The organism is Micromonospora sp. NPDC047707 (assembly GCF_040704235.1).
Taxonomy (GTDB): Bacteria; Actinomycetota; Actinomycetes; order Mycobacteriales; family Micromonosporaceae; genus Micromonospora.
Genome location: NZ_JBEYSU010000003.1, coordinates 168,863 through 226,533, shown reverse-complemented (window position 1 = coordinate 226,533; position 57,671 = coordinate 168,863). Strand labels below are relative to the sequence as shown.

At 72.1% G+C, this 57,671-nt stretch carries 49 protein-coding genes (2 of these 49 running past the window's edge); 28 read left to right on the top strand and 21 right to left on the bottom strand.

Translation table 11 applies throughout. The annotated features are described in order from the left end of the window. On the top strand, positions 1–110 hold the 3' end of the coding sequence (locus tag AB0873_RS04980) for a hypothetical protein (RefSeq protein WP_366598463.1). It extends 499 nt beyond the left edge of the window; only the last 110 of its 609 coding nucleotides appear in the window; the start codon falls outside the window, past its left edge; the stop codon is at positions 108–110. 258 nt (positions 111–368) lie between these two features. Then, on the top strand, positions 369–1,979 hold the full coding sequence (locus tag AB0873_RS04975; RefSeq protein WP_366598462.1) for a DHA2 family efflux MFS transporter permease subunit: 1,611 nt from the start codon (positions 369–371) through the stop codon (positions 1,977–1,979). A gap of 87 nt (positions 1,980–2,066) precedes the next feature. Here AB0873_RS04975 and AB0873_RS04970 read toward each other — a convergent pair whose 3' ends face one another. The 4 genes from AB0873_RS04970 to AB0873_RS04955 all read right to left on the bottom strand — a co-directional run bounded on the left by AB0873_RS04970 (position 2,067) and on the right by AB0873_RS04955 (position 3,556). Beyond that, positions 2,067–2,387, bottom strand: coding sequence for a GYD domain-containing protein (locus AB0873_RS04970; RefSeq protein WP_155333843.1), 321 nt, complete (start codon positions 2,385–2,387; stop codon positions 2,067–2,069). 35 nt (positions 2,388–2,422) lie between these two features. Continuing rightward, complete coding sequence (locus AB0873_RS04965; RefSeq protein ID WP_366598461.1) at positions 2,423–2,644, bottom strand: hypothetical protein; 222 nt, start codon at positions 2,642–2,644, stop codon at positions 2,423–2,425. Between the two features lie 113 nt (positions 2,645–2,757). Further along, positions 2,758–3,126 (bottom strand): DUF4180 domain-containing protein, encoded by a 369-nt coding sequence (locus AB0873_RS04960; RefSeq protein ID WP_366598460.1) that lies wholly within the window; start codon positions 3,124–3,126, stop codon positions 2,758–2,760. Further along, positions 3,119–3,556 carry a helix-turn-helix domain-containing protein gene (locus AB0873_RS04955; RefSeq protein ID WP_366598459.1) on the bottom strand — a complete coding sequence of 146 codons (438 nt, stop codon included), beginning with the start codon at positions 3,554–3,556 and terminating at the stop codon, positions 3,119–3,121. The genes AB0873_RS04960 and AB0873_RS04955 overlap by 8 nt, the downstream gene beginning before the upstream one ends. A 153-nt stretch (positions 3,557–3,709) precedes the next feature. Here AB0873_RS04955 and AB0873_RS04950 point away from each other — a divergent pair, with 153 nt between their 5' ends. Together AB0873_RS04950 and AB0873_RS04945 are read left to right on the top strand one after the other, a co-directional pair. Further along, a complete protein-coding gene (locus tag AB0873_RS04950) occupies positions 3,710–4,399 on the top strand; it encodes a hypothetical protein (protein WP_366598458.1) in 690 nt (229 codons plus the stop codon). 346 nt (positions 4,400–4,745) lie between these two features. Further along, positions 4,746–8,138 carry an AAA family ATPase gene (locus tag AB0873_RS04945; protein ID WP_366598457.1) on the top strand — a complete coding sequence of 1,131 codons (3,393 nt, stop codon included), beginning with the start codon at positions 4,746–4,748 and terminating at the stop codon, positions 8,136–8,138. A 127-nt stretch (positions 8,139–8,265) separates the two neighbouring features. On the opposite strand, the gene AB0873_RS04940 is transcribed toward AB0873_RS04945, so the two are convergent. Genes AB0873_RS04940 through AB0873_RS04930 form a run of 3 tightly spaced genes read right to left on the bottom strand, consistent with a single transcriptional unit; the run spans position 8,266 to position 10,713 of the window. Further along, positions 8,266–9,123 (bottom strand): ABC transporter permease, encoded by an 858-nt coding sequence (locus AB0873_RS04940; RefSeq protein ID WP_155333839.1) that lies wholly within the window; start codon positions 9,121–9,123, stop codon positions 8,266–8,268. Then, complete coding sequence (locus tag AB0873_RS04935; RefSeq protein ID WP_155333838.1) at positions 9,120–10,133, bottom strand: ATP-binding cassette domain-containing protein; 1,014 nt, start codon at positions 10,131–10,133, stop codon at positions 9,120–9,122. Before AB0873_RS04935 ends, AB0873_RS04940 begins: the two co-directional genes overlap by 4 nt. Before the next feature lie 25 nt (positions 10,134–10,158). Further along, the gene (locus AB0873_RS04930; RefSeq protein ID WP_366598456.1) at positions 10,159–10,713 is read right to left on the bottom strand and encodes an NAD(P)H-dependent oxidoreductase; all 555 of its coding nucleotides are present in this window, start codon (positions 10,711–10,713) and stop codon (positions 10,159–10,161) included. Positions 10,714–10,815: 102 nt separating this feature from the next. Here AB0873_RS04930 and AB0873_RS04925 point away from each other — a divergent pair, with 102 nt between their 5' ends. Beyond that, a complete protein-coding gene (locus tag AB0873_RS04925; RefSeq protein WP_366598570.1) occupies positions 10,816–11,373 on the top strand; it encodes a GNAT family N-acetyltransferase in 558 nt (185 codons plus the stop codon). On the opposite strand, the gene AB0873_RS04920 is transcribed toward AB0873_RS04925, so the two are convergent. Both AB0873_RS04920 and AB0873_RS04915 read right to left on the bottom strand, forming a co-directional pair. Continuing rightward, entirely contained in the window at positions 11,358–12,209 is an 852-nt protein-coding gene (locus tag AB0873_RS04920; protein ID WP_366598455.1) for an aldo/keto reductase, read from the bottom strand. The genes AB0873_RS04925 and AB0873_RS04920 overlap by 16 nt on opposite strands. 168 nt (positions 12,210–12,377) lie before the next feature. Next, positions 12,378–12,914, bottom strand: coding sequence for a DUF1697 domain-containing protein (locus AB0873_RS04915; protein ID WP_366598569.1), 537 nt, complete (start codon positions 12,912–12,914; stop codon positions 12,378–12,380). A gap of 212 nt (positions 12,915–13,126) precedes the next feature. On the opposite strand from AB0873_RS04915, the gene AB0873_RS04910 reads away from it, so the two are divergent. From AB0873_RS04910 to AB0873_RS04890, 5 genes are read left to right on the top strand one after another with little or no spacing between them, the layout of a single operon-like run. Next, complete coding sequence (locus tag AB0873_RS04910) at positions 13,127–14,773, top strand: AAA family ATPase (protein ID WP_366598454.1); 1,647 nt, start codon at positions 13,127–13,129, stop codon at positions 14,771–14,773. 31 nt (positions 14,774–14,804) lie between these two features. Then, the gene (locus AB0873_RS04905) at positions 14,805–15,260 is read left to right on the top strand and encodes a hypothetical protein (RefSeq protein ID WP_155333834.1); all 456 of its coding nucleotides are present in this window, start codon (positions 14,805–14,807) and stop codon (positions 15,258–15,260) included. Next, on the top strand, positions 15,257–15,469 hold the full coding sequence (locus tag AB0873_RS04900) for a DUF2997 domain-containing protein (RefSeq protein WP_155333833.1): 213 nt from the start codon (positions 15,257–15,259) through the stop codon (positions 15,467–15,469). Before AB0873_RS04905 ends, AB0873_RS04900 begins: the two co-directional genes overlap by 4 nt. Beyond that, a complete protein-coding gene (locus tag AB0873_RS04895) occupies positions 15,453–16,358 on the top strand; it encodes a helix-hairpin-helix domain-containing protein (RefSeq protein ID WP_196255766.1) in 906 nt (301 codons plus the stop codon). The genes AB0873_RS04900 and AB0873_RS04895 overlap by 17 nt, the downstream gene beginning before the upstream one ends. Further along, positions 16,351–17,043 carry a 4Fe-4S single cluster domain-containing protein gene (locus AB0873_RS04890; RefSeq protein ID WP_366598452.1) on the top strand — a complete coding sequence of 231 codons (693 nt, stop codon included), beginning with the start codon at positions 16,351–16,353 and terminating at the stop codon, positions 17,041–17,043. The genes AB0873_RS04895 and AB0873_RS04890 overlap by 8 nt, the downstream gene beginning before the upstream one ends. Before the next feature lie 78 nt (positions 17,044–17,121). Here the strand turns inward: AB0873_RS04890 and AB0873_RS04885 are convergent, their stop codons facing one another. From AB0873_RS04885 to AB0873_RS04870, 4 genes are all read right to left on the bottom strand, one after another. Next, complete coding sequence (locus AB0873_RS04885; RefSeq protein WP_155333830.1) at positions 17,122–18,564, bottom strand: amino acid permease; 1,443 nt, start codon at positions 18,562–18,564, stop codon at positions 17,122–17,124. An 86-nt stretch (positions 18,565–18,650) separates the two neighbouring features. Further along, positions 18,651–19,373 carry a hypothetical protein gene (locus tag AB0873_RS04880; protein ID WP_366598451.1) on the bottom strand — a complete coding sequence of 241 codons (723 nt, stop codon included), beginning with the start codon at positions 19,371–19,373 and terminating at the stop codon, positions 18,651–18,653. After that, entirely contained in the window at positions 19,370–20,167 is a 798-nt protein-coding gene (locus AB0873_RS04875; RefSeq protein WP_366598450.1) for an ABC transporter permease, read from the bottom strand. The genes AB0873_RS04880 and AB0873_RS04875 overlap by 4 nt, the downstream gene beginning before the upstream one ends. Beyond that, positions 20,164–21,063 carry an ATP-binding cassette domain-containing protein gene (locus AB0873_RS04870; protein WP_366598449.1) on the bottom strand — a complete coding sequence of 300 codons (900 nt, stop codon included), beginning with the start codon at positions 21,061–21,063 and terminating at the stop codon, positions 20,164–20,166. Before AB0873_RS04870 ends, AB0873_RS04875 begins: the two co-directional genes overlap by 4 nt. A gap of 131 nt (positions 21,064–21,194) precedes the next feature. Here AB0873_RS04870 and AB0873_RS04865 point away from each other — a divergent pair, with 131 nt between their 5' ends. From AB0873_RS04865 to AB0873_RS04850, 4 genes are all read left to right on the top strand, one after another. Further along, positions 21,195–22,442 carry a histidine kinase gene (locus tag AB0873_RS04865; RefSeq protein WP_366598448.1) on the top strand — a complete coding sequence of 416 codons (1,248 nt, stop codon included), beginning with the start codon at positions 21,195–21,197 and terminating at the stop codon, positions 22,440–22,442. After that, positions 22,439–23,137, top strand: coding sequence for a response regulator transcription factor (locus AB0873_RS04860; protein ID WP_366598446.1), 699 nt, complete (start codon positions 22,439–22,441; stop codon positions 23,135–23,137). Before AB0873_RS04865 ends, AB0873_RS04860 begins: the two co-directional genes overlap by 4 nt. 174 nt (positions 23,138–23,311) lie before the next feature. Then, entirely contained in the window at positions 23,312–24,613 is a 1,302-nt protein-coding gene (locus AB0873_RS04855) for a DUF234 domain-containing protein (RefSeq protein ID WP_366598444.1), read from the top strand. Positions 24,614–24,700: 87 nt separating this feature from the next. Then, positions 24,701–25,210 carry a hypothetical protein gene (locus tag AB0873_RS04850; protein WP_366598443.1) on the top strand — a complete coding sequence of 170 codons (510 nt, stop codon included), beginning with the start codon at positions 24,701–24,703 and terminating at the stop codon, positions 25,208–25,210. Positions 25,211–25,307: 97 nt separating this feature from the next. Here the strand turns inward: AB0873_RS04850 and AB0873_RS04845 are convergent, their stop codons facing one another. Continuing rightward, the gene (locus AB0873_RS04845) at positions 25,308–26,084 is read right to left on the bottom strand and encodes a D-Ala-D-Ala carboxypeptidase family metallohydrolase (RefSeq protein ID WP_366598442.1); all 777 of its coding nucleotides are present in this window, start codon (positions 26,082–26,084) and stop codon (positions 25,308–25,310) included. Between the two features lie 296 nt (positions 26,085–26,380). On the opposite strand from AB0873_RS04845, the gene AB0873_RS04840 reads away from it, so the two are divergent. Together AB0873_RS04840 and AB0873_RS04835 are read left to right on the top strand one after the other, a co-directional pair. Next, positions 26,381–27,028 carry a hypothetical protein gene (locus AB0873_RS04840; protein ID WP_155333822.1) on the top strand — a complete coding sequence of 216 codons (648 nt, stop codon included), beginning with the start codon at positions 26,381–26,383 and terminating at the stop codon, positions 27,026–27,028. 94 nt (positions 27,029–27,122) lie between these two features. Next, positions 27,123–27,587, top strand: a complete 465-nt coding sequence (locus AB0873_RS04835) for a PPOX class F420-dependent oxidoreductase (RefSeq protein WP_366598441.1) — start codon at positions 27,123–27,125, stop codon at positions 27,585–27,587. On the opposite strand, the gene AB0873_RS04830 is transcribed toward AB0873_RS04835, so the two are convergent. Continuing rightward, positions 27,588–28,229, bottom strand: a complete 642-nt coding sequence (locus AB0873_RS04830; protein ID WP_155333820.1) for an NAD(P)H-binding protein — start codon at positions 28,227–28,229, stop codon at positions 27,588–27,590. It lies immediately after the preceding gene. Positions 28,230–28,273: 44 nt separating this feature from the next. Further along, the gene (locus tag AB0873_RS04825; protein ID WP_366598440.1) at positions 28,274–29,506 is read right to left on the bottom strand and encodes a serine hydrolase domain-containing protein; all 1,233 of its coding nucleotides are present in this window, start codon (positions 29,504–29,506) and stop codon (positions 28,274–28,276) included. An 82-nt stretch (positions 29,507–29,588) separates the two neighbouring features. On the opposite strand from AB0873_RS04825, the gene AB0873_RS04820 reads away from it, so the two are divergent. The 3 genes from AB0873_RS04820 (at position 29,589) to AB0873_RS04810 (ending at position 31,753) form a co-directional block, all read left to right on the top strand. Next, positions 29,589–30,182, top strand: a complete 594-nt coding sequence (locus AB0873_RS04820; RefSeq protein ID WP_366598439.1) for a pentapeptide repeat-containing protein — start codon at positions 29,589–29,591, stop codon at positions 30,180–30,182. A gap of 208 nt (positions 30,183–30,390) precedes the next feature. After that, complete coding sequence (locus AB0873_RS04815; protein ID WP_366598438.1) at positions 30,391–31,332, top strand: hypothetical protein; 942 nt, start codon at positions 30,391–30,393, stop codon at positions 31,330–31,332. 73 nt (positions 31,333–31,405) lie between these two features. Further along, on the top strand, positions 31,406–31,753 hold the full coding sequence (locus AB0873_RS04810) for a DUF1330 domain-containing protein (RefSeq protein ID WP_366598437.1): 348 nt from the start codon (positions 31,406–31,408) through the stop codon (positions 31,751–31,753). Between the two features lie 91 nt (positions 31,754–31,844). On the opposite strand, the gene dacB is transcribed toward AB0873_RS04810, so the two are convergent. Next, positions 31,845–33,428 (bottom strand): D-alanyl-D-alanine carboxypeptidase/D-alanyl-D-alanine-endopeptidase, encoded by a 1,584-nt coding sequence (gene dacB / locus AB0873_RS04805; protein WP_366598436.1) that lies wholly within the window; start codon positions 33,426–33,428, stop codon positions 31,845–31,847. 278 nt (positions 33,429–33,706) lie between these two features. On the opposite strand from dacB, the gene AB0873_RS04800 reads away from it, so the two are divergent. After that, entirely contained in the window at positions 33,707–33,988 is a 282-nt protein-coding gene (locus tag AB0873_RS04800; RefSeq protein ID WP_155333814.1) for an adhesin, read from the top strand. 7 nt (positions 33,989–33,995) lie between these two features. Here the strand turns inward: AB0873_RS04800 and AB0873_RS04795 are convergent, their stop codons facing one another. Further along, entirely contained in the window at positions 33,996–35,093 is a 1,098-nt protein-coding gene (locus AB0873_RS04795) for a beta family protein (RefSeq protein ID WP_366598435.1), read from the bottom strand. Between the two features lie 375 nt (positions 35,094–35,468). On the opposite strand from AB0873_RS04795, the gene AB0873_RS04790 reads away from it, so the two are divergent. Together AB0873_RS04790 and AB0873_RS04785 are read left to right on the top strand one after the other, a co-directional pair. Next, on the top strand, positions 35,469–35,861 hold the full coding sequence (locus AB0873_RS04790; protein ID WP_155333813.1) for a cupin domain-containing protein: 393 nt from the start codon (positions 35,469–35,471) through the stop codon (positions 35,859–35,861). A gap of 49 nt (positions 35,862–35,910) precedes the next feature. After that, positions 35,911–37,698: a glycoside hydrolase family 15 protein gene (locus AB0873_RS04785; RefSeq protein ID WP_366598434.1), complete on the top strand. Its 1,788-nt coding sequence runs from the start codon at positions 35,911–35,913 to the stop codon at positions 37,696–37,698. A gap of 60 nt (positions 37,699–37,758) precedes the next feature. On the opposite strand, the gene AB0873_RS04780 is transcribed toward AB0873_RS04785, so the two are convergent. Next, positions 37,759–38,952 carry a threonine synthase gene (locus AB0873_RS04780; RefSeq protein WP_366598433.1) on the bottom strand — a complete coding sequence of 398 codons (1,194 nt, stop codon included), beginning with the start codon at positions 38,950–38,952 and terminating at the stop codon, positions 37,759–37,761. Between the two features lie 27 nt (positions 38,953–38,979). Continuing rightward, complete coding sequence (locus tag AB0873_RS04775) at positions 38,980–40,023, bottom strand: DNA polymerase ligase N-terminal domain-containing protein (protein WP_366598432.1); 1,044 nt, start codon at positions 40,021–40,023, stop codon at positions 38,980–38,982. Positions 40,024–40,132: 109 nt separating this feature from the next. On the opposite strand from AB0873_RS04775, the gene AB0873_RS04770 reads away from it, so the two are divergent. From AB0873_RS04770 to AB0873_RS04745, 6 genes are all read left to right on the top strand, one after another. Next, complete coding sequence (locus AB0873_RS04770) at positions 40,133–40,918, top strand: aldo/keto reductase (protein WP_366598431.1); 786 nt, start codon at positions 40,133–40,135, stop codon at positions 40,916–40,918. A gap of 154 nt (positions 40,919–41,072) precedes the next feature. Further along, positions 41,073–41,234, top strand: coding sequence for a hypothetical protein (locus AB0873_RS04765; protein ID WP_196255764.1), 162 nt, complete (start codon positions 41,073–41,075; stop codon positions 41,232–41,234). Beyond that, on the top strand, positions 41,234–42,199 hold the full coding sequence (locus AB0873_RS04760) for an N-acetylmuramoyl-L-alanine amidase (RefSeq protein ID WP_366598429.1): 966 nt from the start codon (positions 41,234–41,236) through the stop codon (positions 42,197–42,199). Before AB0873_RS04765 ends, AB0873_RS04760 begins: the two co-directional genes overlap by 1 nt. A 685-nt stretch (positions 42,200–42,884) precedes the next feature. Further along, complete coding sequence (locus AB0873_RS04755) at positions 42,885–46,073, top strand: DNRLRE domain-containing protein (RefSeq protein ID WP_366598568.1); 3,189 nt, start codon at positions 42,885–42,887, stop codon at positions 46,071–46,073. Positions 46,074–46,117: 44 nt separating this feature from the next. Next, entirely contained in the window at positions 46,118–49,696 is a 3,579-nt protein-coding gene (locus tag AB0873_RS04750; protein ID WP_366598428.1) for a LamG domain-containing protein, read from the top strand. Positions 49,697–50,101: 405 nt separating this feature from the next. Continuing rightward, a complete protein-coding gene (locus AB0873_RS04745) occupies positions 50,102–56,650 on the top strand; it encodes a toxin C-terminal domain-containing protein (RefSeq protein WP_366598427.1) in 6,549 nt (2,182 codons plus the stop codon). 963 nt (positions 56,651–57,613) lie between these two features. Here the strand turns inward: AB0873_RS04745 and AB0873_RS04740 are convergent. Beyond that, positions 57,614–57,671: the 3' portion of a cellulose binding domain-containing protein gene (locus AB0873_RS04740; protein ID WP_366598425.1), read on the bottom strand. It continues 1,109 nt past the right edge of the window; only the last 58 of its 1,167 coding nucleotides appear in the window; the start codon falls outside the window, past its right edge; it ends in the stop codon at positions 57,614–57,616.

The following is a 57,671-nucleotide window of genomic DNA, read 5'->3' as shown; positions in this document are numbered from 1 at the left end:
CCTGGACGAACCGGCTGTCGGAGATGGCCCGTGCCCGGCGCGTGCGGCTCCTGCGACGGCGGATGCCACCGGCGGCCGACACGAGGGAGGCGGAGCCGGCGGCCGGTTGACGCGCGGCCCGCGACGCCGCCGGATCAGGAGCGTTCGACCGGCGGGTGACGACGAAGCGCGCCGCCGCCAGCGCCGCAGCAGTGCGGGCGTGGCCGTCCTCACAGCTCTGCTGCCCGCAAATCCGAAGGCGGAGTGTCGGTGGCGAGGGCTAATCTTCCTGCGAGCGTTCACCCCTCGCAGGTCGCGCCGGCCCGCCGGCAGGCGCCGCGCCGCCACCACCGCTCACCCGTTCGGTTGATCCGACTTCAGGAGATTTCGTGACACAGCAATCCGTCGCGGCACCGCAGCCTGTCCCGACATCGGACAAGCTCGACGCCGCGGTCCTCAAGGTGGCCGGTGTCGTCGTGCTCGGTGCGATCATGTCGATCCTCGACGTGACGGTGGTCAGCGTCGCGCTGCCGACGTTCCAGAACGAGTTCGACGCGTCGTACGCCCGCGTGGCGTGGACGATGACCGGCTACACCCTCGCGCTGGCCACGGTGATCCCGCTCAGCGGGTGGGCCGCCGACCGGTTCGGCACGAAACGCCTCTACATGATCGCGTTGGCGTTGTTCACGATCGGGTCGGGTCTGTGCGCCACCGCCGACACGATCGGCGAGTTGATCGGCTACCGGGTGCTGCAGGGCCTGGGCGGGGGCATGCTCATGCCGATCGGCATGACGATCATGACCCGGGCGGCCGGGCCGAACCGGATCGGCCGGCTGATGGCCGTCCTCGGCATCCCGATGCTGCTCGGCCCGATCGGCGGCCCGATCCTCGGCGGCTGGCTGATCGACGTGGCGAGCTGGCACTGGATCTTCCTGATCAACCTGCCGATCGGCGTCATCGCGCTCGTCTACGCGCAGCTGGCCCTCCCGAAGGACAACCCCGAGCCGTCCGAGTCCTTCGACTTCCTCGGCATGCTGATGCTCTCGCCGGGTCTCGCCCTGTTCCTCTACGGCGTCTCCACGCTGCCCGAGACCGGCACGTTCGCCGATTCCGAGGTGTGGGGGCCCATGCTGGTCGGGGCCGCGCTGGTGGTGGCGTTCGTCCTCTACTCGTTCAAGCCCCAGCACCCGCTGCTCGACCTGCGGCTGTTCCGCAACCGCCGGCTGACCGTCGCGGCGGTGACCCTGTTCGTCTTCATCATCGCGTTCATGGGCGCCGGCCTGCTGTTCCCGAGCTACTTCCTGCAGATCCGCGGCGAGTCGACGCTGCACGCCGGCCTGCTGATGGCGCCGCAGGGCCTCGGTGCGATGGTCACCATGCCGATCGCCGGCATGCTGGCCGACAAGGTGCCGGTCGGGCGTACGGTGCCGTTCGCGCTGCTGCTGATCGTCGCCGGGTTCTTCACCTTCACCCAGGTCGACCCGAACACGTCGTACGTGCTGCTCTGCGGCTCGCTGTTCGTCATGGGCCTGGGCATGGGCGGCACGATGATGCCGATCATGACCTCCGCGCTGAAGACGCTCACCGGCCACGAGGTGGCGCGCGGCTCCACCCTGGTGAACATCCTCCAGCAGATCGGCGGCTCCGTCGGCGCCGCGGTGATGTCGGTGATCCTCACCAACGAGCTGAACGGCTCCCGGCCGATCCCCGGTGCGACCGACCCGCAGGGCAACCCGGTCACCGAGGCCGGGCTGGCCATCGCCGTCCAGCAGCAGCCGGAACTGGCCCAGCAGATGCCGGTCGACCCGTCGCTCCTGGAGCGCGGCCTCGACTACGCCGCCAACTCCTTCGGCACGACGTTCTGGGTGGCGTTCGCGCTGGTGCTGCTGACGTTCGTGCCGGCCGCGTTCCTGCCCCGCCGGCGTGAGCCGTCGCACCTGCTCGACGACCAGCCCGGCGAGCCGGGGGAGCAGCCGAAGACGCCCGTCGTCGTCCACTGAGCCGACCGTCGAGGGCCGCCGGGCACGTCCCGGCGGCCCTCGCGCGGCCCGCTGCACGTGGTCGCGGCCGGGGCAGGACCGGCGTGATCAGATGCCCGGGGGTGTGTACTCGACCTTCTCCCGGGTCGCCTCGTCGACCTCCTGCGGCGTCAGCACCGGCGTGACCCGGGTGTCCAGGCCGCCCGCCGCCCGGATGTCGATCGCCAGCCCGGCGGCGGTCTTGTGGTCCGGCAGGTCACACACCACGTACGTGTCGTCCGCGCCGAACCCGAAGTACATCGACTCCATCGTCCCGCCGACGTTCTCGACCATCGTGCGTACGACGTCGGCACGCTTGGTGCCGCCGTCCTTGCTCAGGCCCTTCATCCCGTCGACCGTGTAGGTCGACCTCAGCAGGAACTTCGCCATCTCGGCACCTCCCCAAGACGCTGCGGCAGCCGGGCTCAGCCCGTACCCTGCCGTTGGACGCGCTCGCGGCCCTCGACCTTCGCGCGGCCCTGGTCCCGCTCGCTGCCGGAGCTTCCGGTCGCCGTGCGCAGGTGCCGGGCCTTCGGCGAATGCTCGACCGGAGAACCCTGGTGACCGCGTGCCCCGCTGCCGGGATGACGGCGCCCGCGCGCCGACTCGCCGCCGGGATCATGCTTGTTCGGCTTGTGGCTACCCATGGGCCGCGCGTACCCGGTACGGCGGCCAGTACGCATCCCGTCGATGAGCCGAACGCGACGGGGACACCCGATGACCCGTTCCAGGGCGACGGAGTGGCGCGGCGCGCGGGGTGTCAGGCCGCCTCGCGCAGCCGCTCATCCAGCGCGTCGAGGTCGGGCACGAACCAGACGTGCCCACCCTGGTTCGACTCGTGGACGAGGGCCCGCAACGCCGACGATTCCGCCAGGTACGCCGAGATGTCGCCGACGATCGCGAGCCGCAGCCGGTAGTTCACGAACTTCTGCATGATCTCGCCGGCGAACCGGGTGCCCAGCGAGAAGAAGCTTGCGTCGAGCCGGCTCGCCGGCACGGCCACCACCTGCGCGCCGAGGAACGCCGACCCGATGAGGTCGAGCGCGTCCTGCTCGGTGGCGATCACCGGCCCGGCCGGGTCGACCACCAGCACCGGTACGCCGGCCCGCTCCTGGATGTCGTCAGTCACCGCCGAGCACCCCGTCCAGCACGGAGTCGACCAGGCGCAGCAGGTCCGCGGTGGCGGTCGGGTCGCCGAGGATCACGAGGGTCATCCGGTTCCGTTCGTCGTCGTACATGGTCTGGAGCCGCAGCGGGGGGCCCGGGTCGTGGCGGGTGGCCGCCCCCGCCTGGACGAGGGTGCCGAGCCGGTCGGCGGCGGCCCGGTCGACGCCGTCGATGCGGACGATGCTGGACACCTCCACCGGCCCAGCGGGCGGCACCGGGGCGGCCGGTGCGGCGGAACCGGTCAGCGCGGCCAGGTCGCGGGCGGCGATCCGATACTGCTTGCCGATCCGCACCGCCCGTAGTTGTCCGGACCGGATGTAGCCGCGCACCGTCCGCACGTGCAGGCCGAGCCGCTCCGCCACCTGCTCGACCGAGTACATTTCTTCCGTCATCGTTCCCTAAGCGTAGCCGATAGGGAAGGTTGGAGGATGATGAGGGGTGGAGCTGTGGGTGGACGGTCAGGCTGACCGCCGGTGTGCCGAGCCCGGGGTGACCGGCCCGAGCGGGGCGGCGCGGCGAAGCGCGGACGGTTACTGTGGCGGTCCGTGACTCCGATGACACTGCGTCGCGCCGGCCGCGCCGGACTGGTGCTCTTCGCCCTCACGGCCTTCGTGCAGTTCCTCCTGCCGTGGTTCGCCGGCGACGACGGCGAGGTGGTCATCGGCCTCGACCTGACGTACGTGGAGGCCGAGTTGCCGGAGCCGGCCAACCCGTTGACGCAGTACTTCCTCGAGGTGGCGCCGCTGCCGGCGTACGTGGCACTGCTGCTCGCCGGCACCGTGGCGGCGCGGCGGCGCTGGGCCCGGCTCGTGGCGGTGGTCGTGGTCGTGCTGGCGGCGGCGCTGGCCGTGGTGGCGGCAGTCGGCCTGCTGTCCGCCGTGGAGGACTACTGGGAGCCGTACGAGGCGGTTCGGTACCAGATGTACGCGGTCGTGACCGGCGGGCTGGCCGTGCTGCTACTGGCGGGTGCCGGCGTGCTCGCGGCCGGGCTGCGGCGCGCGTACGACGGTCTCGTCGCCGGGTTGCTCGTCGCCTTCGCCGCGTTCCAGATGGTCGGGGTCGGGCTGCTCGCCGGGGAGGGAGTGGGTGCCTCGATGACGGCCGTGCCGTGGCTGGCCGGCGCCGCGTACCTCGCCGCCGCCGTCTGCGCGGTCCTGGCGGCGGTCGGCTCCGCGTCCGGGGACCGGACCGACGACGCCGCACCCGCGCCGCCACCGCCGCTGGTCCGGGCCTGACGCCGCGGCGGCGACCCGATCATCGCCCCTTCGGGGCCTCCGCGCCCTCCAGCAGCCGGCCCAGGCCGGTGACGCCGGGGCCGATCCGCTTGACCTGGCTGTCGAAGAGCAGGTGGATCGTGCCCTCGGCATCCATCGCGAGGCTGAAGTGGCCGTCGTACTCCTCGCCCAGCGGGTAGCACTCGCCGGCCGCGGCCAGGCTGTCGAACCATGTCTTCCGGCCGCGTCACAGCGCCTCCCTGAGGTGGAAATCGTTCCGCCACTGTTGCAGCAGAGGTCGTGCGCGCCGTGGTCGGGGGAAAGTCCGGCGCGCCGTGTCGGTGGCTTCGACTACCGTGCGGAGGTCATGGAGCCGCGGCGCGTCGAGGCCATCATCGGGCGGGAGCACCCCGCGGGCCTGCTGCGCGCGGAGCTCGACCGGGCCCTCGCCAGCCACGGCGGTCTCGTCCTGGTGACCGGGGAGCCGGGCATCGGCAAGACCACGCTGGTCACCGCGCTGGCCGAGGAGGCCCGCCAGCGCGGCGCACTGGTGCTCGGCGCCGCCTGCTGGGATTCCGACAGCGCCCCCGGCCACTGGCCGTGGGTCCAGGTCGTCCGGGGCCTGCGCCGCTCGGCGGACGACTGGGCGGTCGCCCGGGCCGCCGCCGAGCCCGGCCTCGCCGCCCTGCTCGGCGAGACGCCGGCGGTGCGGGGCGACGGGGCGGATTCGTCGGCAGCGGGCGGGACCGGGACGGCCGCCTCCGGCGCGGACGGCGGGGACGAGGAGGCGTTCGCCCTCTACGACGCGGTGACGACCGCGCTGGTCGCCGTCTCGCAGCGCCGGCCGGTCGTGGTCGTCCTCGACGACCTGCACTGGGCCGACCCGGCCTCGATGCGGCTGCTGGCGTTCGCCGCCCAGCACACGTGGTTCGAGCGGCTGCTGCTCATCGGCACGTACCGCGACGCCGAGGTCGAGGCGGCCGACCACCCGCTGCGCCCGCTGCTGATGCCGCTGGTGACGAAGGCGACCACGGTCACGCTCGACGGCCTCAGCCGGGACGAGGTCGGGGCGCTCATGACGCGGACGGCCGGCCGGGAGCCGGACGCCGCCCTCCTCGACGAGGTGCACCGGCGCACCGGCGGCAACCCGTTCTTCGTCGAGCAGACCGCGCGGCTCTGGCGGGTCGATGGCGCGGTCGACCTGATCGCCCCGGGTGTCCGCGAGGCCGTGCGTCGCCGGCTCGCCCAGCTTCCCGACGTGGTGGTCGACGCGCTCACCGTCGCCGCCGTACTGGGGCGGCAGTTCCACCGGTCCGTCCTCGCCGCCTGCGCGGGCACCCCGGCGGCCCAGGTCGACCGCCTCCTCGACCGTGCCGTGACGGCCCGGCTCGTGGTCGCCCGCGGCGGCGGGCGGTTCGCGTTCGCCCACGACCTGGTGCGGGAGACGCTCTACGACGGGCTGGACGAGGCCGAGCGCCGGGACCGGCACGCGGCGGTCGTCCGGGCCGTCGACCGCGAGCCGGCGCTGACCGAGCGGCTCATCCCCGCCGACCTGGCCCGCCACGCCTGGCTCGGCGCCGGGATGCTCGACCCGTCCCGGGTCGCCGACCTGCTCGTCGCCGCCGCGCGGGACGCCAGCGGGCGGATGGCCCTGGAGGAGTCGGCCGTCCACTACCGCCGGGCCCTGGAGATCGTCGAGGACCCGCCCCGCCGGGTCCGGATCCTGACCGAGCTGGGGGAGCAGCTGTCGCACTCCGGCGGCCGGGACGAGGCGCGACGGCTCCTCGCCGAGGCGGCGGAACTGGCCCTCGAGATCGACGATCCCGCGCTGCTCGCCCGCGCCGCGCTCACCGTCCACCGGCACGGCTGGACGCCCGTCGGGCAGGTGGTCGAGACGGACGCGCTGCTGCGCGAGGCGTACCGGCGGCTCATCGGCGAGCCCGACGACACGCTGCCGGCGGCCACGGTGGTGACCGACCTGATCACCGCCACCGAGACGCTCGCCCGCCGCGGCCGGGACGACGAGGCGCTCACCTTCAGCCTCTGGGCCCGCCACCACACCACCTGGGGCCTCGGCAGCGCCGCCGACCGCGCCACGATCACCGCCGAGATCCGCGAGGTCGCCCGCCGCAGCGGCGACCGCGAGACCGAGATGTGGGCGACCAGCCTTCGCTGGGTGGCGCTGCTGGAGCTCGGGGATCCCCGCTACACACAGGAGCACGCCGCGTTCGTCTCGGCGGGCCGCGGGTCCGACGTCGACCGGCACCGGATGGCCGGTGCCATCGACGGCGGCATCATCGCCGCCTGCCGGGGCGACTTCGCCCGGGCCGACGCGCTCTTCGGCGAGCTGGTCGGGTTCGGCGAGTGGGACCAGTCCGAGCACGGCTATCTCGGGCACCACCTACGCTGGTCGCTGCTGCTGCTGCAGGGCCGGTACGACGAGATCGACACGCTGCTGCACGGGCTCGACCCGACCGACCACACCTACCTGGAACTGGTCCGCGGCATCACCGCCGCCGAACGCGGCGACGTGGCGACCGCCGTCCGCCTGGTCACCGAGATCGAGGCCGCCGGTGCCCCGTACCCCCGGCCGGTGTCGCCGCTGTGGCTACGCCTGCGTGCCCAGGTCGCCGCCCGCACCGGGGACGCCCGCCGCTGCGCCGAGGCACGGGAGGCGCTGGAACCGTACCGGGGGCAGTGGCTCGCGGCCCTGTTCGGATGCGACGTCAGTGGGCCCGTCGACCACTGGCTCGCGCTCATCGACCTGGCGCGGCAGCGGTGGGACGACGCGGTCGCCGGCTTCGGCGCCGCCCGCGAATCAGCCGACCGGATGGGCGCCCGGCCCTGGTCGCTGCTCGCCCGCGCCGGTCTGGTCGTCGCGCTGACCGGCCGTGACAAGCCCGGCGACGCGACCGCCGCCGCCGAGCTGCGCGCCGCGACGGTACGCGAAGCCGCCGCGCTCGGCATGGCCCAGGTGCTCCAACGCCTCGGCGAGACACCGGCGCCCACACCCGGGTCCGGCCCGCCGACCACCGAGCCGGCCGTCCCGGAGCCCGGCTCGTCGACGACACCGGCAGAACCGGGCTCGCCGAGGGCGGGCGCGCGGGGATGTTCCGCCATGGCGACGATGATCGGGCCGGACTGGATGGCGCCGCTGCCGTGGTCGCCCCCCGGCGCAACGCCGCCCGTGCCGCAGGACCGCCCGCCGACGGAGGTCCACGAGTTCCGGCGCGACGGTGACGTGTGGCGGCTGGTCTACGGCGGCGTGGTGGCGCATCTTCCGGACGCCAAGGGGCTTCAGGATCTGCACCTGCTGCTCAGCCGTCCCGGTGTGGACGTCGCCGCGGTCGAGTTGCTCGACCCGGCTGCCGGGCCCGACCTGGTAGCCGCGCACCGGCTCGGTGCAGACCCGGTCCTGGACGACGAGGCCAAGGCCCGCTACCGGCGCCACCTGGAGCGGCTCGACGACGAGATCGACCGGGCCGCCGCCCGTGGCGACGAGCGCAAGGTCGCCGCCCTCGACGCCGAGCGTGCCGCCCTGCTCGACGAGTTGCGGGCGGCGGCGGGCCTGGCGGGACGCACCCGGCGCCTGGGTGACCAGGCCGAACGCGCCCGCAAGGCGGTCACCGCCCGGATCCGCGACACGCTCCGTCGCCTCGATGACCGGCATCCGGCCCTCGCGGCGCACCTGCGCGAGACGGTCTCCACCGGCGGCTCCTGCCGCTACCTCCCGCCCGACCCCCCGCGCTGGCACCTGTAACACCCGTGAACCACGAGATCTTGGAAGGAAACGGCCCTCCCGAGGGCCACCTTCTTCCAAGATCTCGGGAAGCACGCCGCCGGGCGGGCGCCGCCACGAAGGTGGCGGCGCCCGCGCCGGTCCGCGGTCAGCGGCGGTTGTAGCGGTACATGGTCAGGGTGCCGAAGACGGCCACGAAGCCGGCGCTCCACAGCAGCAGCCACATCGTGTTCGTCGCGTCCGGCGAGCCGGCCATCACCCCGCGGACCGCGGCCACCAGGTGCGTGATCGGGTTGACCTTGACGAACGCCTGGAGCCAGCCGGGCATCGTGGCCGGCTCGACGAAGACGTTGCTGAGGAAGGTCAGCGGGAACAGCACCATCATGCTGACCCCCATCACCGACTTCTCGCTGCGCAGGACCAGGCCGAAGAACGTCCAGACCCAGGAGAACGCGAACGAGAAGACCACCAGCAGGCCGATCCCGGCGACCACACCGAGCACGCCGCCGTCGGGGCGGAAGCCCAGGACGAGGCCGACGCCGAGGATCACCACGGCGGCGAGGACGTAGCGCAGCACGTCGCCGAAGATCATCCCGACCAGGGCGGCCGGCCGCCACACCGGGAGCGTACGGATGCGGTCGAAGACGCCCTTCTCGATGTCGTTGTTGAGACCGAGACCCGTGTACATGGTGATCATGACGACGCTGGTCACCATGATGCCGGGCAGGAAGAACTGCAGGTAGGCACGGGGGCTGTCGGCGAGGGCGCCGCCGAACAGGTACGTGAACATCAGCACCATGATGATCGGGAACGCGGTCACGTCGAACAGCTGCTCGGGGACGTGCTTGATCTTCAGCAGCGCCCGCCAGCCGAACGTCAGCGACGCCGACAGCGCGCCCGGCCTCGGCGGTCGCTCGCCGGGCGCGAGGACCGTGGCCAGCGCCTCGGTCGACGGGACGTAGACGGACGGGGCCCGCCCGGTCGTGGTGGTGGCGGTGTCGCTCATCGGGCTGCCTCCAGCTGCTCGTCCCGCTCGTCCGTCGGGGTCGCGGGGTGGTCGGTCAGGGCCAGGAAGACCTCGTCCAGGCTCGGCTGGCCGAGGGAGAAGTCGTCGACGACGATGCCGGCGCGGGCCAGGTCGGCCAGAGCGCGGGCGGCCTGCTCGCTCGCCGCCAGGTCGGAGCCCTCGCCGCCGACGCGGGCGGTGAGCGCGACCGGGTCCGGCTCCAGCTGCACCGGGACGCCGAGCGCCGCGTGCAGCACCTTCTCGGCCTCCGGCCGCTGCCCGGCGTCGCGCAGGCGCAGGTGGACGGTGCCGGAGCCGACGGACGACTTCAGCTCGCCCGGGGTGCCCTCCGCGATCACCCGGCCGTGGTCGACCACCGCGATGCGGCCGGCGAGCTGGTCGGCCTCGTCCAGGTACTGCGTGGTCAGCAGCACCGTGGTGCCGTGCGCCACGACCGCCCGGACGATCTCCCACACCTGGTTGCGGCTGCGCGGGTCCAACCCGGTCGTCGGCTCGTCGAGGAAGAGCAGATCCGGCGTGTTGAGGATGCTGGCGGCGATGTCGAGGCGCCGGCGCATGCCACCGGAGTACTTCTTCACCTGCCGACCCGCGGCCTCGGTCAACCCGAACGCGGCCAGCAGGCTCTCCGCTCGATCGCGGGCGGCCGGCTTGCGCAGCCCGAGCAGGCGGCCCAGGAGCACCAGATTCTCCATGCCGGTCAGGTCCTCGTCGACCGAGGCGTACTGGCCGGTCAGGCTGACCCGGGAGCGGACCGCGTCGGCCTGGTCGACCACGTCGTGGCCGAAGACCCGGGCCCGACCACCGTCGGGACGCAGCAGGGTGGCCAGCACCCGGACGGCGGTGGTCTTGCCCGCACCGTTCGGGCCGAGTAGGCCGTAGACGGTGCCCGCCGGGACCTGCAGGTCGAGGCCGTCGAGCGCCCGGGTCGACCCGAACGCCTTGCGGAGGCCCTCGGCCTCCACGGCCGGGCCGGTGGTGCGCGTACTCATGATCTCTACCTCTCTTCGGGGAACTTCAGGAGACGTACGGGCGGGCTGCCCGGGCGTCCCGCAGTGCCAGGCCCCACCAGGCGAGCTGGTCGAGCAGGACCGCGGCGTCCCGGCTCAGCCGGTCCTCGGCGAGCGGGGTGGGCCCGCCGCAGAGCAGGTCGACGCCGACGACGTCCCGGACGGTCATGGCGTGCAGCGCGGTGAAGACCGTGCGGAGCTGGTCGACCGCGTGCAGACCCAGGGAACCGCACCCGTACGACACGAAACCGACGGGCTTCGCCTGCCACTCGTCGTACGCGTAGTCGATCGCCTGTTTCAACGACGCCGGGAAGCTGTGGTTGTACTCGGGGGTGACCACGACGAACGCCTCCGCGCGGCCCACCTCACCGGCGAAGGAGCGCATCGCCGGCGTCGCCTCGGCGGGCCAGGTGGCCGGGAAGTCGTAGTCGGCGAGGTCGAGGACGGAGACGGTGAGCTGGGCGCGCCGCCGGGCCTGCGCGACGAACCAGCGCGCGACCTCCTCGCCGGCCCGCCCCTCCCGCGTGCTGCCGATGATCACGGTGAGCCGCAGCGGTGTCATGACTCCACCTCCTCTCACCGGGAGGGCGCCAGACGGTCCGCCAGATCCGATCTGGCGGACCGGACCGTCGGTGGCGGGTGGTCCACTGGACGCGTGAGCGACATGCGCATCATCCCCTGGCAGGCGGACGACCTCGACCTGCTGCGGCAGCTGAACGCCCCGGAGATCCGGCGGCACACCGGGGGGCCGGAGACCGACGAGCAGGTGGTGGCCCGCAACGCACGGTACGCCGGGTTCGGCGCCACCGGCGGCGGCTGCATGTACACGATCGCGCTGCCCGACGGGACGAAGGTCGGCAGCGTCGGGTACTGGGAACGCGAGTGGCGCGGCGAGCAGGTCTACGAGATGGGGTGGGCGGTGCTGTCCGCGTACCAGGGGCGGGGGCTGGCCTCGGCCGCGGTGCGCGCGGTGCTCGACGTGGCCCGCGCCCGGCGGACCCGGCGGCACGCGCACGCCTACCCGTCGGTGGACAACCCGGCCTCCAACGCCGTGTGCCGGCGGGCCGGGTTCGTGCTGATCGGGGCGACGGACTTCGAGTACCCGCCGGGCCACACCATGCGCGTCAACGACTGGCGGGCCGACCTGGGCGACCAGCGCCGGGTCCGCCCGGCCGGCGCGGGTCGCGCCGGTCGCCGGACGGCAGGTCAGGCCGGCACGTAGTCGAACGTGTCCGGGTTGGGGCCCTGCCGGCCCGCCTCCCCCCGGTCGAGCCCGGTGAGCCGCTCCATCGTCGCGTCGTCCAGCTCGAAGTCGAAGATCCGGAAGTTCTCCTCGATCCGGGCGGGCGTGGTCGACTTCGGGAAGACGACGTCGCCGCGCTGCACGTGCCAGCGCAGCACGACCTGGGCCGGCGTACGCCCCACCTGCTCAGCGATGTCGCTCACGGTCGGATCGTCGAGCACCTTCCCCTGCGCGATCGGCGACCACGCCTCGGTCACGATGTCGTGCCCGTGGTCGTACCCGCGCACCTCCTCGTTACCGAAGTACGGGTGCACCTCGACCTGGTTCACCGCCGGCACCGTGCCGGTCTCGGCGGCGAGCCGCTCCAGGTGCGCGACCTGGAAGTTCGACACTCCGATCGAGCGGGCCCGGCCGTCGCGCCGGAACTCCTCCAGCGTCTTCCACGTCGACACGTAGTCGCCGTCGTAAAGGGTGGGCAGCGGCCAGTGGATGAGGAAGAGATCGATGTAGTCCATCTTCAGGGCGGCGAGCGTGGAGTCGAAGGCCCGCCGCGCGACGTCCGGCCGGTGGAAGCCGTTGTTGAGCTTGCTCGTGACGAAGACCTCGCGGCGGTCCAGCCCCGACTCGCGGACCGCCTGGCCCACCTCGGCCTCGTTGCCGTACATCTCGGCGGTGTCGATGTGTCGGTAGCCGACGTCCAGGGCGGTGCGCACCGCCCGCACGGTGTCCGTCGGGGCGATCTGGAACACCCCGAAGCCGAGCTGCGGAATGGTGTTGCCGTCGTTCAAGCTGATGTTCGGGATCGGGTAGGCCATTCGTGCCGCATACCCGCCGAACGTGCCCGGCTCACCGGCACCGGCCGGAGAACCGGGCGACATCTCAGGTCAGGTCGGCCGGCACCAGGTGCCGGACGAGGTCCTCGTCGGGCCGGTAGCCGCTCGCGCTGTGGATCCATCCACCGCTCGTCACCCGTGGCCGAACCGTTACGCCGCCAGCTCGGCGAGCGTGCGCACCGACCGCCAGTTGCGGGTGGTCGCGACGACGCCGAGCTTCTTCTCCAGGTACGTGTTGGTGAACTTCGACCGGCCGTAGCCGCCGTCCGGGTAGTGCAGGAACACCTCCCGCCCGGTGACCGTGAACGCCACGGTCTCGCCGCCCGGCACGGTGAGCCCGGCCACCGCCGACGTCGCCGGCGTGGCGGCGAGGAAGGCCACCAGCAGCCGCGTCGGGTCGTCCTCCCGGTCGGCGTACGGGTTGCCGCCGGCCACCGCCGCCATCTCCCGGCCGCTGCGGACCAGCACCGGCACCGTGAGCCCCAACTCGTCGGCGAGCGCCCGCTCGATGCCACGGGCCAGGGCGTCGGCGTCGCGGACGGTGCTGCCGAAGACCACGTTGCCGCTCTGGAGGTAGGTCTGCACGTCCTGGTGACCGAGGTCGGCGACGAGGCGGCGCAGATCCGCCATCGCGAGGCGGACGCCGCCGACGTTGACCCCGCGCAGCAGGCCCACCCAACGGGTCATCGACACCGCCCCCTCCGCTCGCCACGCAGCCTAACGCCGGCATCCGACAGCCACCCGTGGCACGCTCCTACCGCGGTTGGAGCGACCGAACAGTGGCCCCGCCACCGGACGTTCGGTGGCGACCATCGGCCATTCGGCAGCCTGCGTTCTGATCTTGTCGACTGCTAGAGTCCGCGCTGGTCGGATGCGCTCTGCGGGGGGAGGAACCGACGGTGGCGACGGCGTTCCGAGACGCACTGGCACAGATGCTCAAGGCCCGCTTCCCGATGCTCTACGTCGAGTCGTCCGAGGAGCAGCGGGTCATTGCCGAGGTCAGCGCCGTGGCGCGGGACGCCGCCCTCGTCCGTACGCCTCGCGCCGTCTGGACCTGGTCGCTGACCACCGGGCTCGTGCAGCCTGACGGCGCCGCCCGCAAGGGCACCACCGAAGCCGAGGACGCCCTCGACGCCGCGCTCCGGGTCGACCAGCCGAGCGTCCTGATCTTCAAGGACCTGCACCCGGCCCATGGTGGTGGCGACCGGCCGGGCAGTCCCGCGGTGGTCCGCCGGCTGCGGGACCTGGTGGCGGCGTTCAAGTCCGGCGCGGTGCCGCGCACCCTCGTCCTGGTCTCGCCCGTGCTGCACATCCCGGCCGACCTGGAGAAGGACGTGACGATCGTCGACTTTCCGCTGCCCACCGAGGCGGAGATCCGGCAGGTACTGGACGGGATCATCGCCGCCAACTCCGCCAGCGGCCGGATCCGGATGGCGCTGGACGACCGCGGCCGGGAACGGTTCGCGAAGGCGGCGCTCGGGCTCACCCTGCACGAAGCGGAGAACGCCTTCGCCCGCGCCATGGTGAACGACGGGGTGCTCGACGCCCGCGACCTCGACGTGGTGCACGAGGAGAAGCGGCAGACCGTCCGCAAGTCGGGGCTGCTGGAGTTCGTCGACGCCGCGGTCGACCTCGGCGACGTCGGCGGGCTGGAGAACCTGAAGCGGTGGCTGGCCAAGCGGGACGGGTCCTGGCTGGCCGAGGCGGCGGCGTACGGGCTGCCCGCGCCCCGGGGCGTCCTGATCACCGGCGTGCCGGGCTGCGGCAAGTCGCTGACCGCGAAGGCGATCGCCGCGGCGTGGGGCCTGCCGCTGCTACGGCTGGACGTCGGCCGCGTCTTCGCCGGGCTCGTCGGATCCAGCGAGCAGAACATGCGCACCGCCATCCGGACGGCCGAGGCGACCGCACCCTGCGTGCTCTGGGTGGATGAGATCGAGAAGGGCTTCTCCGGTAGCGCCTCCGGCGACTCTGGCACCTCCGCCCGGGTCTTCGGTTCCTTCCTGACCTGGATGCAGGAGAAGACCCGCCCCGTCTTCGTCATCGCGACCGCCAACGACATCGAGGCGCTTCCTCCGGAACTGCTCCGCAAGGGACGCTTCGACGAGATCTTCTTCGTGGACCTGCCGACCCGCGTGGAGCGGGCGTCGATCTGGCGGGTCCACCTCGCCCGGCGGCTGCGCAACCCGGCCGTGGCCGGCGAACTCGCCCTCGACGACGCGCTGCTCGCCGAACTCGCCGGGTTCAGCGAGGGCTACTCCGGGGCCGAGATCGAACAGGCCGTCGTCGCCGGGCTCTTCGACGCGTTCTCCGAACGCCGCCCGCTGCGCCGCGACGACCTGGTCCGGGCCCTGGCCAGCATGGTCCCGCTCAGCGTCACCCAGGCCGAGCGGATCGACGCCGTACGCTCCTGGGCCGACACCCGCGCCGTCGCCGCCACCGCCGCGGAGGACTGGGACCTCGGCGGCCGTCCCGGCGCCACGGGTGCGGCAGCCCGTCCCGGCGCGCCGCCGCAGCGGCGGCAGGGCGGGCGGGCGGTCGAGTTCTAGGGTGTGCGTCAACGACGGGAAGAGGGACCGGATGAGCGTCTCACTGATACTGCTGCCACTGGCCATCGCCGCCGTGGCCGCGACACACGGTGCGACCGCCGGGCGGGACGCCGACGGTCGCGTCGTCTGTCAGGTGCGGACACGGATGCGGGACGAGACCCTGCTCGCGGCCGCGCTGCACGACACCGCGGCCGTGGTCACGACCGAGCCGGACGTGATCATCGCGGACTGGGCGGGCGTACGGGCGAGTTTCCAGCGCGGCGCGGATGGCATCTGGTCGGCGCACTTCACCGGCGAGGCCGACGAGCAGCGGGCCGTCGAGATCGTGCGGGCCGTCGACGCGGCCTACGGGCGGCAGGTGCAGCGCGCGGTGCTGGCGCGGCTGCGCGACCAGGCCCCGGCAGCCGGCCTCCGCCTCGAGTCCGAGCAGGTCACGGAGGACGCGAGCGTCCGCCTCGTGTTCGCGGTCGAGGGCAGGACGTCGTGAGCGGACAGCCGCGGATCGTCGTGACCGTCACCAGCGAGGGCGTGGTCAGCGCGGAGACCCGGGACGTGCTCGGCGACGGCTGCCTGGACTACGTCACCGTGCTGGAGGACCTGCTGGCGGCCCGGACGGTGCAGAGCGCCTACACCGCCGACCACACCCGCGCGACCGTGCTGGAGCACCAGGAGGAACATGATGTCGAGCGCGCCTGACCCGGGATGGCCGCATCCGCCCGCCGGGCCTCCGGCCGCGAGCCTGAGTTGGCGGGTCCTGCACAGTTGGTGGCTGCTGCTGCCCATCCTCGGCCTCAGCTGCCTCGGCGGCTTCGGATTCCTCTACGTGGGGCTCCGCGCCCGGCGCCCGGCGTGGTGGATCTCCGGCATCGTCTACACCCTGGTGGGGTGGGCGGCCTTCCTCGTCAGCGGCGAATTCGAGCAGGGCAGCACCGGCAACAACTGGGCCATCGGTACGGCGATCGCGGTCTGGGCGGCCACCATCCTGCACGGCGCGCTGATCAACTCCGCGTGGCTGCGCTGGCGTGCCGGCTACCGCCCCTGGTACGCGCAGTCGGCCGCCGCGGCGCCGTGGTCCGGTGGCGCCTACCCGCCGGGTCCGCTCGCCCCGCCGCCCGGCGGTCCCGGCCACCCGGTTGCCGCACCGGCCGGCCCGTACCCGCCGACGTATCCGCCCGCGGCACCGGCGTACGCCCCGGGCTCGCCGGCCTTTCCACCCACGGCGCCGGCGTTCCCGCCGCCGTCGCCCGAGCCGACGATGGCGACGCAGCCGCCCGGCGGCTACGTCAACCCCGGCCCGGTCGCCGCGCCGGTGCCGAGCCAGGCGGCGCGGCCCGGCGGGCCGGTCGACGTCAACACCGCTCGGATGGAGGAGTTCGCGGCGCTGCCGGGCTTCGACCCGCAGCGGGCCCGGCACGTGCTGGACGAACGGCACCGGCGGGGCGGATTCGGCAGCCTGGCTGAGTTCGCCGCCACCGCCAACCTGGCTCCCCACGAGTACGCGCGGCTGCGGGATGTCCTGGTCTGCGCCCCGCCCACCCCGCCCGGCCCCGGCCCGTCGCCGCACGGGCGCGTCCTGGATGTCTGACGGCGGGCCGGCACCCCGGCCGGCCACCGGTGTGGAGACGGTGGCGGTGGCCCGCTTCCTCGCCGCAACCCGGGCCGAGGGCCCCGGTGAGCGGACCGCCGTCTGGGTGCAGGGCTGCACCGTCCGTTGCCCCGGGTGCTTCAACCCGCACATGTGGAGCTTCCGGGGCGGGCAGCGGATCGGCCCCGCCGACCTCGCCCGCCGGGTGCTGGACGCGGGGACCGAGGGACTGACGCTGCTGGGCGGCGAGCCGTTCGACCAGGCGGGCCCGCTGGCGACGGTCGCCGCCGCGGTACGGGCCGCCGGCCGCTCGGTGATGACATTCACCGGCTACCCGTACGCCGGCCTGCGGCGCGCGGTCGACGCCGGGCGGGACGACGTGGCCGCCCTGCTCGACCAGACCGACCTGCTCGTGGCCGGGCCGTTCGAGCAGGACCGGCTCGACACCACCCGACCCTGGGTGGGCTCGACGAACCAGGAGTTCCTGCTGCTCAACGATCGCTTCCCGAGGTTGCTCGACGAGCTGGCGCAGACCCCCGACCGGGTCGAGGTCACCGTGGACGTCGCCGGGCGGATCGCGGTCAACGGCTGGGCCGACGTGGACGCCCTCGACGAGCTGCTGGCGTCGGTGGGCCGTCCGCAGCCACGCCCGCTGGTGGCGGACGGGACCGGCGCGCACGGCTAGCGTGCCGGGAAGAGTGCCGCACACCTCGCCGGACTGTCCGCGGCCTTCGCCCGCGCCGGCGGCCCGTACACACCGCCCCTACCGGGCCGAGCCGGTGGGGCCGGAGGATTCGTCGCGGCCGGCCAGCTTCGAGCGGCGGTAGCCGTAGAAGGCGTAGATCAGGACGCCGATCAGGAACCACACCGCGAACCGCAGCCACGTCTCCGGGGCGAGGAAGGTGATCAGCCAGACCGAGAAGATCGCACCCAGCGCCGGCACCACCGGCATGCCCGGGAGGCGGAAGGTGCGCGGGGCGTCGGGCCGGCGGTAGCGCAGCACGATCACCGCGATGCAGACCACCACGAAGGCGAGCAGGATGCCGATGTTGGTCAGCTCGGCCGCCTCCCGGATCGGCAGGAAACCGGCGATCAGCGCCGACCCGACGCCGACGATCCAGGTGACCCGGCTCGGCACGCGGCGCACCGGGTGCAGCTTGGCGAACCAGGCCGGCAGCAGGCCGTCCCGGCTCATCGAGAACCACACCCGGGTGACCCCGAGCATGAAGGTGAACATCACGGTCAGGATGCCGATGATCGCGCCGGCCGCGATGACGGACGCCAGGCCGGAGAGACCGACCGAGGCGAACGCCGAGGAGAAGCCGCTCTCCGAGTCGATCTGGGTGTAGTTCTGCATGCCGGTCAGCACCAGGGTCGCCAGCACGTAGAGCACCATCGACAGGGCCAGGGAGTAGATGATCGCCCTCGGCAGGTGGCGACGCGCGTCCCTCGACTCCTCGGCGGCGGTGCTCATCGCGTCGTACCCGAAGACGGCGAAGAAGACGGTGGCCGCACCCGTGATCGCCCCGCCGACACCGAACGGGAAGAACGGCGAGTAGTTCTCGGTCTTGACGTAGAAGAAGCCGACCACGATGACCAGCAGCACCACCGCGACCTTCAGCCCGACGACGAGCGTCTCGAACCGGGCGGCCGTCTTGATGCCCTGGTTGAGCAGGTACGCGATGAACAGGCAGAGGAGCACCGCGAACAGGTCGACCACGTGACCGTCGCCGGTGCCTGGCGCGCCGAGCATCCAGGCGGGCAGTTCCAGCCCCAGTTCGCCGACGAGGAAGGCGAAGTAACCGGAGATGCCGATCGCCACCACCGCCACGATGGCCGTGTACTCCAGCAGCAGGTCCCAGCCGATGAACCAGCCCACGGCCTCGCCGAGCACCGCGTACCCGTAGGTGTAGGCCGAGCCGGCCTTCGGGATCATGCCGGCGAACTCGGCGTACGACAGGGCCGCCGCGGCGCTCGCCAGGCCGGCGATCAGGAACGAGACCAGCACCGCCGGCCCGGCGGTCTCCCTCGCCACCGCACCGGCCAGGGCGAAGATGCCCGCGCCGATGATGCCCCCCACGCCGATGGAGGTGAGCTGCCAGAGCCCGAGTGACCGCGACAGCTGCTCCTCGCTGGTGTCGGCGATCTCCTCGACCGGCTTGCGGCGGAAGATGCCGCTGCCCGTGACGCGTCCCGCGGAGGTCATCGTCGTCCCCCTTCTCCGATCCCGGGTACGGACAGCGTGGTCCGGCCGCAGGGTCACCGCAACGCTACCGTCCGGAACGGTTCGGCTCAGGAGAAGTCGCGTCCCTGCTCCGGCGCCGGCCGGGTGAGCCGCCAGTACTGCCGTCGCCCGTCGTCGCGGACGACGACTCCGGAGCGGGCCAGCTCGCCCCGCAACTCCCGGGCCTCCCCGTCCCGGCTGGCGTCGAGCGCCCGCTGCCGGGCCCGCAGCAACGCGTCCGCCTCCGCCGGCAGGCCGGGCAGCCCCGGCACCCACCGCCGGTACGCGTCCCGGTGCGGGTCCGCGTCCCGCCACGGCCAGCCGTGGGACCGGAACGCCTCGGCGAGCCGCCCGGCCGGCAGGTCGGACCGTTCCCGCGCCAGCTCGCCCCCGTCCGGGCCGAGCAGCACCAGCGCCTTCCCGTCGACGAACACGGCGCGGGTGTCCCGCCGGGCCACCTCCCGGGCGGGGCCACCGGGCCGGCGCAGCCGGACCCGCTCCCGGCCGACGGCGACGGCGAGCCGCTCGGCGGTGGCGATGCCCGCCATCACCAACCCGGCGAGCGTCCCGAGCGCCACGCCGCCGGCCGTCGCGTACGCGTCGGGCAGCCGGGCGGCCAGCTCGAACAGCCCGTGGACCGGCACCCAGGCCTGCCCGGCGAGCCAGTCGGAGGCGGCGGCGAGCGCCGCGCCCGCCGCCGCCCCGACCAGCGGGAAGCCGCCCCAGAACAGCACCAGCTCCGCCCGGCCGCCGTCGACGACGGTGGGGCCGTCGAGACCGTGCACCGTCACGCCGCCTCGCGCCGCAGGGTCCGAACCAGGCCGGCCGCCAGGGGCACGACCATCCACACCAGCAGCGACACCGCCAGCCGGGCCCACTGCCCGGCGGTGACGTCGGGAGTGAACAGCGGCTCCATCGTGCGGGCGGTGTCCAGCCAGCCCGCCGGTTCCCGCAGCGGCCGGATCAGCCCGCCGAGCACCGACCAGAGCGTCGGCAGCAGCAGGAAGGTCACGATCGCCAGCGGCGTGTTGAGCAGCAGCAGGCCGAAGCCGGCACCCATCAGCACGTTCGCGACCTGGAGGACGGCGGCGTGCAGGATCAGGGAACCCTCGATCCGCCAGGTGCCGGCGCCGCCGGTCGCCCCCGCGACGGCGGTGCCGACGGCGGCGGTGGCCAGGCTCGTCAGCAGCGAGGCGAGCGCCGCCAGCACCACGGCCGACAGCTTCGCGGCGATGACGCGTTCGCGGCGGGGCACCAGGGCGAACGTGGTCAGCGCGGTGCGCTGCGACCACTCGGCGGTGATGGACAGGATGCCGAGCACCGGCAGCAGCAGGCCCACCGGCAGCAGCGACGAGGTGAAGAACCCGACGAAGGTCTGCTCGGCGTCCGGTGCCCAGATCAGCTGCACGGCGACCAGCACGGCGGTGAGCAGCCCGATCGTGACGAGCAGCCAGAGCCCGGCCCGGGTGTCGGCGAGTTTGCGCAGCTCCACACCGGTGAGCCGGAGCAGCGACGGCCCGGGTACGTCCCGGTGGGCGCGCGGGGTGGTGGTCTCTTCGCCGGGTGCGGTGGCGGTGCTGGTCATCGGACGGCCTCCCGGGTCGTCTGGTCGGCGGTGAGGGTGAGGAAGAGCTGCTCCAGGCCGCCCCCGTCGGCGGGGCGCAGCTCGGTGAGCGGTACGCCGCCGTCGGCGGCGGCCTGGCCGACCGCCTCGGCGGAAGCGGGCACCAGCAGCGACCCGTCGGTGCCGCTGGTCGCCGCCAGGCCGGCCGCGTCCAGGGCGCGGCGCAGGGCGGCCGCGTCCCGGGCCCGGACCACCGTCCGGTCACCGGCCAGCAACTCGTCCTTGCCGCCCTGGGCCACGATCCGGCCGCCCCCGATCACGACCAGCCGGTCCGCGACGGCCTCCACCTCGCGCAGCAGGTGGGAGGAGAGCAGCACGGTGCCGCCCCGGTCGGCGAAGTCGCGCAGCAGGCCGCGCATCCAGAAGATCCCCTCCGGGTCCAGGCCGTTGGCCGGCTCGTCGAGGATCAGCACCCGGGGGTCGCCCAGCAGCGCGTGCGCGAGGCCGAGCCGCTGCCGCATCCCCAACGAGTACGCCCGCACCCGGCGCTTCGCGGCCGTGCCGTCCAGCCCGACCAGGTCGAGCTTCGCCACCACCTCGCGCCGGTCCACCCCCATCGTGGCGGCGGCGACGGCCAGGGCCTCCCGCCCGGTGCGGCCGGCGTGCTGCGCCGACGCGTCGAGCAGCACCCCGACCTCCCGGCCCGGGTTGGGCAGCTGCCGGTACGGCCGCCCGCTCACCGTGGCCGCGCCGGCGCTGGGCGGGGTGAGGCCGCAGATCATGCGCATGGTGGTGGACTTGCCGGCCCCGTTCGGCCCCAGGAACCCGGTCACGGTGCCGGGCTCGCAGCGGAACGACACGTCGTCGACGGCGGTGTGCCGCCCGTACCGTTTGGTGAGGTGTTCCACGGTGATCATGCGGTCCAGGCTGCCCGCGCCGACCGGTGGTGCGCAGCGGCCGGCGGTCGCCGCCGGGTCGACCAAGGTCGCCTCCGGACGTCGACTTCGGTAGCTGGTCGAGTGCTCCGACGGCTGCCTAGGCTGGTGGGGTGACCAGCGCCGCCGTACCGGATCATCCCTGGCTGCTGCCGGGGTCGCTGGCCACCGGGGAGCGGGCCGGCCCCGCCCCCCGCCGCACCACCCGCGACTGGGTGGTCGACGTCCTCGCGTTCCTGCTCTCCCTCGTCTGGGTGCTCTGGGCCACCGCGGACGCCACCCTGCCCGACCCGGAGTTCGCCGCGCCCCTGGAGCAGCGCTGGCTGATCCCGGTCGACGCGGTCATCGGTCTCGTCTGCTGCGGCCTGCTCTGGGTCCGCCGTCGCTGGCCGCTCGGGCTCGCCGTCGCCACGCTGCCGTTGACGGCGTTCTCGATGGCGGCGGCGATCCCGCTGCTGATCATCTACTTCACGGTGATCGTGCACCGCCGTACGGCCGTCGCGCTGGCGGTCACCGCCGGCGGACTGGTTACCAACTTCGTCTTCACCTACCTGCGTCCGGATTCCGACCTGTCCTACTGGGCGACCACCGCGTGGGGGGTCGCCATCACGGCCATCGTGCTGGCGTGGGGGATGTTCGTCCGGGCGCGGCGGCAGTTGGTCGTCTCGCTGCGGGAGCGCGTCGAGCGGGCCGAAGCGGAACAGCAGCTACGGGTGGCGCAGGCCCGGCAACTGGAGCGCACCCGCATCGCCCGGGAGATGCACGACGTGCTCGCGCACCGGATCTCCCTGCTCAGCCTGCACGCCGGGGCGTTGGAGTTCCGGCCGGACGCCCCGCCGGACGAGGTGGCGCGGGCCGCCGGTGTGATCCGCGCCAGCGCCCACGCGGCGCTCCAGGACCTGCGGGAGGTGATCGGTGTGCTGCGGGCCGAGGGGCCGGCCGCCGAGGGCCCGGAGCGGCCCCAGCCGACCCTGGCCGACCTGCCCGCGCTGATCGAGGAGTCCCGGACGGCGGGGGTACGGGTCGACACCGTCGACCGGGTGACCGGGTCGGACCGGGTGCCGGCGGCGGTCGGCCGCAGCGCGTACCGGATCGTGCAGGAGGGGCTGACCAACGCACGCAAGCACGCCGCCGGCGCCGCGGTCGCCGTCGAGCTGGCCGGCGCGCCGGGGGAGGGGCTGGCCGTGGAGGTCCGCAACCGCTGGCCGGTCGGCGGGGTCGACGCCCCGGATCTGCCCGGCACCGGCACCGGCCTGGTCGGCATCGCGGAGCGGGTCAGCCTGGCCGGCGGCCGGCTGGAGTACGGGCGGGACGACGCCGGGGACTTCCGGCTCGCCGCGTGGCTGCCGTGGCCGGCGTGACGCCTCCGCCGGAAGCGACGCCGACGGCGTCCCCGGAACGTCCGGTACGCGTCCTGATCGTCGACGACGACCCGCTGGTCCGGGCCGCCCTGACGATGATCATCGGTGGTGCGCCGGGGTTGACCGTGGTGGGCGAGGCCGCCGACGGCACCGAGGTTTCGGCGGCCGTCGCCGCGTACGCGCCGGACGTCGTGCTGATGGACATCCGGATGCCCCGGCTCGACGGGCTGGCCGCGACCGAGGCGCTGCGGGCCGCGCCCGCCCCGCCCGAGGTGCTGGTGCTGACCACGTTCGACGCCGACGAGCAGGTGCTGCGGGCGCTGCGGGCCGGGGCGGGTGGCTTCCTGCTCAAGGACACCCCGCCGGCCGAGATCGTGCGGGCCGTCCACCGGGTGGCGGCGGGTGAGGCGACGCTCTCCCCGACGGTGACCCGCCAGCTCATCGCGCACGTGACCGGCCCCGGCGGCGCGGACCCGCGCCGGGAGCGGGCGCGCCGGCAGCTCGCCACGCTCAGCGAACGGGAACGGGAGGTCGCCGTCGCCCTCGGCCGGGGCCGCAGCAACGCCGAGATCGCGGCGGAGCTGTTCATGAGCGTGGCGACGGTCAAGGCGTACGTGTCACGGCTGCTGGTGAGGCTGGACCTCAACAACCGGGTGCAGGTGGCCCTCCTGGTCCACGACGCCGGCCTTGTCTAAGAGACCCTCACCACTGATACTCTCGTCGTTGAGAGTATCGGAGGTGAGAGTGTGGGTGGGTTTGTTGGTCGGACGCGGGAACTCACGGTTCTCCACGGCATGCTGGGTCGCGTCGCCAGGGGCGGCAGGGCCGGACGGCCCGGGCGGGCCCTCCTGATGCGGGGCCGCCGGCGAGTGGGGAAGTCCCGACTCGTCGAGGAGTTCGTCGAGCGTGCCGACGTTCCCCATCTCTTCTTCACCGCGTCCGCCCAACCGACGGCAGCGGCGGACATCGCGCTCTTCGTCGAGACCGCGGCGGCGTCCTCACTGCCCGGGGCGGAGCTCTTCCGCGCGCAGCGGCCGGGCACCTGGGACGCCGCACTCACTCTGCTCGCCGCAGCCCTCCCCGCCGACCGGCCGAGCGTGGTGGTGCTAGACGAGATGCCGTACCTCATCGCCACCGACCCGGGCTTTGAGGGCACCCTGCAGAAGGTCGTCGACCGGGAGCTGTCCCGGCGTCCCGTCCTGTTGATCTGCGTCGGCTCCGACCTGGCGATGATGGAGGCGCTGAACGACTACGGCCGCCCCTTCCACCAGCGGGCGACCGAGATGGTCGTACCGCCGCTCAGTCCCGCTGACGTCGGCGAGATGCTCGGGCTGTCGGCCGCCGAGGCGATCGACGCCTACCTGGTGACCGGCGGCCTGCCGCTGATCCTGGACGAGTGGCCTTCCGACGCGTCGTTGTCGGCGTATCTTGCCGACGCGGTGACCGATCCGACATCCGCACTTCTCGTGAGCGGGGAGCGTGCTCTGGCGGCGGAGTTTCCGCCACAGTCCCAACCCGGCCTGGTTCTTCGGGCCATCGGCTCCGGTGAGCGTGCGTTCTCGCTGATCGCCCGCGCCGCCGGTGGTGTCCCGCAGGCGTCCCTTGCCCGGGCGATCCGCCTGCTCACCGACAAGCGCATCGTGGAGGCGGGCGTGCCCCTGTCCACGCGACCCTCCCGTGAGGCGCGGTACAGCGTGGCGGACCCTTACCTGCGGTTCTGGCTGTCGTTCCTCGGGCCGTACCTGCCGGAGATCGAACGAGGGCGTGGCGACCTGACCCTCGCCCGGATATCCGCCTCGTGGACATCGTGGCGCGGGCGGGCGGTGGAGCCGGTGGTGCGGGAGGCGCTGCGCCGGCTGCCGGCCGGACACCTGCCGGACGGCACCGACGTCGTCGGTGGCTACTGGACCCGGACCAACGACCCCGAGATCGACCTGGTGGGAGCCGACCGCGAGCCGGTCGCCCGGCGGATCACCTTCGTCGGCTCGATCAAGTGGCAGGAGAATCGTGCGTTCGACGCGCACGACCTCGGTCGCCTCCTCGTGCACCGGTCCCGGTTGCCCGGGGCCGACGACGAGGTGCCGCTGGTGGCGGTCTCCAGGAGCGGGGTGACCGTCGACGGGCTGCGCCCGGTGTCGCCGGAGGACCTGCTGGCCGCGTACCGGGATTGAACCTTCCGGCTGTGCGCGACGTACTCCCGGCCGAGGATGTGGTGCGGCGCTCAGCCGCCCCGCTACCCAAGCTGCGGGAGGCCTACCGTGCGAGTTGGTGAGCAGTCGACGGATCCCATCGATCAGGTACTGGGCGAGGTGCCGGTCCCGGTGCCGCTGACCCCCGAGGACGTCCGGCTCGCGGTCCGGGCGGTGGTCGTGCACGCGGCGGAGGAGTGGCCGTCGGGGCCGCTGTGCCGCAACGACGGTGCGACCTATCCGTGCCGGTTGCACCGCTGGGGCCGGCGGGTGCTGTTGACACACGGTCTCAACGAGCGGCAGGTCGACGCGCTGGTGCGGCACGGCAACCCGTTCGTGCACGTGCCGTTCCCGTTCACCGTGAACGGGAACGCGCCGGCGCGCACGTCGGTGCCGGCCCGTCCCGGGGCCGCCGTGCCGCCCCGGACACCGGCCGCTGTGCCGGCGCGTCCCGCGTACCCGGTGCGTGGCCAGGCGGCCGCCCGGGTGGTCGCGCCCGGCGCGCGGCCCGCGGTCCGACCTGCCGGCCACGGCCGCACCAGCCCGGCGGCCACGCCGCGCTGGCCCCGGGCGAGCTGAGCGGAGGTACGCCCGCGAGGCTCGGGGCGCACGACGCCGGCCCGGTCGGGGGGATTTCCCCACCCCTGACCGGGCCGGCGTCGTCGTGGTGCGGTCGTCAGCGGACCCCGCAGTCGGGGGCCGACCAGCTGGTGGTGTTGGCGGTGTCGTCCCGGTTGTTCTCGCGCCGGGAGTCCACGTGCACGTGGTCGCCGTGGTCCGGCGCGCCGGGGCCGAGGATGCCGCTGAAGCCGCGGTTGCGGGCGTCGCGGGCCACGTCGCACAGCGACCGGCTGCGGGACACCACGTCGGCGGCGTTGCCGTAGAGGTGCTGGCTGTCCCGTGCCCCGCCGACCTGGTCGTTGCACGCCCGGCTGCGGAAGCCGCTGGTGACGTAGAGCGGCTGGTCGCCGAGGCTGTGGCGCATCGCCTCCAGCTTCCACATCGTCCGCAGGGCGTTCCCCCGCGTCTCCGCCGGGGAGAGCGGGCCGCCGGTCCAGCCACCCCGGCCGCAGCCGTCGTCCATCTCGCTCCAGCTGAAGTGGCGGGGTGTGCAGTCGTCGTCCTGCAGCTCGTAGATCTTGCCGTAGGTCTGCGGCCCGGCCACACCGTCGACCCGCAGCCCGTACGCGGCCTGGAAGCGCCGGACCGCCGCGGCGGTCTTCGGGCCGTACCGGCCGTCGAGTTCCACGATGTCGCGGTTGCCGGCCCAGCCGGCGACGCGGAGCTGCAACTGGCGGACGTCGTCGCCGGATCTCCCCTGGTAGAGGTTGCGTGTCCAGGTGTAGCAGCCGTCCGCGTGGGCGGCCGGGGCGGCGACCACGGTGGCGATCGCGGCTCCGGGCAGCGCCAGAGCGAGGGCGACCATGGCCCGTTTCAGGGTCTTCGTGCGCACAGAAGTCCTCCCGGTAGGAAGAGCGAATGGAGTGGGACATCGACCGGGACGTCCCGTGATTTCCACCCTGACACTGATCGGTCGGTTAGGAGGGGATAAACGAGAATTGTCCTCAGATCTCGCGCTTCCTGGGTCCTGGCTGGGAATGCGGCGATTTGTGAATTACCCACTCCGTCCTGAGTCGCCCAACAGCAACGGGAACGGCACGGAAGGTCGCGTCCCGCCACACCCTGGGTGATGTCTCCGCCGTCAGGAGAGCCGGTAACGTCAGCGTCCGGGTGAGGGGAGGTGGGCCCGTGGCGCGCGGTGGGGTCTTCTGTGTCGAAGGTCAGTGGCACCGCGACCTCAACGAGCGCGGCTCGGTCCTGCCCACCCTGGAGCTGCTGGAGCGCCTCGGGAAGATCCGGTTCATCCACAAGGACGCGGCGACGAGGGACGAGCTGTTCTACTTCGTCGACCGCTGGCTGCTCAAGCAGTACGCCGACTACCGCGTGGGGTTCTTCGCGATGCACGGCGAGCCGAGCCGGCTCTGCCTCACCGACTGGGAATCGGTGGCCCTCGCCGACGTGGCCGACCTGATGGCCGGCCGTTGCGAAGGCCGGCGGCTCTACTTCGGCAGCTGTTCGGTGCTGCGCGCCTCCGACGCCGTGCTCCGCGATTTCCTGCACACCACCGGAGCGGCGCTGATCTGCGGTTTCACCCGGGAAGTCGACTGGGTCGAATCGGCCGCGTTCGAAACCGTGCTGCTCGACGTGCTCGCCAACGGGCAGCGGCACAACGCCGCCGAACTGCGAATGGGCTCGGCGCACTGGGCGCCGCTCGCGTCGTACCTCGGCTTCCGGGTGATCTACGCCAACGGCCGAGCGTGGCGACCGCCGGTCCGGCCCCGCGTCCCCGCCCAGCCCGCCGGCGCGTCCCGCGTCGCCGTCCCGCCCGAGGCGTGATCAACGCGAGGTGCGGACGGTCGCGGCGCCTCCTGCCGGCACACCCGACATCCTGGAACCGGAGTCGGTCCCGCAACCCTGGTAGAAACGAGCGGTGGCACGAAGCATCGCGACGAACACCCGGGTCGACCGCGCCGAGCTGATCGAGTTCCTCCGGCCCCGGCACAGGGTCCTCCTCATGACCACCCGCGCCGACGGGCGGCCCCAGTCGTCCCCGGTCTCCGCCGGTGTCGACGCCGAGGGACGCCTGGTCGTCTCGACCTACCCCGAGCGGGCCAAGGTCACCAACATCCGCCGTGACCCCCGGGTCTCCGCCTGCGTGCTCTCCGACGACTGGAACGGCCCGTGGGCGCAGGTCGACGGCATCGCCGAGGTGCTGGACCTGCCGGACGCGCTGGAGCCGCTGGTCGAGTACTACCGCAGCATCTCCGGCGAGCACCCGGACTGGGCCGAGTACCGGACGGCGATGGCGCGCCAGGGCAAGTCGCTGATCCGGGTGACGATCGACTCGTGGGGTCCGATCGCCACCGGCGGCTTCCCCGCCCGCCTCGCCGACTGATCAGTACGCGGCGGTGAAGCGGGAGTTCTCGTGGCGCGGGTTCTCGATCTCGTCCACGATCACCACCGCCATGTCCTGGTAGCTGAGCACCGAGCGGCCCTCGTGGTCGGTCACCGGGTGGTCGTCGCCGGTGCGGTACCGCCCGGTCCGCTCGCCCGGGTGGAACTCCAGCGGCGGCGGGGAGACATAGGTCCAGCTCACGCCGTCGGCGGAGGAGCGGTAGAAGTCCAGGGCCTCGGCCTGGCCGATCGCCGCGTCGCGGTACTCCTCGGGGAAGTCCGGCTCGTCGAGGATCCGGGTGCCCTTCCGGGTGAGCAGGGTGGCACCGCCGCCCAGGTGGATGATCCGAGGCGTGGCCGGCATCTCGCGCAGCGTGCCGACCAGCGTCCGGGCCGCGTTCAGCCAGAGACCGCGCTGGTCACCGCCGATCGCGACCACCAACGCGTCCGCCTCCGGCGCCAGTTCCCGTACGCTGCGCTCGCTGGTCGCGTCCCCGGTGACGACCTGGACGCCCGCCGGCAGGTACGACGTGGCCTCCGGCCGGCGTACCGCGGCGGTGACCCGGTGCCCCCGGTTGAACGCCTCGGTGGTGATCCGGGAACCCGCGGTCCCGCCCGCCCCGAACACGACGATGTTGCTCACGCCCCCAGGCTAGGGACGGCACGGCCCCGCCGCCGGGGAACGCGTCAGTCGACCAGCGCCGAGTAGACCAGTTGGCGCAGCTGCGGCCGGATCGGCCAGGTGCTCGACGGGAGCAGCTGGGTGAAGAACAGCGCGGTGATCTCCTCGGCCGGGTCGACCCAGAAGGCCGTGCTCGCCACCCCGCCCCAGTAGTACTCGCCGACGCTGCTCGGCACCCGGGCCGGGATCGGGTCGTCCACGACGGCGAACCCGAGCCCGAAGCCGACTCCCTCCAGCGTGGTCTCGGCGAAGCCGCCGGTGGACAGCGTCTCCAGGTCGCTGCCGCCAGGGAGGTGGTTGCGGGTCATGAACCGCACCGTGCGCGGTCCGAGCAGGCGTACGCCGTCCACCTCGCCGCCGCGCAGCAGCATCTGGGTGAAGCGGTGGTAGTCGGCGGCGCTGGAGAGCAGCCCGCCGCCGCCGGAGAGCAGGGTCGGCTTCTCGTACGCCAGGGCGCCGAGCTTGTCGTAGCGGAACGCGCGGCCGGTACGCGGATCCGGCGCGTACAGCGCGGCCAGCCGCGTCGCCGTGTCGCCCTCCACCCACCAGTGCGTGTCGGTCATGCCCAGCGGGCGGAAGATCCGGTCGGCGAGGAACGCGTCCAGGCTCTGCCCGGAGATCACCTCGACCAGCCGGCCGAGCACGTCGGTTGCGACCGAGTAGCCCCACGCGGTGCCGGGCTGGAAGAGCAGCGGTAGCTCGCCGAAGGCCGCGCAGGCGGTGGCCAGGTCGACGTCGGCCGGCGGGTGCAGGTCGTACCCGGCGGCCCGGTAGAGACCGTCGACGACCGAGGTCTGCATGAACCCGTACGTCAGGCCGGCGGTGTGGGTGAGCAGGTGCCAGACCCGGATCGGCTCGACCGCGGGCACCGTGTACGGCTTGAGCGTCGACCCCTTCGAGTAGACCCGGACGTCGGCGAACTCCGGCAGCCAGCGGCTGATCGGGTCGGTCAGCTCGAACCGGCCCTCCTCCCAGAGCAGCATCGCGGCGACGGAGGTGACCGGCTTGGTCATCGAGTAGATGCGCCAGAGCGTGTCCGCCTCCACCGGGAGCCGGGCCTCGGCGTCGCGCAGCCCGTACGTCGAGGAGTGCGCCACCTCGCCGCGGCGGGTGACCACCACCTGGAAGCCGGCGAGCCGCCCGTCGTCGACGTACCTGCCGAAGTGCTCGTCGATCCGCGCGAGGCGGGTGGGGTCGAAGCCGATCTGGTCCGGGTCGATGCTGCGTGCCACGCTCACACCGGCGAACCTACCCGGCGGTACGCCGCAGCCGGAAGGGCGGCCGGCCACACCTGTCGGTGCCGGTCAGTAGCCTGGGCCGATGCCGGAGCTGACCGAGGGCACCACCTTCCGCGACGACGACTGGTACGGGGAGGAGATCACCGACCGGCACTTCGTCGGCTGCGAGTTCCACCGGGTGGACCTGACCGAGGCGGTCACCCGGGGCGCGGTCTTCACCGGCTGCACGTTCGGCAACGTCCACTTCAACGCCTCCCGGCACGTCGACTCGGCCTTCACCCGGTGTGTGTTCCGCCGCTGCAACTTCTTCGAGGCCGAGTTCACCGGCTGCAAGCTGGTCGGCAGCACCTTCGCCGAGTGCGACCTGCGACCGCTGACCGTCGACGGCGGGGACTGGTCGTTCGTCGCGCTCCCCGGCGCCGACCTGCACGGCGTGCGGATCACCGGGGTACGCATGCGGGAGGCCGACCTGACCGGAGCCGACCTGACCGGCGCGACCGTGACCGGGGTGGACCTGTCCGGCGCGACGCTGCACCGCACCCGCCTGGCCCGCGCCGACCTGCGCGGCAGCGACCTGACCGCGCTCGACCCGACGCAGGTCGAGCGGGCGGGAGCGGTCATCGACGCCGAGCAGGCGCTGGTGATCGCGCAGACGCTCGGCTTCCACCTCGGCTGAGCCATGATCCAGTGACGCTCGTGACTGCCCCCTGACCACGGGAGGTGGGCGGAGCTGGGAACGCTACCAGCGGGTAACGAAGTGGGCACACGGAACGGGCGCGGACTGGCGGGAAGTCCGATCTGATGCAAACGTGAAACCCCTCGGGCGGCGTAACGTTTACGCCGCTTCGGGCGCTGCGTGCGCAACTGTGGGGAGTGGAGGGTCGGTGCCGGAGGAGAACGTGACGCCGCCGGGCACCCAGGGGCCTCGGCGCGGCCGGTATCCGGGTGCCCGGCACCGGTCGTCGACCGGCGCGGATCGGGTCCGCAGCGCCGTTCGCCGACTGTCCCGGCCCGGGCGGCGCCGGCGCTGGGCGGTCGCGGTCGTCACCGCACCCGCGTGCCTGGCCGCCCTGCTCGCGTACCTGAACTGGGGTTGCGGGCCGGCACCGGAGGAACCACCGGTGGCGGGCAGCGTGCCGGCCGGGGTCGGCCGGCCGAGCGGTCCCCCCGGCACGCAGCCGGCCGCCGGTCCGGCGTCGCCCGGCCTGCGCCCCCGGCAGCGGCCGCCGAGCCCGTCGCCGACGGCGACGCCGGCACCCCCGACGCCGACGCCCGCGCCGCCACCGGTGCTCACCCTGACCCGGAACGACGTGCCCGCGGAGGTGGACCTGACCGCCGTGGGCACCCGGGACTGGATCCACTGGGGACTGCGCGGCGACGACTCGACCGTGCGCAAGCGCGGCGGCTCCGGCGAGATCCGCGACGACGGCGGCAGCGGCCGCCGGGGTTCCTGGGACGGCAACCAGGAGACCTTCCGATGGCGGGGCGGCACTCCGGTGGAGTCGACCGACGGCACTCCGCACGGGGTCTACACCTGCGGCGTCGGCCGCGGCTTCACGCTCGCAGTGGCCGGGAGCGGCCAGCCGCGGACCGTCCACGTCTACGCCGGAACCTGGATGGCCCGGGGCCGGTTCGACGCCCGGCTCTCCACCGGCGGCCCGACCCGCACCCTGCGCATGGAGGACCCGCACACCAGCCGGTCCGCCGAGTTCGTCGTGCGCTTCCAGGCCCCGGAGGGTGCCCGGCTCGTGCTGACCTGGACCGCCGAGCACGCCTTCACCGACGACTGCGCCGGCGTCAACCTCCAGGCGGCGGCGTTGCGGTGATCGCGGGCCGGAGTAGCGTGGTGCCGCCGACCGTGCTGGAACGGATCGACCGTCGCGCACCCAGGGGAGGGCCATGACCGCGTTCGCCGTCGCACACCTGCGTACCCCGAACTTCGACCACGAGGACATCCACCGTTACCTGGAGCTGATCCAGGCCACTCTGGACCCGTTCGGCGGGCGGTTCCGGGTGCACGGGCCGCAGATCGAGGTGATCGAGGGGGAGTGGCCGGGCACGATCGTCATCATCGAGTTCCCGGACCGGGAATCGGTCCGCGCCTGGTACGACTCCCCGGCGTACCGGGAGATCCTGCCGCTGCGGACCCGGCACGTCGAGGGCTCCGCGATCATCGTCGACGGGGTGCCGCCCGACTACGACGCGGCGCGCACCGCCGCGTACCTCCGCGCCCAGGCGGCGCGCTGAGTGGACAGTGGGCCCCCGGCGCGACGCCGACGTCGTACCGGGGGCCCTGACGAACGGGCCTCCGCCGGAGCCCCCGCCCGCTCGTCCGTCCTCAGCAGGCGATGGGCTTCACCCACGAGCACTCGCGGTCCTCGGGGGCGGCCGGAGGTTCGGCCACGGCCGGTGGCGCGGTCCGCGCGGCGCCCGCGCCCTGCTCGGTGTACGACGCCAGCGCGACCGCGATCTGGTCCTCCAGCCCCTTCACCGACGAGGCGAGGTAGTTGTTGAGCAGGATGGAGAAGGCCAGCAGCCGGCCGTCGGCGTCGGTGACGTAGCCGGACAGGCCGGAGACGCCGGTCAGGCTGCCGGTCTTGGCGTGCACGTTGCCCGCGGCCGGTGTGCCCCGCATCCGGCTGCGCAGCGTCCCGCCCACGAAGCGCTCCGCCTCACCGGCCACCGGCAGGGCCGCGTACCAGGCGGGGAACCAGGGCTCGGCGCGGACGGCGGCGAGCAGGTCGACGAACTCGGTCGCCGGGACCAGGTTGCGCCGGGAGAGTCCGGAGCCGTCCCGCTGGCGGAAGGTCGTCGGGTCCATGCCGGCGCCGGCCACGTACCCGTTGATCGCGGCGATCCCGGCCGGCCAGGTGCCGGACCCGGCGAGCACCCGGCCGATCTCCTTGGTGAGGACCTCGGCGTGCCCGTTGTTGGAGAGCTTGAGGAACGGGACCATCAGCTCCACCAGGGTCATCGAGTCGTGCCGGGCCACCTCGACCGCCGCGGCGGGCGTGGGCCGGCCGAGGACGGTACGGCCCAGCACCCGTACGCCGTGCCGGCGCAGCGCCGAACGGAAGACGTCGGCCGCGTACCCGGTGGGTTCCCAGACCGTGACCCAGTCGCTGGCCGGCGCGTCCCCGACGGCGATCTGCCCGGTGACCACGACGGTGTTGCCACCGTGGACCCGCTCGAAGGAGATCGACGTGTCGCCGTCCGCGACGGTCGTCGCGCGGTTGTCGATCCGGAGGTATCCGGTGGCCGGCGTGGTGGTGACCACCGGCCGGCCGCCGGGCCTGGCCGCCGGGGCGGCGTGCACGATGACGGTGCCCGCGTCGTAGTCGGTGTCCGGCGCGACGGTCAGCGCGGACACCTGCGCCGCGTAGTAGTACGGCTCGTCGTCCCACGTCCAGTCCGGACCGAGCCGGGTGTCGTCGTAGCGGGTGTCGTCGGCGACCAGGTTCCCGGTCACCACCCGGATGCCGGAGCCGGCCACCTTCGCGGCCAGCGCGTCGTAGTCCGCGGCGAGCATCGTCGGGTCACCCCCGCCACGCAGGTGGAGGTCGCCGGCGACGACGGTGCCGCGGCGCGGCCCGCCGGCGAGCACGCCGGTGTGGAAGCGGTGGTCCGGGCCGAGCAGTTCCAGCGCGGCGGCCGAGGTCAGCAGCTTGGTGTTGGACGCGGGGACGAGGCGGCGGTCGCCGTTGCGGTGGTAGACCGTCTCACCGCTGGCGGCGTCCTTGACCACGACGGAGGCCTGGGCGCCGGCGAGGCGGGAGTCGGCGAGGATCGCGTCGATCGTGGCGTCGAGCCGGGTCGCGGCGGGGGTCGGCGACTCGGCCGTCGCGGTGGGCGCGCCGGTGGTGGCCGCGGCGGCGACGACGGCCACCAGCGCGAGCGTCCGGGGGAAGAGACGACGATGCATGCGGTGATGCTGTCACGGAGATATCTGCCAGGAAAGAGCAGAGAGCGAAGAAAATCTTCGTCGGCTAGCACGGATCGGACCGACGGCCGGCCCGTTCGCCGGTTTTCACCCGATCGGGTACGCGCCGGCGGGCCGGTTGACGGACGGGCGGGTAGCGGGCACCGTAGGCCCTGAGGGGCCCGGTCGTGGGCCCCGAGCCGCGACGGGCGACGTCCCTGTCGCCCCGGCCCGCCGTCGGTGGCCGGCCGCGTATCCCAGGAATCACGAGGAGTTCCGCCATGCTCACCATGACCGACAACGCCGTGCTGGTGATCCGAGACCTCGCCAACCAGCAGGACGTCGCGGAGGACGGCGGCGTCCGGATCGCCGCCGACCCGGAGGCGGGCTCGCTCACCGTCGAGCTGGTCGAGCGGCCGGTCGACGGCGACCACGTGGTCGACAACCAGGGCGCACGCATCTTCCTCGACTCGGACGCGGCCGAACTGCTCGGGGACGCCTCCGTGGACGCCACCGTCGACGACGAGGGCATCGTGCAGTTCGGGTTCACCGAGAAGCAGTGAGCCAGATTCAACCGGCCCGTCGGGCGGTTCCGCCGCGGTTCGGCCGGGCGGGCCGACCGGGGATCGGCTGACCGGGCGGCATCCGTCCCGGCCGGGCGTCCCGCGCGGAGGCCCGCAGGGCCGTCAGCACGTGGGCGAGGTGATGGGACGTGCACCACGCCGCCCAGGTGCTGGTCGAGCCCGCTCCACCGGACCGCCGGGCACGGCGGACGATCTCGTGGTCGCCCCACGAGTACGCCCCACCCGCCGCCGGCCAGTACGGGGCCGCGACCAGGGTGCGGCACAGGTCCGCGAACCGGTCGTCGCCCCGGCCGCCCCGCCGCGACCAGCGGTAGATCCACCACGCTCCGTCGGCCGTGTAGCGCATCGTGGGCAGCCGGTCGCCCGCCTGGTCGGTGTCACGCGCCGCCGGGTGGACGCCGTAGTCGCCATAGCCGACACCCAGATTCGCCAGCTCCTGCCACAGCAGCCAGTCCCACCGGTCGAGCCGGACCGGCTCGTCGGTGGGCAGGCGGGACAGGGCGGGCGGCATCCCGCCGGCCGCCACGCTGATCGAGCGCCAGGCGTGCCGGCGGGCCCAGTCCAGCAGGCGGCGGACCCGGGGCTCCGCCACCCGCACGTCGGCCCGGCAGCACACGTCCGCCGCGTCGACCAGCAGGTCACACTGCTCCGGGTCCAGCCCGGTCCACCGCCAGATCCGTTCCACCGCCGCGGTGGCCGCGTCCGGCCCGGCCCGGTCCGTGCCGATGCGCAACCGGACCAGCGCCCGCCGGGCGTGGGCCCGGGCCGCGGCGCCGTGCGCGACGAGCCGCCGCTCGCTCTCCGCCAGCCCGATCACCGGCACCAGCGGTACGCCCCAGCGCGCCAGTTCCGTCTCCGGCGCGTCGGGCAGGGCGGAGACGTCGACCGCGGGGAGCAGCGCCGCCGGCAGTCGACCGAGGACGTCCACGGTGAAGGAGTCCAGGAGGGACACGTCGATGACCGGAGCGAGCAGCGGCGCCAGGCTCGGGTCGAGGTGGCTGAGTGCCTCCAGCTCACCGCGCCGGTTGGCAAGGATGGGTCGGTAGACCGGTTCCGCCTCCCGGCCCCCGTGGGCGGGCACCATACTTCAGCCTAGCCACGGCATTCGTGGCGGTCACCGCAAACCCCGATCCCCGGTCCGCTCCGCCGCAGGTCAGGGCCGCTCGCTGGCGGCTGCACTGTCCACGATCGGACACTTCCGGCCCCCGTTGGCGCGCCGAGACGCACACGAGCGCGCGGCGCCGCCCGACTCCTGGTCGGAACGTCGCCGCGCTCTGGCCGTCTCCCACCACCGCAGCCGTACGGCGGTACGCCAGCGGGGACCTGGCTCGACCGGACCCGTGGGCCGGTCGTGGTGTCGATCCCCGTCCAGCCGGGATCCAAACCCTCACAACGTGGGGAATTCCACCATCTGCGAGTCCCGGCGTGGCGCACGGCCCGAGCGGGTAAGGGGTGCGACATGGAGCATTTCACGATCGCGACGGTCGCCGAGAAGAGCCCGGACTTCCGGCGGGTGCTGTGGACCGGGCAGCACAGCCAGCTGGTCATCATGACGATCCCGCCGGGCGGTGAGATCGGCGAGGAGGTCCACGAGGACGTCGACCAGATCCTCACCTTCGTCAGCGGGACGGGCGAGGCACGGGTGGCGGGGGAGAAGCGCGGGATCGCCCAGGGCGACCTGGTGGTGGTGCCGGCCGGCACGAAGCACAACTTCGTCAACACCGGCCCGAACCCGCTGGTGCTCTACACCGTGTACGGCCCGCCGGAGCACGCCGACCAGGTGGTGCACCGCACCAAGGAGGAGGCGGACGCGGCCGAGGCGGCCGGCGAGGACCAGCCCCCCACGTCCTGACGCGGCGGATCGCCGGTCTGACACCGGTGGATCCGGGTACCCGCAGCGGGTGGACCAGCCGGCGATCTCCGACTACGGGTTCCTCTCCGACTGCCGCTCCGGTGCGCTGGTCGGCCGGGACGGCTCGGTCGACTGGTGGTGCCCGGACCGGTTCGACGGTCCCGCGGTGTTCGGGCGGCTGCTCGACCCCGACGCCGGGCACTGGTGCCTGGCCCCGGTCGGTGCGGGCCGTCCCGGACACCGCGTGGAGCGCGCGTACCGGCCGGACACGCTGGTGCTGCGGACCGTGCACCACACCCCGGAGGGAAGCGTCGCGGTCACCGACGCGCTCGCCGCCGAGCTGGGCGCCCGGGGGCACCGGCTGGGCATGAACTCGCCGGCGGTGCTGCTGCGCACCGTCGAGGGCCTGTCCGGGCGCGTACGGATGGCGTCGGACTTCGCGCCGCGGCCCGACCACGGCCTGCTCACCCCGTTCCTGCACGACCAGCCGGACGGCGCGGTGCTCGCGGTGGCCGGGGCGACGGTGCTGGAGCTGCGCTCGGACGGCCCGCCGCTGCACGCCGGCCCGGACCGGGTCCGCACCGAGTTCGAGGTCGCCGCCGGTGACACGGTCGGCCTCACCGCCGGGTACGGGCGCACGTACGGCGATCGGCCGGCCCGGCTCGACCCGGCGACCACGCTGGCCGAGACGGTGCAGGCGTGGGAGGCGTACCGGGAGACCCACCGGTACGAAGGGCGCTACCAGGACCTGGTACGGCACAGCGCGGTCGTCCTCACCGGCCTCACCTACACCCGCAGCGGGGCGGTCGCCGCCGCGCTCACCACGTCGCTGCCGGAACGGATCGGCGGCGACCGGAACTACGACTACCGGTTCGCCTGGCTGCGCGACTTCTCGATGACACTGCACGCCCTCTGGGTGGCCGCCTGCCCCAACGAGGCGTCCCGGCTCTTCCAGTGGGCGGCCCGCTCGATCGGCCGCCCCGGCCCGGAGCCGGTGCCGGTGCTCTTCGGTCTGGAGGGCGAGCGGGACATCTCCGAGCACGCCTCGACACACATGCGCGGGTACGCCGGCAGCCAGCCGGTGCGCTTCGGCAACGACGCCTGGCGGCAGCGGCAGCTCGACGTGCCCGGCGAGATGATCTCGGCGGTGTGGCGGCTGCACCACCTGCTCGCCGACCCGTTCGACGAGGAGCTGCGCGAGATGGTGATCGGCCTGACCGAGCAGGTGGCCGACACCTGGCACCTGCCGGACCGGGGCATGTGGGAGACCCGGGACACCGACCGGCACTACGTGTCGTCGAAGGTGCTCTGCTGGGTGGCGATGGACAAGGCGGTCGCGCTGGCACCCCGGCTCGGTGAGCGCGCGGACCCCGGCCGGTGGGCGGCGATCCGGGACGAGATCCGGAGCAGCGTGCTGCGTGCGGGGTGGAACGAGAGCGTCGGGGCGTACACCGGCTCCTTCGGGGCCAGCGAGATGGACGCCTCCGTGCTGTTCCTGCCGGTGGCGGGGTTCCTCCCGGCCACCGACCCGCGGATGCGTGCCACCATCGAGGTCGTCGAGCGCGATCTCACCACCCACGGCGGGCTGGTACGGCGCTGGGACGGCGATCCCGCCGGGTTCCTGCTCTGTTCGTTCTGGCTGGTGGAGTGCCTGGTGCTGGCGGGGGAGCGGGAGCGCGCCGCAGCGCTGTTCGAGCGGGTGGTGGGGCACGCCAACGACGTCGGCCTGCTCAGCGAGCAGATCGACCTGCACACCGGCGCTCAGCTCGGCAACACCCCGCAGGCCCTCTCGCACATCGGCCTGATCAACGCCGCGTGGCGCCTCACCTCGGAGTAAGGAAGGGCCCCCTGTTAACGCCTCCGGTAGTAAAAGGGTCCCTTCCTAACACATGTGCGGTCAGGCCGGCAGCACCGGCAACCCGCCGACGTCCACCGTCTCCGGGTACTTCAGGCCGGCGCCGGTGTTCAGCACCACGACCCGCTCGCCGGCCCGGATCCAGCCGCCCGCCCGCAGCTGCCGCGCCGCCGTCAGGCAGGCCGCTCCCTCCGGGCAGAGCAGCAACCCCTCCCGCGCGGCGAAGCCCCGCAGGTCGGCCAGGAGGTCCCCGTCCGCCACGGCGACGGCGGTGCCCGCGCTCTCCCGCAACGCGGCCAGGATCAGCTCGTCGCCGAGCGGCGCCGGCACGGTGATGCCGAACGCGACGGTACGCGCGTCGGCCCACGGTTCGGCCCGCTCGGCGCCGGCGGCGAAGGCCCGGACGATCGGCGCGCAGCCGGTCGACTGCACGGCCACCAGGCGGGGCAGCCGGTCGGTGATCCAGCCCAGCTCGCGCAGCTCGTGCAGCGCCTTGTGGATGCCGATCAGGCCGACGCCGCCCCCGGTCGGGTAGATGATCACGTCGGGCACCTGCCACCCGAGCTGCTCGACGATCTCGTACCCCATGGTCTTCTTGCCCTCGAGCCGGTACGGCTCACGCAGCGTGCCCGCGTCGAAGACCGCGCCGTCCGCGGCGGCGACCAGTCGTGCGACGTGCCGGCCGGCGTCGCTGATCAGCCCGTCGACCAGCCGCAGGTCGGCTCCGGCGGCGACGCACTCGCGGCGGCAGATCGCGGGTGCGTCCCGGGGCATGACGATGGTCGCGCCCAGCCCCGCCCGGGTCGCGTACGTGGCCCAGGCCGCGCCCGCGTTGCCGTTGGTCGGCATGGCGATCCGCTCGACGCCCAGCTCGCGGGCGCGGCTCACCCCCACGGCCGCGCCGCGCGCCTTGAACGACCCGGTCGGGGTCAGACCCTCGTCCTTGACCAGCAGGTCCGGGACGCCGATCTCGGCGCCGTACGTCGGGGCGCGCCACAGCGGCGTCCAGCCCTCGCCCAGCGTGGTGACGTACCCGGGATCGGCCACCGGCAGCAGCTCCCGGTACCGCCACAGGTCGGCCGGCCGGAGCCCGAACCGCTCCGGCGTGACCACCTCGGCCACCGCCGCCAGGTCGTAGCGGGCCAGCAGCGGGGACCCGCACCCGCACAGGTTCTGCGGCTTGCCGGCGTCGTGCTCCCGGCCGCAGCGCGGACACTCCAGGTGGGTCAGGTACACGGCGCTCCTCGCATCGTCCGCGGTCGGTCAGCTCGTGTCGATGCTCAGCCAGTGGCGGCTGCGCCGGCCCGGCTCGTACGCCGAGTCGAGGCGCTTGGCCACCACACCCGGCAACCCCTGCTCACCGGCTGTCCGCAGGGCCTCGGCGCCGGTGCCGGGGAACCAGGGCGGAGTCTGCCAGTGGGGTCCGCCCAGCGCCAGCCCGTCGAGCAGTTCCCGGCGCTGCGCGTACGGCAGCCCGACGCTGGTCACGCCCTCCAGCCAGAGCAGGTCGAAGAGCAGGAACTGGGCGTCGGCGGTGGCGCGCCCGCCACGGGCCGGGCGTACCCGACCCGCCTTGTCGATGCGGACCAGGACGCCGTCGAGCACGGCCTCCGTCGGCGCCAGCGCCTCGGCCATGTCCCGCAACCAGGGGTACGTCCCGGTGATCTCCTCGTCGGTCTCCGACAGCAGCCGCAGCCGGCCGCCGGAGACGTACGCGACCGCCCGCACGCCGTCCCAGCGCAGCTCGTACCCCCAGTTTTCGGCGTCGCGGGGCAGCTTCCGCGCGGGCGTCGGGTGCATCGGGCGGACCAGTTCCGGCATGGCCTCCCAGCCGTCCGGCGGCGGGTCGGTGCGCCGGACCATCCAGTCCCGTCCGTCGCGGCCCCCGGCGGCGAAGAGCACGTACCGGCCGCTGGTCCGCTCCCCGTGGAGCGTCACGACGACCTCGTCGTCGCGCCACTTCTCGCAGCGGTAGGTGCCCTGGTCGTGGATCGTCATCCGGCCGCCGCCGTACTCGCCGGCGGGGATCTCGCCGGCGAAGTCGAGGTACTCCATCGGGTGGTCCTCGGTGTGCACGGCGAGGTGGTTGCGGCCGGTGTCCCGGGGCAGCCCGCGCGGCACCGCCCAGGAGGCGAGGACGCCGTCGTGCTCCAGCCGCAGGTCCCAGTGCAGGCTGCGGGCGTGGTGCTGCTGGATGACGAAGCGGGCGCCGTCCGGGCCACCCGCCTCCGGGGCCCGCTCCGGCACCGGTTCGGGGGTACGCGCAGCATCCCGTTTGCGCCGGTACGCCTCCAGCCGGTCAGCCACATCCGCATTCTCCGGCACCGGGGCGGATTCCGCCCGGGGTCGGCCCGGTCGGGGGGTGTGGGTCCGGTTGGCCGGTGTGTCGGGGGCGATCACGGGTAGAACCGTCGGTATGGATCTCGACCAGCCCACCGTTCTGCTCTCCGGCGACGTGCGGATACCGCTGCTCGGCTTCGGCACCTGGCAGATCACCGGAACGGCGGCGTACGAGACGGTGCTGGCCGCCCTCGACGCGGGTTACCGGCACGTCGACACCGCCACCATGTACGGCAACGAGGCGGAGATCGGTCGGGCGGTCGCCGAGAGCGGCCTGCGCCGGGAGGACGTCTTCATCACCACGAAGCTGCCGCCGGACCGGGTGGGCCGGGAACAGGAGACGATCGAGGCGAGCCTGCGCGCGCTCGGCACGGACCACGTCGACCTGTGGCTGGTGCACGCGCCGCCGTCGAACCCGGCGGACAGCATCCCGGTGTGGCGGGAGATGCTCGCCGCCCGGGACGAGGGCCTGGCCCGTACGGTCGGGGTCAGCAACTTCAGCACCGCGCAGATCGACGAGCTGATCCAGGCCACCGAGGAGACCCCGGCGGTCAACCAGATCCGGTGGAGCCCGGCGCTGTACGACCGGCAGCGTCACCGGGACCACCGGGACCGGGGCGTCGTGCTGGAGGGTTACAGCCCGTTCAAGACCAGCGACCTGTCGGATCCGGTGCTGGTCCGGATCGCGGCCGCGCACGACGTCTCACCGGCCCAGGTGGTGCTCCGCTGGCACGTCGACCACGAGATCGTGGCGATCCCGAAGAGCGTGACGCCGGAGCGGATCCGTACCAACGCCGACATCTTCACCTTCTCCCTCACCGCCGAGGAGATGCGCGACATCGACGCGCTCGGCGGCGCCTGATCTCCCTCAGCGCCTCGGCTGGTCGGCCGGGGCGCGCCTGGCATGGCGAAAACTTTCATCCCAAACAAGGGTGCCGAAGGGTATCGACATTGACGAACGTGACAGGGTAGCGTCACGGCCATTAATCGATCCTCGTAGTTGTCTGGAGGACGCCATGGCCCCTGCCCGTCCCGTCCGTCTGCGCCGCCGAGGTCTGCTCGGCGTGCCGGCGCTGGTGGCCGCCGCCGCGGTCGCCGTCGCCGCCCGGCCGGCACCCGCGGTCGCCGCGACCGCCGCGCCGAAGGAGTGCCTCGCCGACCTGCTCCAGGAGTCGTGATGGCCACCATCCCCTGGTTGGTGGACGTGCTGCGGGGCGCCGGCGTCCAGGTCGTGACCCACGGCGACTGGCTCAACCGCATGCGGCCGGGCAGCTTCAACCCGATCGGCGTGCTCTGGCACCACACGGCCGCGACCTCGAGCGCCACCAACCCGCACCCGGCGCTCAACATCTGCATCAACGGCCGGTCCGACCTGCCCGGCCCGCTCTGCCAGGCGCTGGTGGACTACCACGGCGTCTTCCACGTCATCTCCGCCGGCCGCTGCAACCACGCCGGCACCGCCCGCGCGAGCGGACCGATCCCCGCCGGGGACGGCAACACGATGCTGATCGGCTGGGAGATCGACTACAACGGGGTCAACCAGCAGATGACGGCGGCACAGTACAACGCGTCGGTCGCCGCCACGGCCGCCGTGCTCAAGCAACTGGGCAAGGACGCCAGCTACGCCCGCGGGCACCGGGAGACCAGCACCACGGGCAAGATCGACCCGTCCTTCATCGACCTGAACGTGATGCGCTCCGACGTCGCCGCGAAGATGGCCGGTGGCGGCACGGCCTGGAGCGCCATCGTCGACAACGCCACCGCCGGTCGGTTCAGCGCGAGCGCCAACTGGGGCGTCTCCACGTACTCCGCCCAGCGGTACGGGGCCGACTACCGGTACGCCGACCCCGTCGCCGCCAGCGACGCGGCCTGGTACAAGTTCAACATCCCGGCGACCGCGAGCTACCGGGTGGAGGCGTGGTGGCCGGCGGTCTCCGGCTACAACGCCAGCACGCCGTACATCATCGCGACGACGACCGGCAACCAGACCGTCTACGTCGACCAGCGGGTGAACGGCGGGCAGTGGCGCAACCTCGGTACCTTCGCCCTCCCGGCCGGCGACGCCAACCGGGTGGCGGTGAGCCGGTGGAGCGGTTCCGCCGGGTACGTCATCGCCGACGCGGTCCGGCTGACCCGCGTCTGACGGAGCCGGTGCGGCACATTCGGCGGGCGGATCCACGACTCGGATCCGCCCGCCGGACCGTCCCGGCCGCCGTCGGCTGTCCGCACCGACGAATTCACCACTCATCAACAATTACCCGTCATCAATGACAGGCCGATTGTCGAGGCGAATCGGGCCGGCCCCCGAACCGGCGACAGCGTCGCCGGCGACGGGCATCCTGCGCTTGGACGTCCGACCGGCTGGGTGACACGTCCGGTTGCCGCTCACCCCGATTCGGCGCGCCCGACCGACCGTCGGATCGCCCGGTGCCGCTGCACGGGCGGGCGCGGTCGACCAATAAGCTGATCAGCGTTAACTACGTGGCGTCATATCGACGCCTGCCCTTTCAGGAATTGCCCAGCCTCGGGGCCGCTGTCGATCCTGAGTCCTCACTTAGTCCAGAGAACCCCTGTGGCCTGGCGAAATGAGGCTAAATCTGCGTGCTTGAATGCGTCTGCCGTCAATCGACTGGCGGCGAGCGTCCGCAATTGCGTCCATGATGGATCATGGAGGCCATCACCCACCGTGATCCCGCCTCATCCGGATGTCCGGTTCGCCGCGATCCGTCCTGACAGTTTGTGACCGCCCTTGTGCCGTGAGGCAGCGCGTCCCTAGAGTCCGCTCGCACAACTCCAGATCACACGGGGGAGGGTTTGTGGCACGTCGGGTGACGGCCACTGTCCGTTCGTGCCTTGCTGCGAGTGTCGCCGTCCTGACGGCGGCCGCGTTGGCGGGCCTACCGGGAGAACCCGCGGAGTACCTGGCCGCGGGACCGGACGGCGTGACAGGTGGCTCTGAGGTCGGGACCGATGAGGCGGTGTCGTTGCGGGCCGCCCGCGAGACCGGCAAGCCGGTGCAGGTCAAGAGTCTGACCTCGGAGACGACCGAGGTCTACGCACTACCGAACGGTCAGTTCCGGGCGGACATCGCCGCCGGTATGCAGCGGTTCCGGCGGGGCGGTGACTGGGTCCGGGTCGACCTCACGCTGAAGGTGCAGCCGGACGGCTCGGTTGCGCCGACGGCGCACCCCAACGACCTGCGGATCTCCGGTGCGAAGGATGCCGGGGAGCACGAACTCGCCGCGGTGGGCGCCGGCGACGACCGGGTGGCGATGGGTTGGTCCGGTGCGCTGCCCAAGCCGGTGCTGGCCGCCAACCGGGCGACCTACGTGGACGCCCGGCCCGGTGTCGACCTGGTGGTGGAGGCGACCCGCCTCGGTTTCGAGCAGTTCCTGGTGGTCAAGAACCGCACCGCCCTGGCCCACGTCGGGAAGGTCAGCTTCCCGTTCTCCGGCCCCGGCGTCGCGACATCGAAGCGCGGCGCCGACGGTTCGATCACCCTGACCAACGGCGCCGGCGAGCAGACGGCGCACATCCCCGCCCCGCTGATGTGGGACGCGAAGAGGAACGCGATCACGGGCGCGCCCGCCGTCGAGAAGCCGGTCCGCACCGAGCTCGCCACGCGCGGCGACACCGTCGAGCTGACCCTCGCCCCGGACAGCGCCTGGCTGCGCGACCCGGCCACGGCGTACCCGGTGACCATCGACCCCACGGTCAACCCGCTGGGCACGACGTTCGACACGTACGTCAAGGAGGGGGTGGGCACGGACAAGAACCAGGAGAAGGACCTGCAGGTGGGCCTGCTCGATCCGGCGAACCCCCGCCTCACCCGGTCCTTCCTGACCTGGGACACCACGGTCCTCGCCGGCAAGCAGATCAACTCCGCGACCGTCTCCTTCTGGAACTTCTGGTCGCATACCTGCACCGCGACCTCGTGGGAGATCTGGACCACCGCCCCGTCGACCTACACCACTACGTTCACCAACCAGCCCACCTGGGACACCGCCGGTCCCGACGCCCGGTCCACCGCCACCGCCGGTGGCGGCGCGGGCTGCACCAGCGCCGACGGCTGGGTCTCGATCGACGGAAAGACCTTCTTCCAGAAGGCCGCCACCGCCGACAAGACCCGGGCCGGCATGGGCGTGCGGGCCACCGACGAAGCCAACGTCGCCGGGTTCAAGCAGTTCCGGTCCCGGGAGGGTGACGTCGCCACCGAGGACCCGAAGGCGACGGTCACCTACAACTCCTGGCCGACCGTCACCGCCCGGTCCACCGTCCCGACCACCAGCTGCGTGACCGGCTCCGGTCGTCCCCTCGTCAACACGCTCACTCCGCAGCTCAAGGCCACCGTTGCCGACGGTGACGGCACCGCCATGACGGTCACCTTCGAGTGGTGGACGCTGAACGGGACCACCGCCCTCGGCTCGACCGCCTTCACCGCCGTCGCTTCCGGTGCCACCGCCACCGCGACGGTTCCGGCGGGCGCCTTCACCGAGGGGGGCAGCTACAAGTGGCGGGTGAAGGCCGCCGACGGAACGGTCGGCAGTGACATCTGGTCGTCGTTCTGCGAGATGACGGTCTACGAGACCGCCCCTCCGGTGGCGGGATGTACGGGTGGCACCGACAGCGACTTCAACGGTGACGGCATCGCGGACATCGCCATCGCCGACCCGGAGGCGAGCGTCAACGGGCTGCCGAAGGCGGGTCAGATCCAGGTGGCCTACGGCGGCACCGGCACGGTGCAGACGCTTCACGAGAACAACTCCCAGGTAGCCGGCGCCGTGGAGGCGGGCGACCAGTTCGGCTACTCCGTCTCCGCCTACGACGCCAACAACGACGGCTGCACCGACCTGGCCGTAGGCGTGCCCTACGAGGATCTCGGGACCACGGTCGATGTCGGCGTCACGTACGTGCTCCTGGGCACCCCGACAGGGCTGGCGAAGGGCCCGGCGTCGCTCAGCTACCACCAGGACGTGGGTGTCACGCCGGACCAGATCGAACCATACGACTACTTCGGATTCTCGGTGGCCGGCTCCCGGACGCCGTCCGGTCAGTCGTACCTGGTGGTCGGAGTGCCCGGCGAGGACGTCGGGACCGCCGTGGACGCCGGCGTCGCCCACTACTTCCGGGGCAGCCTCAACATCCTGTTCCAGGCCGGCGCCCTCATTCCCGGCGCTGCGGAGCACGACGACCAGACCGGTTACGCGGTGGCGGCGTCGACCAACCACTTCGCGATCGGGTCGCCCGGTGAGGCGATCGGGACGCTGGAGTACGCGGGTGCGGTGAACGTCTTCAGCAGCCACGAACTCGTCAACGGCAGCCCGAAGCTGGCTGCCGGCCTGACCCAGGACGCCGCGAACGTGTCCAACGTGTCTGAGGCCAACGACACCTTCGGCAAGTCGATCTCCATCGCCCCGTACCGTCCGGTCGGGGCCCCGGTCGGGCAGGCGGACTCGCTGGTGGTCGTCGGCGTTCCCGGTGAGGACATCACTGTCGCGGCGACGAACACGCCCGCCCCCGACGCCGGTATGGTGCATCGATTCCACGTCACTGCCGGGGCCACCTACACCGAGCTGCCCGGCATCACCTACTCCTCCGAGGACGGGGACTACCTGGGCGAGAAGGTCGTCGTGGTGAACACCGCGCCGGGCAGCGAAGGCACGAACTCGACGATGTTCATCGCCATCGGCGTTCCGGGCGAGGACGAGGGCACTGTCTCCGACTCCGGTCGGGTACGGGTTTTCCCGGCTCTGGCCGATCCGATCGGCACGCCGAAGACGATCCACCGTCAGTCGGGCAGCCTGCCCGGCACCGCGACGGCCCAGGAGTTGATCGGCACCTCGTTGGGTGCGACATCGCAGCACCTCTACGTCGGCAGCCCGTACGGCGACGCCGCGGTCTACGGGGTCACCTGGTCAGGCATCGCGAGCGGCTCGACGGCGCCGACGGCGACCTGGAAGCCCGGACAGGGCAACATCCCCGCCGGCGAGACCGCCTTCGGCGCGGCGATCGGGTGAGGCGGCAGATGACAACGCACAGTTCAACGGGGGAGGACCGCAGGATGGACCGCGGCACACCTGGTTTCAGGCTGCTCCGCAGAGCGGGGTTGGCCGCCGGGCTCGCCGGCCTGGTGGCGGCGTACGCGACGACGGCGTCGGCCGAGTTGACCGCGCCGACGCCGCCTGCCGAGACCGAGTCGGCGGCCATGGTGCCGACCTCGGGCGACGGCCCGATCCGGCAGACCGAGGTCGACGCACTCGCCGCCGCGAAGGCGACCGGCCAGCGGGTCGAGATCGGTGCGTTCCGAGGCGAGAACACCGAGACGTACGCGAATCCGAACGGGACCCTGACCTCGGTCACGCACGTGCAGCCGGTCCGGGTCTCCCGGGGCGGGCGCTGGGTGCCGGTCGACTCGACCCTCGTTCGGGCGAAGGACGGGTCGCTCGTCCCGGCTGCCACGACCATCGGCATGCGCCTGTCCGGCGGCGGCGACGGCCCCCTGATCGAGGTCGACCGGGCGGGTCGACGGATGAGCCTTGACTGGCCCGGTAACCTGCCCAACCCGACGGTCCAGGGCGACCGTGCGACCTATCCCGAGGTGCTGCCGGGAGTCGACCTGGTGGTCAACGTCGGCGTCAGTGGGTTCTCGCACGTCCTGGTCATCAAGAACGCCGAGGCGGCGAAGAGTCCCGAGTTGGCCGAGCTCGACTTCGGGCTCGCCACCGACGGTCTCGAGGTCCGCCAGCAGGCCGACGGCAGCCTCAGGGCCGTCGATGCGGTGACCGGTGGCGCCGTCCTGGAGTCCGCCACGCCGATCATGTGGGACTCCGGTACCGACGCGGCCGGGGCAACCGGTCCGGCGGCCCGGTCCGCGACCCCGGTCGACCCGGACCCGGCGTCCGCGGCCGAAAAGGCACCCGATTCCGCCCGACGGGCCGAGTTGGGGGTGCGTGTCCACCACGACAAGATCACGTTGATCCCGGACCGGGCGATGCTCACCGATCCCGCCGTACGGTGGCCGGTCTACGTCGACCCGGTCTGGCAGGACACCAAGAACACCGGTTGGGCCATGGTCGCCAGCGGCTACCCGAACGAGGAGTACTGGAAGTTCGGCGACGACGAGGGCGTCGGGGAGTGCCCGGTGTCCTCGGGTTGGTGCAACGGTGTCGGGATCAAACGCCTCTTCTACGCGCTTCCCACTCCGTACTCGGGCAAGACGATCCTCAGCGCCGAGTTCGCCGTCACCATGACCCACACCTACGACGGATCGGCGAAGGGAATTGCGCTCTACCGCGCCGGCGCGGCCATCGGATCGGGCACCAACTGGGGCAACCAGCCGGCGATGAGCGTCCACCAGGAGACCAAGTCGCCGACGGCGACCAGGAGTTCCTGCACCACCACCAACCAGAACGTCACCTTCAACGCGACCGCCGCGGTCAAGGAGGCGGTGACGAAGGGCTGGGGCACCACCACCTTCGGCATGCGGGCGGTCAGCGAGACCGACCACACGGCATGGAAGCGGTTCTGCGGCAACGCCATCCTGTCGGTGAACTACAACCGTGCCCCGTCCCAGCCCAAACAGTCCGAGATGACCATGTCCCCGGGTGGGCAGTGCGTGACGGGCAGCACCCGGCCGTACACCAGCGCCGTGCCCACGGTCTACTTCGTGCTCCGCGACCCGGACCACTCGTCCATCCACACGGAGAACGTGAAGGGTGAGGTCCAGTACTGGTGGTACTCCGGCAGTACGAAGGTCAGCCGGACCTACCAGACCGCGTTCAAAGCCAGCGGTTCACGATTCCAGTACACGTTGCCGACGGACATCCCGCAGAACACCACGATCAGTTGGAACGTCAAGGCGTACGACGGCACGGCGTGGGGGCTGCTCGCGGCGACGGCCTGTGAGTTCATCTACGACAGCACCAAGCCGACCGCACCCGACATCGACTCGGCCGAGTACCTGCCGAACGACGCGAGTGAGACCACGTCGTTCTGTGCCGAGGACGACAACTGGCGCGGATCCGTGGGCACCTACGGCACCTTCACCTTCGACACTCCCGCCACCGACGCGACGAAGTACATCTACGGGTTCAACACCAATCCGTCGCCCACCAATGTGCTGACTCCGGCGGCGGCCGGCGGGCCGGTCTCCATCGCCTGGATGCCGGAGAACGACGGCCCCAACTTCGTGACCGTCAAGGCGGTCGACCAGGGCGGCCTGGAGAGCACCATCGCCACCTGCACGTTCAGCGTGCCGACCCGGCTCGCGGCCGGCGAGTGGGGGCTGGGCGAGGCGGCCGGAGCCAGCAGCCTGGCCGACGCACGGGACCGGTATCCCGCCACTCCGGGTGCCGGCGTCCAGATCGGCGTGCCCGGGCCCGGCTGCCAGGACACCGGTGACCTGTGCCAGCTCGACCGGGCGGTCCGCTTCTCCGGCGCGGCGGACAGCTACCTCTCGACGACGAGCAGCGCACTCGTCGACACCAGCGGAGGTTTCGGTGTCGCCGCCTGGGTCCGACTGACCAACGACACCACCGACCGGGTCGCGGTCAGCCAGGACGGCAGCGGAGAGCCGGGATTCACCCTCGGGTTCGACGGCGGCACCAAGAAGTGGGAGTTCGGCATACCAACCACCGACGTCAACGCGCTGGGTGGCTGGAAGGTCACCAGCTCCACCACCGCGACGATCGGTGAGTGGACCCACCTCGCGGCGGCGTACGACCCGGTGAAGAAGACCATCCAGCTCTACGTCAACGGTGTCGTCCAGACCGCGCAGCCGCGCCGGTCGGCGTGGAAGTCGCGGGGCTCGGTGCAGATCGGACGCCAGATGGTCAAGGGCGGCCACACCGGGCACTGGGTCGGCGAACTGGCCGACATCGCGCTCTTCGACCGGATCCTCGTGCCGAACGAGGCGGTCACGCTGTCCCGGCTGCGGCCGGTTCGGCTGGCGTACTGGCCGCTCGACGGCGAGACCGCCAGCCGTAGTCCGGCGTACGACGAGAACGGCCAGGATCTCGTCCTGGCCAACGGCGCCCACCTCTACACGCCCGACCTGGACGCCGACCCGTTCGCCGAACTTCCCCTGGGTGGTGCCGGCCACCTCGTGCTCGACGGCGCGGATGATCACGCGCTGACCGAGGCGCCGGTGGTGGCCACGGACGGCAGCTTCACGGTTACTGCCCGCGTCCGGCTTCCCAGCTCCACCTGCGGTCGCGACATGGCCGTCGTTTCCCAAGCCGGCAGCAAGGCCAGTGGCTTCGTCGTCCGTTGTTCCGCCGCCAACCGCTGGGAACTCGCCGTTCCGGCGGCGGACACCGTGGGCGCGGCCACCACGACCGTCCACGACAGCGTCCGGCTACCGCACGCCGGGACGGGGGGACAGTACCTCGCGGTCGTGTACGACGCGTTCCGCAACGAGGTGCGGCTCTACGTCGACGGCCAGTTGGCCACCACCGCGACGGCTCCGCACAGCTCGACGTGGAAGGCTGCCGGGCCGCTCCAGGTCGGCCGTGCCATGACCGACGGCGTGTTCGGTGCCTACCTCTCCGGCCAGCTGGACGACGTACGGGCCTACACCGGGGTGGTTGACGAGATCACTATCCAGCAGCTCGCCTCTCCCGAGCCGAACCCGAACATCTGACACCCGGCTGGCCCGGTCGCCCGAGGCGACCGGGCCAGCCGGCAATCCTCTCCCTCCTCTCGTCCGTTACTGCTGTCTGGAGTAGCGATGTCGTCGTTCCTGTCCCGACCCGCCGTGGGGTACGGCCCACGCCTACGCCGTGGCCTTTCCTGGGCGATGAGCCTGGTGGTGGCCGCAGGCCTTCTGCAGGGTGTGGCTCCTCCGATGCCGGCATCGGCAGCCGGGGCCCCACGGACCCAGGCCGACCGCAAGCCCGTGCCGGCCCGGCCCGCCCCACCCGTCCGTCAACGAAAGACGAGCCCGGTCATCGAGGGGGCCCTCAAGTCGGCCCCCACGGTGACCTGGCCAGGGGCCGGTGCCGTCGAGGTGTCTCTCGCTCCGACGACGGCACAGGCGGCCAGGACCGTGACCGCGAAGGCGGCGAAGGCGGGTGGACTCGCGGTGACGGTGGCGACGCCACCGCAGGCGTCCAGCCGCCGGTCCGCGGCCACGACCGACGCCGCCATGCCGGCCAAGGTCAGGGTCGAGACGTTGGACCGCCAGACGTCTGCCCGGGCCCGGGTGGACGGACCGGTGGTCGCCGTCCGTCGCACCGACGGGACGGCGGCGACCGGTCGGGTCCAGCTGACCATGAGCTACGCCGGCATCGCCGACATGTACGGCGGTGACTTCGGTGCCCGTCTGCGGCTCGTCGAGCTGGCGGACTGCGGTTCCGGCGCCGGCAGCCGCTGCCGGCCGAAGCCCATCGATTCGGTCAACGACGCCGAGGCGCGGACGCTCACCGCCACGGTGGACGCGGCGGCGGCCACGACCATGTACGCGATGACGGCGACCGAAAGCTCGGCCCAGGGCAACTACGGCGCCACCGCCCTCGCTCCCTCCTCGAAGTGGAACGTCTCGCCGTCGTCCGGAGCTTTCAACTGGTCGTACCCGTTGCGGGTACCCCCCGTGCCGGGCGGCGCCGTCCCCTCGATCACCCTCTCGTACAACTCCCAGACGGTCGACGGCCGCACGGCGGCGACGAACAACCAGGGCAGCTGGTTGGGTGAGGGTTTCAGCTACGAGCCGGGCTACGTGGAGCGGCAGTACAAGCCCTGCGCCGATGACGGGCACGACGGGGTGGGCGACCTCTGCTGGTCGCACGAGAACCTGACGCTGATGCTCAACGGGCGCTCCAGTGAGTTGGTGCAGACCGGCACGAACACCTGGCGCTTCGCCAGCGACGACGGCTCCAAGGTCGAACGGCTCACCGGCGCGGCCAACGGGGACGAGCGGGACGGTGAGCACTGGAAGGTCACCACCGTCGACGGCGGCCAGTACTTCTTCGGTCTGCACCGGCTCCCCGGCTGGGTCTCGGGCAAGTCCGAGACGAACTCGGTGTGGACGGTGCCGGTCTTCGGGGACGACCCCGGGGAGCAGTGCCACAACACGACGTTCGCCAACGCGCATTGCAAGCAGGGCTGGCGGTGGAACCTCGACTACGTCAAGGACCGGCACGGCAACGTGGTCTCCTACTACTACGACCGGGAGACGAACCACTACGCCCTGGGCGCGAAGTTCGACGTCAACGGTACTCCCTACGACCGGGGTGGCTGGCTCAGGCGCATCGACTACGGCCAGCGCCACAACGAGGTCTACACCACCAACGCCGCGGCTCGGGTCGTCTTCTCCACGGCCGAGCGCTGCCTGCCGAGCGGCACCATGCTGTGCAACCCCGGCGACCTGAACGACTCCACGGCGGCCTCGTGGCCTGATGTCCCGTGGGACCGCCACTGCGCCGCCAACACGCACTGCAAGCCCACTCAGGCGTCGCCGAGCTTCTGGACCCGCAAGCGGGTCACCGCGATCACCACCGAGATCCGCACCGCCACCGGATGGTCGCCGGTCGACGTGTGGAAGCTCGACCACCTCTTCACCAACAACGCCGACGCCAGCCGGAGCCTCTGGCTGCACAAGATTCGCCACGAGGGCCAGTTCGGCGGCGGTACGCCGCTCACCGTCCCGGCGGTCCAGCTCGACGCGCTGCAGCTGCCCAACCGGATCGACCGAGACGGCGACGACATCCTCCCGCTGATCCGGCCCCGCCTGAACACCGTCTACACGGACTCCGGAGGACAGATCACGGTCCGGTACGCCCCCGCGGACTGTTCGGCGGACAGTCTCCCGACACCGGGCAACAGCACCGGCCGGTGCTATCCGGTGCTCTGGCACCCCAGCGGTGAGGAGGAGCCCGTCACCGACTGGTTCCACAAGTACGTCGTGGAGTCGGTCACCGAGAGTGACATGACGACGGTCGTGCCCGGCACGTCGATCGCTCCTGACATGGTCACCACGTACGAGTACCTGGGTGACGCCGCGTGGCGTCATGCCGACCCGAACGGCATCACCGACGCGAAGTACCTGACCTGGAGCCAGTGGCGCGGCTACGAAAAGGTCCGGGTCCGACGCGGCAGCGAGCAGCTCAAGACCACCCTGGTCGAGCACAGCTTCCTGCGGGGCATGCACGGCGACAAGCTGCCGGGGCCCACTGGCGGGACCCGGTCGGTCACCCGGTACGACTCCGTGGGGACGGCGCACGTCGACCACGACCAGTTCGCCGGCTTCGAGTTCGAGACCAAGGTCTACGACGGCAGCAGGATCGTGAGCAAGGCACTCACGACGCCGTGGCGCTACGAGACCGCGAGCAAGACGTGGGACTGGGGCACGGACCGGGCCTGGTTCGTCAAGCCCAGCGTCGTCCGTGGGCTCACCCAGCTCGAGGACGGCACGTGGCGCGAAACCAAGTCAGTCACGTCCTACGACACCAAGACGGCGACGTACACCGACCCGGTCGGCAGGGTCACCCAGGTGGATGACTTCGGCGACGTCAGCACCGCGGAGGACGACCGGTGCATCCGGACGACGTACGCCGACAACCTCGGCCTGCGGCTGCGCAACCTGGTGGCACGGGAGGAGACGGTCGCCGTCGCCTGCTCGGCGACCCCGAACCGGGCCACCCAGGTCCTGTCCGACAACCGGACGTCGTACGACGGTCTCGCCGACGGCGCGACGCCCACGACGGGTAACGCCACCCGCGTCGAGAAGCTGGCCCGCCACGACGGCGCCACCGCCAGCTACGTCACGGTCGGCGAGGGCACCTTCGACAAGTACGGGCGTCCCGATTCGGCCCGGGACCTCTCGGGGGCGACCACCAATATCGCGTACACCGAGGTCAACGGCCTGACCACCAAGAAGGTCGAGACCGGTCCGACGGTTCGTGTCGGGACCACCGACACTCGGTTCGTCTCGACGACGGAGTACCACCCGGCCTGGGGCCAGCCAACCGCACAGGTCGACTGGAACAACCGGCGGACCGACGTCGACTACGACAAGCTCGGCCGGGCCACCGCGGTGTGGCTTCCGGACCGGGCCAAGAGCAGCACGCCGACCATGCCGAGCGTGCGGTACAGCTACAAGGTCGAGCAGAACGCGCCGGTCGCGGTCAAGACGGAGAAGCTGGACAACGCGGGCAACTACGTGGCGTCGTACGAGATCTACGACGGCATGCTGCGGCCTCGGCAGACGCAGAGCCCCGGACCGGACGGCGGCCGGCTCGTCGCGGAGACCTTCTACACCGCGACCGGCGGTGTCGGTCGGGTCCACGACGCCTTCTACGCGGCGGGCGTGCCCTCGGACCAGCTGTTGCCGACCGTCACCGGTGAGACGGACCTGCAGACCTCCTACGTCTACGACGGTGTCGACCGGGTCACCAACGCCATCACCCTCGTGGGAGGCGAGGAGAAGTGGCGGACGGTCACCTCGTACGGCGGTGACCGTACCCACGTCGACCCGCCGCTGGGCGCCACGCCGACGACCACGATCACCGACGGGCGCGGTCAGGTGGTCAGCCTCCGGCAGTACAAGGGCGCGAGCCCGACCGGTGAGTACGACGAGACGCGTTACACCTACACGCCGTTCGGTCTGACAAAGACCGTCACCGACGCGGCGAACAACGTCTGGCGTTACGAGTACGACCAGCGGGGGCGCAAGACGTCCGCCGTCGACCCGGACGCCGGCACCATGACGTTCGAGTACAACGACCACGACCAGCTCACGTCGACGGTGAACGCCGAGAACGTGCGGGTCTCGTACACCTACGACGTGCTGGGCCGCAAGACCGGCACGTACCAGGGAACCGTCGCCACCGGCACCAAGCTCAGCGAGCAGCTGTACGACACCGTGGCGAAGGGCGAACTGTACGCGTCGAGCCGGATCGCCGGCGGGCTGAAGTACCACGTGATCTACGCCGCTCGGGACGCCTTCAACCGGGTGACGGAGACCCGCTACTCGATCCCGAAGCCGACGGCCGACGACAAGCTCGGCGGCGCGTACCGCTTCTACACGAGCTACAACAGCGACGGCACCGTCCGGAACATCGGCTTCCCCGACGCGGGTGGGCACGCCGCGGAGACCGTCGCCTACACGTACGACAACCTCCAGCGCGTCACCAACATCACCGGCTCCGGGACGGCGGGCCAGCAGTCCTACGTGACCGGCGCGAAGTACGCGCAGACCGGTGAACTCCTCCAGGTCGAGCTGAACACCGGTGGACGGAAGGCCTGGAGCACCTACTACTACGACGAGGGCACGAAGCGGCTCAACCGCAGCACGTTCGCCCGGCAGGCGATCGTCGCGCCCGGTCAGCCGGAGCCGACCGAACCGACCACCGACATCGACCAGCGCTACGACTACGACCACGCGGGCAACGTGCGGAGCATCGCCGACCTGCCCGGCACCGGCCAGCGGGACATCCAGTGCTTCACCTACGACCATCTGCGTCGGCTGACGGAGGCCTGGAGCACCGCCACGACGGCTACCGATCCCTGCGCCGGCGGCCCCGCGGCCAGCATTGTGGGCGGTGTGGCGCCCTACCACCACACCTACACCTACGACCAGACCGGCAACCGTCTGACCGAGACGCAGCACGCGGCCGGCGGAAGCTCGAAGATCGAGCGGATCTACGCCTACCCGGCCGCCGGGCAGGCGCAGCCGCACACCGTCCGCAGCGTCACCGAGAAGACGTCGAGCGGCGACCGGCTCTACACGTACGAGTACGACAAGGCGGGCAACACGACGAAGCGCACCCAGGTCGGCGAGGAGGAGGCGCTGGTCTGGGATGCCGAGGGGCACCTCGCCTCGGCGACGAAGGCCGGGAAGAGCACGAGCTTCATCTACGACGCCGACGGCAACCGCCTCGTCCGCAAGGAGCCGACGGCCACCACCGTCTACCTGCCGGGCATGGAGCTGCGCCTGGACCACGCCACCAACGTGGTGAACGGGACGAAGTTCTACCAGGTCACCGACAAGGTGGCCGTGGTGCGGACGGTCGCCGGCATCCAGTTCCAGGCGGCGGATCACCACGGCACGGGGCAGGCGGCGGTGAACGCGACGACGGGGGCCATCACGTACCGTCGCTCCACCCCGTTCGGGGGTCCGCGTGGCTCCCAGCCGGCGGCCGGCGAGTGGTTCAGTGACCGGGGATTCGTCGGTGGCACCAAGGACGCGACGACGGGTCTGACCCACCTCGGCGCCCGGGAGTACGACCCGGCGGCGGGACGGTTCATCTCGGTCGACCCGCTCATCGATCCGGCTGATCCGCAGCAGATGAACGGGTACTCGTACGCCAACAACAACCCGCTGGCGTTCAGCGACCCGGACGGTCTGAAGCCGCTGGCTACCAACGGCGGGGCGGAAGAGGACAAGTACTGGCAGGACCATCCCGACCAGAAGCTGACCCAGGACCCGTCGACCGGCAAGTGGACGGTCGTCACCAAGCCCGTCACGCGGCCGACCGTGCCGCCGGAGGTCCTGCGGGCCCGTCAGGAGGCGGAGCGGCAGAAGCAGATCGTCATCGCGATCGCCAAGGAACTCGGCGCGATCATCGCCGAGGAGCTCGGCATCACCGATGCCGTCGACTGCTTCATCAAGGGCGACATGGGTGCCTGTGCCGAAACAGCCCTCAACGTCGTCCTCACCGCGGTCGGTGGCGCAGCCGGCAAGCTCATCGCCCGCTACGCCTTACGTTGGGACCGCCTCAAGGACCTGACGAACAGGCTCTGGGACCTCGGCGGCCGCCTCAAGAATGCACTCGGAAACTATCTCAAGTCCCGGAAACGGGCCGATGAGGTGGCAGAGTCTGCCGACGAGGGGCTGGCTTGCGCGACTTCCGCCGCCGCTCATAGCTTTGTGCCAGGAACGCTCGTCCTCATGGCTGACGGTTCCCGCAAGCCAATTGAGGATTTGGAAGTCGGAGACATGGTAGTCGCTTCAGAGCCAGGGACCGGCGAGTCTGCCGCCAAGGCGGTGGTAGCGACATTGACCAGCGCTGGTCCCAAGGATCTCGTTGGCATTACATTGGATATCGACGGCAATTCGGGCAGCGCCACGGCGGAGTTGGTGGCGACCGCGATCCATCCCTTTTGGGTGCCGGAACGGGATGAGTGGGTAGATGCCGCCGACTTGACCGTCGGCCTCTCGGTGGTTACCCCTGCCGGCGACTTGGTGAAGATTGAGCGGACGAGGCGGTGGCCGGGCACTACACGCGTTCACAATCTGACGGTAAATGACATTCATACGTACTATGTCTTGGCTGGAGACCAGCCCGTTCTAGTGCACAACAGCAACTGTAATCCGATTACGCGGGCGCAGTCTGACGATATTGCGAGGATGCTCGGCTACACGAAAACCAAGCAGGTGTCTGCCGGCAATTCGCCGATCTGGGAGAACAAGAAGGCAGGTTCGGGTCAGCCCCGATACATTACCTGGGATCGAACAGGACACAAGGGAGGCATTTTCAAGGGAGCGAACTTCCGAAACCCATTCCAGTCGACCAAGGACTCTGCGCGGGACGGGACGTATGATTTGGACGTCGCGCCGGCGGGAGAGGTAGTTGGGCTGAAGTGGGTGGCAAAGTGATAGCGGAGCTCGTGATCAGTCCCCGAGAGGAGAGCATGCGAGAGATCCTCTCGCAGGCAGATCACTGGTCTGCGTATGCGGCGGAGCTACGTCGCCTGCTCTCGCGGGTGTTCGACATGCTGGACGTGCGTTGTTTGGAGCTGAACGAGCTGTTGGTCGGCGAGCCGCTCCCTGAATCTCACTCACACCTTCGGAACGGGGCTCACGTTGACGCCCAGGAGGCCTTGGACCTCCTCGAAAGGATGGTCGATGGACGCGGACCGTATGGCCAACTCCGTGAAGGTGATCGCGTGCGCGTCCAATCTGGCTGGGACGGGGCAGTGCACCTATACCTGGAACCGGAAGCGGCGGCTCGCCTGGCATCACTAGAGAGCCAAGTGGCGTTCTTGGACTGGCGCCGAGCCGTCCAAGATGCCGAACCTGCTACCCCTGTCGTTTGTGCCGTTGCTGATTCCGATTATTGGGCGGCCGTGCGCATTGTTGCTGGGGAGCAATTGACGCTGCTGTGCGAGCGTTGGGCGCATGGCGCTTTCGGTAGCACGTGGTACAGGCTGACACCTGCTGTGCTCGCGGAGGTCTCTCAAGCTGTGCGGCCGCGGTCGCTCCTGTGCGTGGTGGTAGATCCTGACTTCCGGCATCCAGCGGAGGTCAGGGATGAGGACTTCATTGTTTTCGAACCTCCGTTGGTTCCCGGGAAGCTGCGATCCCGCTACTTTCCTGGCGGATCGGATGACGTTGACGAACTCGTTGATGAGGGATTCTCGTTGGCGCTTAGCGAGGTTGCGCTCGGGGGTTGGTTGGCAGTGGTGCCCGATGCTGATGGTGTGATCAGGAGCCGGTGGGAAGTGCCTGAGGAGGATCCCCGCTAGGTGCTCCTTGTCAGCGGCGATTGGCGACAAACAACGGCACGATTGCGAACGACTGCCGGGGGCGTGACCTCGCGTCACGCCCCCGGGGTTCCGGTCAGGACCGGGTGCAGGCGGCTCCGTTGAGGGTGAAGCTGGTCGGGGAGGAGTACGCC

Coding starts and splice junctions, on each gene's coding strand:
- AB0873_RS04965 (WP_366598461.1), bottom strand. CDS start 2,644: ATGGGTAGCCACAAGCCGAACAAGCATGATCCCGGCGGCGAGTCGGCG.
- AB0873_RS04885 (WP_155333830.1), bottom strand. CDS start 18,564: ATGACCTCCGCGGGACGCGTCACGGGCAGCGGCATCTTCCGCCGCAAG.
- AB0873_RS04875 (WP_366598450.1), bottom strand. CDS start 20,167: ATGACCAGCACCGCCACCGCACCCGGCGAAGAGACCACCACCCCGCGC.
- AB0873_RS04770 (WP_366598431.1), top strand. CDS start 40,133: ATGGATCTCGACCAGCCCACCGTTCTGCTCTCCGGCGACGTGCGGATA.
- AB0873_RS04870 (WP_366598449.1), bottom strand. CDS start 21,063: ATGATCACCGTGGAACACCTCACCAAACGGTACGGGCGGCACACCGCC.
- AB0873_RS04905 (WP_155333834.1), top strand. CDS start 14,805: ATGAGCGTCTCACTGATACTGCTGCCACTGGCCATCGCCGCCGTGGCC.
- AB0873_RS04930 (WP_366598456.1), bottom strand. CDS start 10,713: ATGACACCGCTGCGGCTCACCGTGATCATCGGCAGCACGCGGGAGGGG.
- AB0873_RS04820 (WP_366598439.1), top strand. CDS start 29,589: ATGCCGGAGCTGACCGAGGGCACCACCTTCCGCGACGACGACTGGTAC.
- AB0873_RS04920 (WP_366598455.1), bottom strand. CDS start 12,209: ATGGCCTACCCGATCCCGAACATCAGCTTGAACGACGGCAACACCATT.
- AB0873_RS04810 (WP_366598437.1), top strand. CDS start 31,406: ATGACCGCGTTCGCCGTCGCACACCTGCGTACCCCGAACTTCGACCAC.
- AB0873_RS04765 (WP_196255764.1), top strand. CDS start 41,073: ATGGCCCCTGCCCGTCCCGTCCGTCTGCGCCGCCGAGGTCTGCTCGGC.
- AB0873_RS04895 (WP_196255766.1), top strand. CDS start 15,453: ATGTCGAGCGCGCCTGACCCGGGATGGCCGCATCCGCCCGCCGGGCCT.
- AB0873_RS04750 (WP_366598428.1), top strand. CDS start 46,118: ATGGACCGCGGCACACCTGGTTTCAGGCTGCTCCGCAGAGCGGGGTTG.
- AB0873_RS04935 (WP_155333838.1), bottom strand. CDS start 10,133: ATGAGTACGCGCACCACCGGCCCGGCCGTGGAGGCCGAGGGCCTCCGC.
- dacB (WP_366598436.1), bottom strand. CDS start 33,428: ATGCATCGTCGTCTCTTCCCCCGGACGCTCGCGCTGGTGGCCGTCGTC.
- AB0873_RS04760 (WP_366598429.1), top strand. CDS start 41,234: ATGGCCACCATCCCCTGGTTGGTGGACGTGCTGCGGGGCGCCGGCGTC.
- AB0873_RS04800 (WP_155333814.1), top strand. CDS start 33,707: ATGCTCACCATGACCGACAACGCCGTGCTGGTGATCCGAGACCTCGCC.
- AB0873_RS04790 (WP_155333813.1), top strand. CDS start 35,469: ATGGAGCATTTCACGATCGCGACGGTCGCCGAGAAGAGCCCGGACTTC.
- AB0873_RS04955 (WP_366598459.1), bottom strand. CDS start 3,556: ATGACGGAAGAAATGTACTCGGTCGAGCAGGTGGCGGAGCGGCTCGGC.
- AB0873_RS04795 (WP_366598435.1), bottom strand. CDS start 35,093: ATGGTGCCCGCCCACGGGGGCCGGGAGGCGGAACCGGTCTACCGACCC.
- AB0873_RS04925 (WP_366598570.1), top strand. CDS start 10,816: ATGCGCATCATCCCCTGGCAGGCGGACGACCTCGACCTGCTGCGGCAG.
- AB0873_RS04890 (WP_366598452.1), top strand. CDS start 16,351: ATGTCTGACGGCGGGCCGGCACCCCGGCCGGCCACCGGTGTGGAGACG.
- AB0873_RS04970 (WP_155333843.1), bottom strand. CDS start 2,387: ATGGCGAAGTTCCTGCTGAGGTCGACCTACACGGTCGACGGGATGAAG.
- AB0873_RS04915 (WP_366598569.1), bottom strand. CDS start 12,914: ATGACCCGTTGGGTGGGCCTGCTGCGCGGGGTCAACGTCGGCGGCGTC.
- AB0873_RS04945 (WP_366598457.1), top strand. CDS start 4,746: ATGGAGCCGCGGCGCGTCGAGGCCATCATCGGGCGGGAGCACCCCGCG.
- AB0873_RS04940 (WP_155333839.1), bottom strand. CDS start 9,123: ATGAGCGACACCGCCACCACCACGACCGGGCGGGCCCCGTCCGTCTAC.